General features: G+C 68.5%; 53 protein-coding genes and 1 pseudogene (2 of these 54 cut by a window edge). 35 read left to right on the top strand and 19 right to left on the bottom strand.

Annotated elements, in window-relative coordinates:
• Positions 1-211, bottom strand: partial view of a 30S ribosomal protein S6 gene (rpsF, locus tag J4E04_RS00825; RefSeq protein ID WP_027506019.1) — the 5' portion only. It extends 77 nt beyond the left edge of the window; the window shows 211 of its 288 coding nt (coding positions 1-211); it begins with the start codon at positions 209-211; its stop codon lies beyond the left edge, outside the window.
• A 171-nt stretch (positions 212-382) separates the two neighbouring features.
• On the opposite strand from rpsF, the gene J4E04_RS00820 reads away from it, so the two are divergent.
• From J4E04_RS00820 to J4E04_RS00810, 3 genes are all read left to right on the top strand, one after another.
• Positions 383-1792 (top strand): hypothetical protein, encoded by a 1410-nt coding sequence (locus J4E04_RS00820; RefSeq protein WP_490149696.1) that lies wholly within the window; start codon positions 383-385, stop codon positions 1790-1792.
• A complete protein-coding gene (locus tag J4E04_RS00815) occupies positions 1789-2370 on the top strand; it encodes a GNAT family N-acetyltransferase (RefSeq protein WP_490149695.1) in 582 nt (193 codons plus the stop codon). Before J4E04_RS00820 ends, J4E04_RS00815 begins: the two co-directional genes overlap by 4 nt.
• 167 nt (positions 2371-2537) lie before the next feature.
• Positions 2538-2849, top strand: a complete 312-nt coding sequence (locus J4E04_RS00810; RefSeq protein WP_081821310.1) for a helix-turn-helix transcriptional regulator — start codon at positions 2538-2540, stop codon at positions 2847-2849.
• A 10-nt stretch (positions 2850-2859) separates the two neighbouring features.
• Here the strand turns inward: J4E04_RS00810 and J4E04_RS00805 are convergent, their stop codons facing one another.
• Both J4E04_RS00805 and J4E04_RS00800 read right to left on the bottom strand, forming a co-directional pair.
• The gene (locus J4E04_RS00805; protein ID WP_027506016.1) at positions 2860-3975 is read right to left on the bottom strand and encodes a DUF475 domain-containing protein; all 1116 of its coding nucleotides are present in this window, start codon (positions 3973-3975) and stop codon (positions 2860-2862) included.
• Between the two features lie 171 nt (positions 3976-4146).
• Positions 4147-4722 (bottom strand): TerD family protein, encoded by a 576-nt coding sequence (locus J4E04_RS00800; RefSeq protein WP_027506015.1) that lies wholly within the window; start codon positions 4720-4722, stop codon positions 4147-4149.
• A gap of 77 nt (positions 4723-4799) precedes the next feature.
• Here J4E04_RS00800 and J4E04_RS00795 point away from each other — a divergent pair, with 77 nt between their 5' ends.
• The 7 genes from J4E04_RS00795 to J4E04_RS00765 are packed head-to-tail and all read left to right on the top strand — an operon-like array spanning position 4800 to position 12297.
• Positions 4800-6092 carry a hypothetical protein gene (locus tag J4E04_RS00795; protein WP_490149694.1) on the top strand — a complete coding sequence of 431 codons (1293 nt, stop codon included), beginning with the start codon at positions 4800-4802 and terminating at the stop codon, positions 6090-6092.
• 16 nt (positions 6093-6108) lie between these two features.
• Positions 6109-7293 carry an HpcH/HpaI aldolase/citrate lyase family protein gene (locus tag J4E04_RS00790; protein WP_056440932.1) on the top strand — a complete coding sequence of 395 codons (1185 nt, stop codon included), beginning with the start codon at positions 6109-6111 and terminating at the stop codon, positions 7291-7293.
• Positions 7290-8564 carry a phosphoribosyltransferase family protein gene (locus J4E04_RS00785; RefSeq protein ID WP_490149693.1) on the top strand — a complete coding sequence of 425 codons (1275 nt, stop codon included), beginning with the start codon at positions 7290-7292 and terminating at the stop codon, positions 8562-8564. Before J4E04_RS00790 ends, J4E04_RS00785 begins: the two co-directional genes overlap by 4 nt.
• On the top strand, positions 8561-9670 hold the full coding sequence (locus J4E04_RS00780) for a cysteine protease StiP family protein (RefSeq protein WP_490149692.1): 1110 nt from the start codon (positions 8561-8563) through the stop codon (positions 9668-9670). Before J4E04_RS00785 ends, J4E04_RS00780 begins: the two co-directional genes overlap by 4 nt.
• A gap of 44 nt (positions 9671-9714) precedes the next feature.
• Positions 9715-10542, top strand: a complete 828-nt coding sequence (locus J4E04_RS00775; RefSeq protein ID WP_490150597.1) for an HAD family hydrolase — start codon at positions 9715-9717, stop codon at positions 10540-10542.
• Positions 10543-10580: 38 nt separating this feature from the next.
• Complete coding sequence (locus J4E04_RS00770) at positions 10581-11807, top strand: TerD family protein (RefSeq protein ID WP_490149691.1); 1227 nt, start codon at positions 10581-10583, stop codon at positions 11805-11807.
• Positions 11808-11829: 22 nt separating this feature from the next.
• Entirely contained in the window at positions 11830-12297 is a 468-nt protein-coding gene (locus tag J4E04_RS00765; protein ID WP_490149690.1) for a universal stress protein, read from the top strand.
• Here the strand turns inward: J4E04_RS00765 and J4E04_RS00760 are convergent.
• From J4E04_RS00760 to J4E04_RS00750, 3 genes are all read right to left on the bottom strand, one after another.
• The gene (locus tag J4E04_RS00760; protein ID WP_222638091.1) at positions 12260-13777 is read right to left on the bottom strand and encodes a glycosyltransferase family 87 protein; all 1518 of its coding nucleotides are present in this window, start codon (positions 13775-13777) and stop codon (positions 12260-12262) included. The two genes, J4E04_RS00765 and J4E04_RS00760, sit on opposite strands and share 38 nt — an antisense overlap.
• 215 nt (positions 13778-13992) lie before the next feature.
• Positions 13993-16083 (bottom strand): transglycosylase domain-containing protein, encoded by a 2091-nt coding sequence (locus J4E04_RS00755; protein WP_081821327.1) that lies wholly within the window; start codon positions 16081-16083, stop codon positions 13993-13995.
• Positions 16084-16738: 655 nt separating this feature from the next.
• Complete coding sequence (locus J4E04_RS00750) at positions 16739-17158, bottom strand: DUF5318 domain-containing protein (RefSeq protein WP_056695695.1); 420 nt, start codon at positions 17156-17158, stop codon at positions 16739-16741.
• Positions 17159-17296: 138 nt separating this feature from the next.
• Between J4E04_RS00750 and J4E04_RS00745 the strand changes: the two genes are divergently transcribed.
• From J4E04_RS00745 to J4E04_RS00730, 4 genes are all read left to right on the top strand, one after another.
• Entirely contained in the window at positions 17297-18094 is a 798-nt protein-coding gene (locus J4E04_RS00745) for a DUF1707 SHOCT-like domain-containing protein (RefSeq protein ID WP_490149689.1), read from the top strand.
• A gap of 9 nt (positions 18095-18103) precedes the next feature.
• The gene (locus J4E04_RS00740) at positions 18104-18943 is read left to right on the top strand and encodes a DUF1707 SHOCT-like domain-containing protein (protein ID WP_490149688.1); all 840 of its coding nucleotides are present in this window, start codon (positions 18104-18106) and stop codon (positions 18941-18943) included.
• Positions 18944-19070: 127 nt separating this feature from the next.
• Positions 19071-19709, top strand: coding sequence for a PadR family transcriptional regulator (locus J4E04_RS00735; RefSeq protein WP_027506004.1), 639 nt, complete (start codon positions 19071-19073; stop codon positions 19707-19709).
• Positions 19702-20793 (top strand): inositol-3-phosphate synthase, encoded by a 1092-nt coding sequence (locus J4E04_RS00730; RefSeq protein WP_027506003.1) that lies wholly within the window; start codon positions 19702-19704, stop codon positions 20791-20793. Before J4E04_RS00735 ends, J4E04_RS00730 begins: the two co-directional genes overlap by 8 nt.
• A 67-nt stretch (positions 20794-20860) precedes the next feature.
• Here the strand turns inward: J4E04_RS00730 and J4E04_RS00725 are convergent, their stop codons facing one another.
• The gene (locus tag J4E04_RS00725) at positions 20861-21403 is read right to left on the bottom strand and encodes a hypothetical protein (protein WP_056440918.1); all 543 of its coding nucleotides are present in this window, start codon (positions 21401-21403) and stop codon (positions 20861-20863) included.
• A gap of 133 nt (positions 21404-21536) precedes the next feature.
• On the opposite strand from J4E04_RS00725, the gene J4E04_RS00720 reads away from it, so the two are divergent.
• From J4E04_RS00720 to J4E04_RS00705, 4 genes are all read left to right on the top strand, one after another.
• Positions 21537-24986, top strand: coding sequence for an ATP-binding protein (locus tag J4E04_RS00720; RefSeq protein WP_490149687.1), 3450 nt, complete (start codon positions 21537-21539; stop codon positions 24984-24986).
• A 113-nt stretch (positions 24987-25099) separates the two neighbouring features.
• Positions 25100-25915, top strand: coding sequence for a DUF2786 domain-containing protein (locus J4E04_RS00715; RefSeq protein ID WP_056440912.1), 816 nt, complete (start codon positions 25100-25102; stop codon positions 25913-25915).
• On the top strand, positions 25912-26430 hold the full coding sequence (locus J4E04_RS00710; protein WP_056440909.1) for a TIGR04338 family metallohydrolase: 519 nt from the start codon (positions 25912-25914) through the stop codon (positions 26428-26430). Before J4E04_RS00715 ends, J4E04_RS00710 begins: the two co-directional genes overlap by 4 nt.
• A 52-nt stretch (positions 26431-26482) precedes the next feature.
• Entirely contained in the window at positions 26483-27250 is a 768-nt protein-coding gene (locus J4E04_RS00705) for an LLM class F420-dependent oxidoreductase (RefSeq protein ID WP_027505998.1), read from the top strand.
• 3 nt (positions 27251-27253) lie between these two features.
• Here J4E04_RS00705 and J4E04_RS00700 read toward each other — a convergent pair whose 3' ends face one another.
• The gene (locus tag J4E04_RS00700) at positions 27254-28618 is read right to left on the bottom strand and encodes an ammonium transporter (RefSeq protein ID WP_027505997.1); all 1365 of its coding nucleotides are present in this window, start codon (positions 28616-28618) and stop codon (positions 27254-27256) included.
• 190 nt (positions 28619-28808) lie between these two features.
• Between J4E04_RS00700 and J4E04_RS00695 the strand changes: the two genes are divergently transcribed.
• From J4E04_RS00695 to fdhA, 3 genes are all read left to right on the top strand, one after another.
• Positions 28809-30632 carry an ABC transporter substrate-binding protein/permease gene (locus J4E04_RS00695; RefSeq protein WP_222632432.1) on the top strand — a complete coding sequence of 608 codons (1824 nt, stop codon included), beginning with the start codon at positions 28809-28811 and terminating at the stop codon, positions 30630-30632.
• Between the two features lie 3 nt (positions 30633-30635).
• Positions 30636-31391: an amino acid ABC transporter ATP-binding protein gene (locus J4E04_RS00690; protein ID WP_056440906.1), complete on the top strand. Its 756-nt coding sequence runs from the start codon at positions 30636-30638 to the stop codon at positions 31389-31391.
• A gap of 112 nt (positions 31392-31503) precedes the next feature.
• Complete coding sequence (gene fdhA / locus J4E04_RS00685; protein ID WP_056440903.1) at positions 31504-32724, top strand: formaldehyde dehydrogenase, glutathione-independent; 1221 nt, start codon at positions 31504-31506, stop codon at positions 32722-32724.
• A 46-nt stretch (positions 32725-32770) separates the two neighbouring features.
• On the opposite strand, the gene J4E04_RS00680 is transcribed toward fdhA, so the two are convergent.
• Positions 32771-33601, bottom strand: a complete 831-nt coding sequence (locus J4E04_RS00680) for an alpha/beta fold hydrolase (RefSeq protein WP_056440899.1) — start codon at positions 33599-33601, stop codon at positions 32771-32773.
• 153 nt (positions 33602-33754) lie between these two features.
• On the opposite strand from J4E04_RS00680, the gene J4E04_RS00675 reads away from it, so the two are divergent.
• Positions 33755-35809, top strand: coding sequence for a PhoX family protein (locus tag J4E04_RS00675; protein WP_027505992.1), 2055 nt, complete (start codon positions 33755-33757; stop codon positions 35807-35809).
• Positions 35810-35836: 27 nt separating this feature from the next.
• Here the strand turns inward: J4E04_RS00675 and ggh are convergent, their stop codons facing one another.
• Entirely contained in the window at positions 35837-37174 is a 1338-nt protein-coding gene (gene ggh, locus J4E04_RS00670; RefSeq protein ID WP_204869410.1) for a glucosylglycerate hydrolase, read from the bottom strand.
• Positions 37175-37307: 133 nt separating this feature from the next.
• Here ggh and J4E04_RS00665 point away from each other — a divergent pair, with 133 nt between their 5' ends.
• A complete protein-coding gene (locus tag J4E04_RS00665) occupies positions 37308-38249 on the top strand; it encodes a universal stress protein (RefSeq protein ID WP_155957043.1) in 942 nt (313 codons plus the stop codon).
• A 23-nt stretch (positions 38250-38272) separates the two neighbouring features.
• Positions 38273-39703 (top strand): amino acid permease, encoded by a 1431-nt coding sequence (locus J4E04_RS00660; protein WP_490149686.1) that lies wholly within the window; start codon positions 38273-38275, stop codon positions 39701-39703.
• 14 nt (positions 39704-39717) lie between these two features.
• Here the strand turns inward: J4E04_RS00660 and J4E04_RS00655 are convergent, their stop codons facing one another.
• The 3 genes from J4E04_RS00655 to J4E04_RS00645 are packed head-to-tail and all read right to left on the bottom strand — an operon-like array spanning position 39718 to position 41682.
• Complete coding sequence (locus tag J4E04_RS00655; RefSeq protein ID WP_285186452.1) at positions 39718-40500, bottom strand: pirin family protein; 783 nt, start codon at positions 40498-40500, stop codon at positions 39718-39720.
• Positions 40501-40530: 30 nt separating this feature from the next.
• Positions 40531-41130 carry an NAD(P)H:quinone oxidoreductase gene (gene wrbA, locus J4E04_RS00650; protein ID WP_027505988.1) on the bottom strand — a complete coding sequence of 200 codons (600 nt, stop codon included), beginning with the start codon at positions 41128-41130 and terminating at the stop codon, positions 40531-40533.
• Between the two features lie 45 nt (positions 41131-41175).
• Positions 41176-41682 (bottom strand): VOC family protein, encoded by a 507-nt coding sequence (locus J4E04_RS00645; RefSeq protein WP_490150596.1) that lies wholly within the window; start codon positions 41680-41682, stop codon positions 41176-41178.
• A gap of 99 nt (positions 41683-41781) precedes the next feature.
• Between J4E04_RS00645 and J4E04_RS00640 the strand changes: the two genes are divergently transcribed.
• Positions 41782-42240 (top strand): MarR family winged helix-turn-helix transcriptional regulator, encoded by a 459-nt coding sequence (locus J4E04_RS00640; RefSeq protein ID WP_027505986.1) that lies wholly within the window; start codon positions 41782-41784, stop codon positions 42238-42240.
• Positions 42241-42249: 9 nt separating this feature from the next.
• Entirely contained in the window at positions 42250-42921 is a 672-nt protein-coding gene (locus tag J4E04_RS00635; protein ID WP_490149685.1) for an SDR family oxidoreductase, read from the top strand.
• 24 nt (positions 42922-42945) lie between these two features.
• Here J4E04_RS00635 and J4E04_RS00630 read toward each other — a convergent pair whose 3' ends face one another.
• Entirely contained in the window at positions 42946-43332 is a 387-nt protein-coding gene (locus J4E04_RS00630) for a universal stress protein (protein ID WP_027505984.1), read from the bottom strand.
• A gap of 177 nt (positions 43333-43509) precedes the next feature.
• Between J4E04_RS00630 and J4E04_RS00625 the strand changes: the two genes are divergently transcribed.
• The 4 genes from J4E04_RS00625 to J4E04_RS00610 all read left to right on the top strand — a co-directional run bounded on the left by J4E04_RS00625 (position 43510) and on the right by J4E04_RS00610 (position 47479).
• Complete coding sequence (locus J4E04_RS00625) at positions 43510-44493, top strand: Bug family tripartite tricarboxylate transporter substrate binding protein (RefSeq protein WP_235578857.1); 984 nt, start codon at positions 43510-43512, stop codon at positions 44491-44493.
• Positions 44490-45038: a tripartite tricarboxylate transporter TctB family protein gene (locus J4E04_RS00620; RefSeq protein ID WP_056440883.1), complete on the top strand. Its 549-nt coding sequence runs from the start codon at positions 44490-44492 to the stop codon at positions 45036-45038. The genes J4E04_RS00625 and J4E04_RS00620 overlap by 4 nt, the downstream gene beginning before the upstream one ends.
• Positions 45038-46543, top strand: a complete 1506-nt coding sequence (locus J4E04_RS00615) for a tripartite tricarboxylate transporter permease (RefSeq protein ID WP_490149684.1) — start codon at positions 45038-45040, stop codon at positions 46541-46543. The genes J4E04_RS00620 and J4E04_RS00615 overlap by 1 nt, the downstream gene beginning before the upstream one ends.
• Before the next feature lie 141 nt (positions 46544-46684).
• Positions 46685-47479: a DNA/RNA non-specific endonuclease gene (locus J4E04_RS00610; RefSeq protein WP_490149683.1), complete on the top strand. Its 795-nt coding sequence runs from the start codon at positions 46685-46687 to the stop codon at positions 47477-47479.
• 11 nt (positions 47480-47490) lie between these two features.
• On the opposite strand, the gene leuS is transcribed toward J4E04_RS00610, so the two are convergent.
• Positions 47491-50346 (bottom strand): leucine--tRNA ligase, encoded by a 2856-nt coding sequence (leuS, locus tag J4E04_RS00605; RefSeq protein WP_490149682.1) that lies wholly within the window; start codon positions 50344-50346, stop codon positions 47491-47493.
• Between the two features lie 66 nt (positions 50347-50412).
• On the opposite strand from leuS, the gene J4E04_RS00600 reads away from it, so the two are divergent.
• Positions 50413-50826 carry an SdpI family protein gene (locus tag J4E04_RS00600; protein ID WP_490149681.1) on the top strand — a complete coding sequence of 138 codons (414 nt, stop codon included), beginning with the start codon at positions 50413-50415 and terminating at the stop codon, positions 50824-50826.
• A 1-nt stretch (position 50827) separates the two neighbouring features.
• Entirely contained in the window at positions 50828-51826 is a 999-nt protein-coding gene (locus J4E04_RS00595; RefSeq protein WP_490149680.1) for a bile acid:sodium symporter family protein, read from the top strand.
• Here the strand turns inward: J4E04_RS00595 and J4E04_RS00590 are convergent.
• Both J4E04_RS00590 and J4E04_RS00585 read right to left on the bottom strand, forming a co-directional pair.
• Entirely contained in the window at positions 51801-52202 is a 402-nt protein-coding gene (locus J4E04_RS00590) for a hypothetical protein (protein WP_027505977.1), read from the bottom strand. The two genes, J4E04_RS00595 and J4E04_RS00590, sit on opposite strands and share 26 nt — an antisense overlap.
• Positions 52203-52284: 82 nt before the next feature.
• Positions 52285-53178 (bottom strand): glucose 1-dehydrogenase, encoded by an 894-nt coding sequence (locus tag J4E04_RS00585; protein ID WP_204869424.1) that lies wholly within the window; start codon positions 53176-53178, stop codon positions 52285-52287.
• Between the two features lie 73 nt (positions 53179-53251).
• Here J4E04_RS00585 and J4E04_RS00580 point away from each other — a divergent pair, with 73 nt between their 5' ends.
• On the top strand, positions 53252-53881 hold the full coding sequence (locus tag J4E04_RS00580) for a UdgX family uracil-DNA binding protein (RefSeq protein ID WP_027505975.1): 630 nt from the start codon (positions 53252-53254) through the stop codon (positions 53879-53881).
• A 145-nt stretch (positions 53882-54026) separates the two neighbouring features.
• Positions 54027-55306: pseudogene (gad, locus tag J4E04_RS00575) on the top strand (glutamate decarboxylase).
• A gap of 14 nt (positions 55307-55320) precedes the next feature.
• On the opposite strand, the gene J4E04_RS00570 reads toward gad, so the two are convergent.
• Positions 55321-55926 (bottom strand): YqgE/AlgH family protein, encoded by a 606-nt coding sequence (locus J4E04_RS00570; RefSeq protein WP_204869425.1) that lies wholly within the window; start codon positions 55924-55926, stop codon positions 55321-55323.
• A 73-nt stretch (positions 55927-55999) separates the two neighbouring features.
• Between J4E04_RS00570 and J4E04_RS00565 the strand changes: the two genes are divergently transcribed.
• Complete coding sequence (locus J4E04_RS00565) at positions 56000-57340, top strand: MFS transporter (RefSeq protein WP_490149679.1); 1341 nt, start codon at positions 56000-56002, stop codon at positions 57338-57340.
• Here the strand turns inward: J4E04_RS00565 and J4E04_RS00560 are convergent.
• Positions 57285-57671 carry the end of a CCA tRNA nucleotidyltransferase gene (locus J4E04_RS00560; RefSeq protein WP_490149678.1) on the bottom strand. It continues 1065 nt past the right edge of the window, so only the last 387 of its 1452 coding nucleotides appear in the window; its start codon lies beyond the right edge, outside the window; it ends in the stop codon at positions 57285-57287. The genes J4E04_RS00565 and J4E04_RS00560 overlap by 56 nt on opposite strands.

Raw genomic sequence — 57671 nt, 5'->3', positions numbered from 1 at the left:
TGGCGGGCTCCGCGTTGATGTCGATCACCGCGTAGATGCCTTCGGCGTGCTTCTCGATCTCGTAGGCGAGACGGCGCTTTCCCCACACGTCGACCTTGTCGACCTTGCCGCCGTCCTTGCGGATGACGTTCAGGAACGTATCCAGCGACGGGGCGACCGTGCGCTCGTCGAGATTGGGGTCGAGGATGACCATCAGTTCGTAATGACGCATAAGACCTCATCACCTCCTATGGACTGTGAAACGGTCACGGACGATCCGTGACAGGAGGGTCGTTGCGTCAGCAACCGGTCCAGGGTACCTGGACCGCGGCTCACCACGAAATCGGCGGATCGACGGTGCGGACAGCACGGCGCGAGGTCCGGGGCACCTACTCTTGTCCTCATGACCACCGGCCGCGCGACGATCTCCGGCCGCGCCGGGGTCGCCACGGCGGCCGCCGTCACCGCGATCTCGGTGATCACGATGGTGCTCGGCTACGTCAACAAGGCGCGGTGCGCGGGAGCACCCTTCGACGAGACCGGACGCAGTCTGGCGTTCGACCGCATCAAGGACTTGTCCGTCTGCTACTCCGACATCCAGTTCCTGTGGCTCGACCGCGGCATCGATCAGCACCTGTTCCCCTACCTGACCGGCGGTATCTCCGCCGACGGCACACTCACCGGCGGAACCGTCGAGTACCCGGTGCTCAGCGGACTTCTCATGTGGGTCGGCGGTCTGGCGAGCCACACCGACGCCCAGTTCCTCCTCTACTCGGCGCTCCTGCTCGCACCGTTCGGCGCGGTGACCGCCTGGATGCTCGGACGCCTCGGCGGCCGCGTCGCGCTGCTCTGGTCGGCCGGCCCCGCGCTGGTTCTCTACGCGTTCCACAACTGGGAACTCCCCGTGGTGGCGACGACCGTCGGCGCCGTGTACGTGATGTCCACCCGCATGCCGCTCCGACGTCGGGCGTATCTGGCGTCGGCACTCCTGGCGGTGGGCTTCTGCCTCAAGCTCTATCCGGGCGCCTTCGTTCTCCCGCTCGCGTCGTACGTCCTGGCCGGGGGCGTGGGCGGGGTGGAGTCCCCCGTGTCCGCACGCCGGTCGCCGCGCCGACTCGACGTGCGCGGGGCAGCCGGAGTGATCGCCGTCGCCGCTGCCGTGGTGGCCGCCGTCAACCTGCCCTTCGCGATCCTCGGCTACGACGGATGGCGGGCGTCGTTCGCCTTCCAGGGCATGCGGCAGGCCGACATCACGACCAACTCGATCTGGTACTGGGGACTGCGGATCCTCTACGACGTGCCGTCGGCGACGCCGGACATGAGCGCCGCCAACGACCAGGCGTACCAGAGCCTGGTCTCGGTGCTCTCGCCTTTGCTGGTGCTGTTGTCGTTCGCCGCCGCGCTGTGGTTCGGCTGGCGTCGACGTCTCGCGGAGGGCACCTACCCCTGGGTGCAGACCAGCGCGGTGATGCTCGTGGCGTTCCTTCTGTTCCACAAGGTGCACTCACCGCAGTACACGCTGTGGCTCGTCCCGTTCTTCGTCCTGTTGCACGTTCCCTGGCACGTGGTGACTGCCTACCTGATCACCGACGTCGTACTCGGTGTCGGCGTCTTCCGGTACTTCGCCGCGTTGTCGAGTGGCAGCGACGCGACCACCGAGGAGAACGTCGTGGTGTTCGGGGTGTGGGTGCGCGCCGTGCTGCTGGTCGTTCTCGTCGTCCTGTTCGCACGGTCCCGTCGCCGCACTCTCGACGCCCGTCCCACCCGGTCCCCGCGCCGCCGGACCGACGCCGAAGCGGAGGTACCCGTGTGAGCACGCCGTTCGATCCCGTCCCCCTGCTCGGCGAGCACGTGCACCTCGAGCCGCTGACGCCCGATCACGCGGGCGCGCTCGCGGCGGCCGCGGACGACCCCGCGATCTTCCGCTGGACCGGATCCGTCGTGTCCGACGACACGACCGCCCGCGCGTACATCGACACCGCCCTCGCGGACACGGCGCGGCGGGCGTTCCTGCAGCGGGACGCGCGTACCGGCGTCGCGGTCGGCACGACGTCCTACTATCAGATCGACGCCTCGAATCGGAGCGTCGCCATCGGATACACCTGGCTCTCGCGCTCGGCCCAGGGAACCAGGATCAACCCCGAGTCGAAGTTCCTTCTGCTCGAGCACGCCTTCGGCTCCGCCGGCGTGGTGCGGGTGGAGTGGCACACCGACGCACTGAACGAGCAGTCCCGTGCGGCGATCGGCAAGCTCGGCGCACACTTCGAGGGATTGCTGCGCAAGCATCGTCGCCGCGTCGACGGAACGTGGCGCACCACGGCGCTGTTCTCGATGACCGACGACGAATGGCCGGCGGCCCGGGACGTTCTGCGCAGCCGCATCGACAGCTGAGCCGTCCGTCGACCTGCGCCTTTTACAGAATGTGTGCAGTCGTCCGGCAGAGTTCGTGACGAGTCATCCTCCGGGGGACGGTGACAAAACCGACTGTTCGGTGAGAGACTGTTGAAGAAACCGGCAGTTCGACCGAAACCAGGGACACGAGAAACAAGGGCACACCAGTGACGACCACGACATGGCGCCGTCCGGATCAGGACGGCTCGGCCACCGTTCGCACCCATGGCCACACCGACAGCACCACCTACCAGCGCCCCAACCTCACGGTTCGTGAGATCGAGGTGCTCATCAGCTGGTTCCGCTGCGATTCCAAGCCGGCCGTCGCGGCCAGCATGTTCCTCTCGCTCGGAACGGTGAACACCCACCTGACGCGGATCCGTCAGAAGTACGCGGCCGTCGGCCGGCCCGCACCGACCAAGGCATCCCTGGTCGCGCGGGCCCTGCAGGACGGCCTGATCGACATCGACGAACTCTGAGGTCCGCCCGTCACTCCTGGATGTGCACCTTGGCGTCGTCGGCATGCCCCTCGGCCGCGAGGCGCCGGTTACGGCGCACGCTGGACAGGAACGACAGTCCGATGAGGACCACACCGACGAGTCCGGTGATGATCTCGTTGATGTGCACGCCGATCGAGACCAGCAGGATGATCGACAGTGCGCCGATGGCCCAGTGGGCGCCGTGCTCGAGGTACACGTAGTCGTCGAGCGTGCCCTTGCGCACCAGATAGACCGTGAGCGACCGCACGAACATCGCACCGATGAAGCCAAGGCCCAGGGCGATGATGATGGGGTCGGCGGTGATGGCGAACGCGCCGATGACGCCGTCGAAGCTGAAGGACGCGTCGAGGACCTCGAGGTAGAGGAACAGGAAGAAGCCGGCCTTGCCGGTGGCCTTCGCGAGGTCCGACGGCCCGCCGGAGGTCTCCTCCTCCTCGTCTTCACCGGGGACGTGGAACAGATTGCCGAGGCCGTTCACCGCGATGTAGGTGACCATGCCCAGCACGCCGGACACCATGACCGTGGAGATCTTGTCGTCCTCCGCCATGAACTCGGCCGCGAGAACCAGCAGGATGCCGGCGACGATCACGGACATCATGTCGAGCTTGCCGGCCTTGGCCAGCGGCTTCTCGATCCACGAGAGCCAGGTGTGCTCGCGCTCCTCGAAGATGAAGCCGAGGAACAGCATGAGCAGGAACATGCCACCGAACGCGGCGATCTGCGGATGCGCGTCGGTGATCAGCGTCTCGTACGACGGGCTGCCGTCGGGGAAGTAGGCGGCATCGTCCGCGGGCGGGTTGAGCGCGAGACGGAGCGCCGCCACGGGGCCCAGGCCGGACGCGGCCCAGACGATGACCAGCGGGAAGACCAGCCGCATACCGAAGACGGCGATGATGATGCCGATGGTGAGGAAGATCTTCTGCCAGAACTCGCTCATCCGGCGCAGGACCGTCGCGTTGATGACCGCGTTGTCGAAGGACAGCGACACCTCGAGGATGCCGAGGATCACGACGAGAGCGACGGCCTGCCAGCTCCCGTAGATGAAGGCCACCACGATGGCGAGCGCGGTGATCGCGAACGACCATCCGAAGATGCGTAGAACCACGGGTGGTGGCCTTTCTCTGGTGTCGATCCCTGCGGGCTCCGGCGACGGGGCGTCGTTGCCCCGACATGCAACGGAGAGTGTCGCAGCGCCGTCCGACGAGGACGACGCGCAACACTCTCCGGTACTCGGACCGAATGCCCCGTCGAGCGGGACATTACTCCTTCACAGGGGTCAGACGTTCACTCCGAAGTCGCGGGCGATGCCGGCCAGACCGGAGGCGTAGCCCTGTCCCACGGCGCGGAACTTCCACTCCGCACCGTTGCGGTAGAGCTCGCCGAACACCATGGCGGTCTCCGTCGAGGCGTCCTCGCTGAGGTCGTAGCGGGCGAGTTCGGTGCCGTTGGACTTGTCGACGACGCGGATGTAGGCGTTGCGGACCTGGCCGAACGACTGCGAGCGTGCGTCGGCCTCGTAGATGGACACCGGGAAGTTGATGGTGTCGATGTTCGGCGGCACGGCGGAGAGCTCGACGTTGATGACCTCGTCGTCGCCGTCGCCCTCACCGGTGGTGTTGTCACCGGTGTGCTCGATCGACCCGTCGGGGCTCTTCAGGTTGTTGAAGAACACGAAGTGCTGGTCGCTGACCACCTTCTTGTCCGTACCGAGCGCGATGGCGCTGGCATCGAGGTCGAAGTCGGTGCCGGTGGTCGTGCGGATGTCCCATCCGAGACCCACCGAGACGGCCGTGAGGTTCGGTGCGGCTTTCGTGAGGGAGACATTGCCACCCTTGGTCAGGCTGACGCCCATGGCTCGAGTCCTTTCGGTTGCGTGCTACCGGTCGCGTGCTGGAAAGTGCTGTCCACTCGCGTTCATACCCCCAACGTGTGGCATCGCACCAGCGTTCCCGCGAGCCGGTGCGACTCGAGATCGCCGGCGCGTCCGAGAACGGCGCCGCCAGTACCATCGGGCGGGTGACACACCGCTGGCCCGGGCGCCTGAGCCGCGGCCGGGCGCGCACCGAGGCGGTCGCCGCCATCCGGGCCGACACGGTCCGGACCTTCCTCGACATGGACAAGCGTCAGTCGATCGCATCCGCGGGGGTCGACGCGCTGGAACGACTGGGCAGGTCGGACGACAGTCTGCGAGCGCGCTGGCGGCCGGTGGAGGAGCAGTGCTTCGCAGCGGGTGCCTCGTATCTGGCGGCCACGGAGCGCCCCGAGTCCGACGCGAGCGAGGAGGCGTACGACGCCTTCGCCACCGCCATCGCCCACCTCTCCGCCGCCAGCGCCGCGGTCGACCAGTTCTACGAGGCGCACCGGGCACGGCTCGAGCACGCGACGCTCGAGTACGCCGCGGTCCCGCGCCTGGCGAACGACGCACGCACCGCGGCGACCTCGGTGCTGGCAACCGTCACCGGATCGGAACCGCACCACTACTATCGCTCCGTGCGTGACGCCGTCGCCGCGGTACACCGTGCACTGGACGGTCTCGCGGCGGCGGAATCCGGGGGCAGCGGCACCGCGGTCACCGGCCGCGCAGCGCAGGTGCGCTCCGCCGCGGACGATCTCCGCCAGGCACTCGCCGAGGCACCCGGCCGCGCCGGATCGGCGTCCACCGCCCTGGCATCGGTCCGCACTCGGCTCCAGGCGGTCGGCACCAAGGCCGAGTACATCGCGCCCGCCTACTCCGCCCTGCTGCGCGAGTTCGTGGCCGCCAGCTCGGACGATCTCTCCCGAGCTCGGGAGAACTGCGAGACCCACATGGTCGAGGCGGCCCGCGACATCGACGACGCGGCGACCGCACGCGACCGAGGCGATCCGGAGGAGGCACTCGACCGGATCACCGCCGCACGGCAGCATCTGGCCGACGCGGAGGCGGACATCGAGGCCGTCACCGGACGCCTGGCACGCCTGCGCGAGGTGCGGGACGACCCCGGGGCCGTGGATCGCCGCGTCCGGTTCCGGCTGCGCGACGCGCAGCTGCTGGCCGTCGACCGGGGACTGGTTGCCGAATGGGGCTCGGTGTTGGATGCTCAGCTCGCACGGATCGAGAGGGCCGCCGCGGCACTCGGAACGGGCCGACCCGACTACTGGGCGTACCTGCGCGAACTCGATTCCGTCGAGGACTTCATCTCCGGTGTGGTCGACCGCATCCGCGGCCGACAGAGTCGGACCTGATACGAAAGGGGTTGCAGTGCAGCACTTCTCTCACCTGGAACCCGCCACACTCGAGTACCTGTTCCACCGCCCGCCCGTCGCCGTGACCGCGGAGAGCGACCTCACGACGCGGGCGCTCGCCCTGGGCGCCACGCTCTACGTCCCGGCCACCAGGGCGAACCTGGTGGAGACGGTACGCAAGCGCGCGGCCGAGGGCTCCCGGTCCGTCGTGCTCGATCTCGAGGACGCCGTTGCCGACGCCGACCTCGAAGCGGCGCGCGGACACGTCGTCGCCGCGCTGGACGCACTCGCCGTCGATCCGCCCGAGGCCGCCGTCTTCGTCCGCGTCCGCACGGCGGAGGACATGCACCACGTCTGCGACCGTCTCACCACCGGCATCGACGTCCTGCACGGCTTCGTTCTTCCCAAGTTCCGGCCGGAGAGCGGCGAGAAGTTTCTCGAGGAGGTGGCCGCTCGGTCGGCCGCAGCGGGCAGACACCTGGTGGTCATGCCCGTGATGGAGTCCCGCGAGATGGTCTACCGGGAGACCCGTGACGACGAGTTGGCCGGTGCACGTGACGTGCTCGACCGATACCGCGACAGCGTCCTGGCGGTGCGAGTCGGTGCCACCGACATGAGCGGCGCCTTCGGGATCCGACGCGACCGCGACCTGACGATCTACGACGTGCGGGTGGTCGCGGACACCATCGGCGCCATCGTCAACCACCTCGGGCGCAGTGACGGAACGGGTTTCGTCGTCACCGGCCCGGTCTGGGAGTACTTCGCCGACCACGAGCGGCTGTTCCGCCCGATGCTGCGAGCCACGCCCTTCGCCGAGCACGACGCCGTCCGCTTCCGCCAGCAGCTGGTCAGCCGCGACATCGACGGTCTGCTCCGTGAGGTCGCGCTCGACCGTGCCAACGGGCTGCACGGCAAGACCGTCATCCACCCGTCCCACGTCGCCGCCGTGCACTCGCTGTCGGTGGTCACCCACGAGGAGTATCAGGATGCACAGGCCATCGCGTCGTCCTCCGGCGGAGGCGGCGTCCTCGCCTCCGGCTACGGCAACAAGATGAACGAACTCGGTCCGCACCGGCCGTGGGCCGAGCAGACGCTGCGCCGCGCCGCCGTCTTCGGCGTCACCGCCGAGGGTGTGTCGTTCGTCGACGTGATGCAGGCACTGGCCAGGCGTCCCGCGTCCACGACCGGCACTGCACGATGAGCCGCGCGATGGGCCGTCGACTGCCCTGGGCGACAGCGGAACTGGGGCTCGTCCTCGAGCACGGCACCTCGTCGGTGGGCCGGCGGGTGGGCGACCTGGTGCAGCCGGGGCTGCGGCGCAACCCACGCCGGGCACACCTGCTGGTGTCGACCGTTCTGGGCAAACACATCCCGCAGGACCCGGCCGAGGTGATCCGAGCAGGTGAGCTCCTGGGCTCCCTGTGCGCCGACGTGCTCGCCGGGCACGACGACGGCGTGGTGGTACTCGGATTCGCCGAGACCGCGACGGGACTCGGTCACTGCGTGGCGACGCGCCTCGGCGCACGGTCCTACATCCACTCGACCCGTCGACCCGTCGAGGGATTCGCCGTGCACGGTGAGTTCGAGGAGGGCCACTCGCACGCGACGGATCATCGCCTCCTACCCACCGATCCGGAGCGCGACCTGCCCTCTTACCTCCCGATGGTCCTGGTCGACGACGAGATCTCCACGGGAACGACGGCCCTCGGTGCCATTCGCGCGGTGCACGCACTCGCGCCGCGGGCGCGCTACGTGATCGCCTCGCTCGTCGACATGCGCTCGGCGGATCAGCGCCGCGAGACCGACCGCGTCGCTGCGGAACTCGGGGTGGTCATCGACTCGGTGTCGCTCGCGACGGGCACCGTGCATCTGCCCGACGACATCATCGCCGTCGTGGAAGCGCTACCCGCTGCGTCTGCACCGGTGGATGCTCCCCACCGAGGGACCGTCACCAGGGTCGACGTGCCCTGGCCGGCCGGAGTGCCCGACGGCGGTCGCCACGGTTTCCGGGCCGAGGACGTCGCCGCCTTCGACGCCGCGGTCGAGGAGTCGGCCGATCTGCTGCGACTGCGCCTCGGCTCGGGCACCACCGTCGTGATCGGACACGAGGAACTGATGTACCTCCCGCTCCGCATCGCCCGCGCACTGTCGGACCGCGGAACGCCGACACTGTTCCAGACCACCACCCGCTCACCCGCTCATGTGCTCGACGAGCCGGGTTACCCGCTGCGGCGCGGCTTCTCGTTCGTCGCACCGGAACCCGCGGCCGGTGGCCGACGTCATCTCTACAATGCTCGGGTACCGGACGAGGCGGCGCCGAGCCCCATTCTTCTCGTCGTGGATCCGCCCGCGGACACCGAGGCGTTGACGGGTCCGGACGGTCTCGTGGACGCCCTCACCCGCACCGGTATCGACGTCACCGTCGCCGTGGTGGCGGCGGATCCGCACTCGCTGCGGACGGGGTCTCGATGACGGCACCGCTGCACGGTCCGGCGTTCGGGTCCTACGCGGCGGACGAGGTGTCCTGGCTCCTGAAGGATCTCTCGCACGTCTCGCTGGAGGCGGACACCGCGTCGCGGGAGCAGCAGATCCAGTCGGGCGCAGCGCACTACGCCGAGAGCCTGCCCGTCGAGTATCAACCCGACGCCGCCTACCGCGACCTGTTCGCCACCGTCCTGGAGGAGAGCGCGACGCGCCTCGCCACCGCGGTCGGCGTCGTCACCGATCTGGTGATCGCCGAGCGCGGTGAGAACCTGGTGCTCGCCTCTCTCGCCCGCGCCGGCACCCCCATCGGCATCCTGATGCGCCGCTGGGCGCGGGACGTGCGCGGTCTGACGTGGCCGCACTACGCCGTGTCCATCGTGCGCGACCGCGGAATCGACTCGGCCGCACTGGATAATCTCGCCCGTCACCACGACCCGGCCGACGTCGTCTTCGTGGACGGGTGGACCGGCAAGGGCGCCATCACTCGGGAATTGACCGCCGCCCTCGACGCGGTGCACCGGGCGGGAGGCCCCCGCTTCGACGACCGGCTCGCGGTACTGGCGGACCCCGGGCACTGTGTGACCACCTACGGCACCCGCGACGACTTCCTCATCGCGTCGGCATGCCTCAACTCGACGGTGTCGGGCCTGATCTCCCGCACCGTGCTCAACGACACGCTCATCGGGCCCGGTGAGTTCCACGGCGCCAAGTTCTACGCCGACCTCGCCGCGGTGGACGTGTCGAACCTGTTGCTGGACAGCGTGTCCGCCAGATTCGACGACGTCGCGGACGCCGTGGTAGAGGGACTGTCGACGGTGCGGTCCGCCGACCGGACTCCGACGTGGAGTGGCTGGGCCTCGGTCGAGCGCGTACGGGAGGAGTACGGCATCAGCACGGTCAACTTCGTCAAACCCGGAGTGGGAGAGACCACCCGCGTGCTGCTCCGCCGGGTCCCGTGGCGCGTTCTCGTGCGCGACGCGCAGGCGCCGGAGCACCGCCACATCCGGATGCTCGCCGAGTCGAGGGGCGTGCCCGTGGACGTCGTTCCCGATCTCGCCTACTCCTGCATGGGTCTCGTCCGGGACGTCTCGTGACCGAGGCGAGGACCGCACTGGTCGCGACCGATCTCGACCGCACGATGATCTACAGCGCCGCCGCCTTGGCGGAGGGTCGCACGGACGGACACGACGACGACGTGCGCTGCGTCGAGTACTACGAGGGTGCGCCGCTGTCGTACATGACCGCACGCGCCGCGGACCTGCTCACCAGCCTCGCGTCCGAGGTGGTGGTGGTGCCGACCACGACGCGCACCGTCGAGCAGTTCCGACGCATCGCCCTGCCGGGAGCACCCTGGCGGCACGCGATCACGACCAACGGGGCCACCATCCTCGTCGACGGGGAGCCGGATCTCGACTGGCGCCGCGCCGTCGAGGACGCCGTCGCCGGGTCCGCGGTGCCGCTCGCGGAGGTGACCGCGGAGATGACACGGCGGGGCGACGACTCGTGGGTGCTCACGCAGCGGACGGCGGACGATCTGTTCTGCTACCTCGTCGTGAACGTGGAGACGATGCCCGAGGATTTCGTCGACGAGTTCGCACACTGGTGCACCGAGCGCGGCTGGGGCGTGTCCCGGCAGGGCCGCAAGGTCTATGCGATGCCCGACGCGGTGTGCAAGTCGCATGCCGTCGCCGAGGTGCGCCGACGGTGCGTGAACGCGGGAACTCTGGAGGCCGACGCCCCGGTGCTCGCCGCCGGGGACGGCGCCCTCGACGCGGAGATGCTTCGTGCCGCGACCGCCGCCATCCGTCCGCGGCACGGTGAACTGGAACTGCTGCAGTGGGACGCCCCCGGGCTGGTGGTCACCGAACGGTCCGGCGGTGCTGCGAGCGAGGAGATCCTGCACTGGTTCCGGGCAACGGCCGGCACGTCGGGCTCCGCCGCTGCCCCGCCGACACACGTACGCTGAATTCGGACGTACCCGACCACCCCGGAAGAGGACGAGACGTGGCTGCACAGCCGTTGACCAAGGGACAGAATGCTCCTCTGTCCACCGCCACCGTTCGCATCGGTCTCGAGCTGACCGCACCGGCGGACATCTCCGCCCTGCTCGTCACCGACAGCGGCAAGGTTCGCTCCGACGCCGACTTCGTCTTCTTCAACCAGCCCTCCGGCCCCGGTGTGCAGCTGGTTCCGGGCCAGGGTGGGCCGCAGGAAGTCGCCGTGACCCTCGCCGCGGTCCCGGCCGACATCACGCAGATCCGAGTCGTCGTCACGCTCGACGACTCGTCGAGCAGCTTCGGACGCGTCTCCGCGCCCACCGCCCACGTGATCGACGGCGGCACCGGTGCGACGCTCTACTCGTACACCGTGGACGGCCTCACGACGGAGTCCATCGTCATCGCGCTCGAGCTGTACCGGCGCGGCGACGGCTGGAAGGTCCGTGCCGTGGGCCAGGGTTACGCGGGCGGGTTCGCCGCTCTCGTCGGTGACCACGGGGTCTCGGTGGACGACGCTCCCGCAGCGGCGCCTGCGCCTGCGCCTGCTGCACCCACACCTCCGCCTGCCGCTCCCACACCTCCGCCGGCCCCCACGCCGCCGCCCGCGGCACCTTCTGCGCCCGCGGCCCCCGCCGAGGTGAGCCTGACGAAGGCTCGGCCCGTCAGCCTCACCAAGGGTCAGAAGGTGACGCTGAAGAAGGACGGTGGCGTCGCACTGACCACCATCCGCATGGGCCTCGGTTGGGACCCCATCAAGAAGGCCGGCTTCTTCGGAGGCGGGCGCAGCGCGGACGTCGATCTCGACGCCTCGGCGCTGATGTTCTCCGGCGACAAGCACGCCGACGTCGTCTACTTCGGCCAGCTGCGGTCGAAGGACGGGTCGATCGTCCACCAGGGCGACAACCTCACCGGCGAGGGCGAGGGCGACGACGAGGTGATCACGGTGGACCTGACGCGGGTGCCCGTCCATGTGAGCTCGATCGTCTTCATCGTGACCTCGTACCGCGGGCAGACGTTCGAGCAGGTGGCGAACGCCTTCACCCGCCTGGTCGACAACACGATCAACACCGAGCTGGCACGCTTCACGCTGCAGGGCGGCATGCCGTTCACCGGGCTGGTCATGGCCAAGGTGTACCGAGCCGGGAGCGAGTGGAAGCTGCAGGCGATCGGCGACGGCATCAACGCCAAGCACGCGGGCGAAGCGTTGCCGCAGCTCCGTCCGTACCTCTCCTGACGAGGAGTCGTAGGCTCGGGTCGTGACCTCGTCGAACGATCCCTCCGTCTTCGAGTACGGAGTGGACGGCCCCAAGCTGATCGTCGTGGGCCTCGACGGCTCCGACTCCTCCTGGCGGGCGGCCGCGTACGCCGCCGGACTGGCGCGCCGGCAGCACTCCAAGCTCGTGCTGGTCTACGTGCAGACGCTGGCGGCCGGCGCCTTCGCGCAGGCGAGCGGCGTGGTCTACGACTCGGGGAGCCAGGTGGCGGACCAGCTGCTCACCGAGATCCGCGACCACGTGGTGCGTTTCGGCGAGCACCAGCACGTGAACTGGGAGTTCCGGACGTTCCGCGGCGACCCGGCGATGGGACTCGCCGCCGTCGGCGACGAACTGCGTGCCGACGCGATCGTCGTGGGCACGTCCGAGTCTGCCGGGCACCGCATCTTCGGCTCCGTCGCCGTCCGACTGGTCAAGCTGGGTCGGTGGCCGGTGACCGCGGTGCCCTAGGCGGTGGCGCCGCATCCGCGATCGGAACCTCGACGGGCCGCGGACGCACCATCGCCGGCACCCACGACGGGTACGCGTCGGGTGCTCCGTCGAGCACACCACCGGCCGGATCGTCGTCGCCGCTGCGACGCACCAGATCGTCCACCGGCCGGTAGATCTGCCGCACCACCAGGACACACAATCCGACGACGGCGAGATCGCGCACCAGGACGGTCGCCGTGAAGTACTGCTCGGGCAGACCCTTGTCGGCCACGCCCAGGTAGTACATCATCCGCGGAACCCAGACGAGTGCGTCGATGGTCATCCACGCCAACAGGATTCGCCGGTGCGGCAGAGCCAGGACCGCGAGCGGCACCAGCCACAAGGAGTACTGCGGACTCCACACCTTGTTCGTCAGCAGGAAACCGGCGACAACGAGGAAACACAGCTGCATCAGGCGAGGACGCCGCGGAGCCGTCAGCGCCACCCAGCCGATGGCGAGGCACACGACCACGAAGAGCAGCGCCGTCACGAGATTGAGGATCACCGGCTTCTCGCCGGGACCGAGCGGGCCGTCGAATCCGGCCCAGCCGGTGAACGACCGGGCCACGTTGTAGAGCGAGTCCGGATCGGCGCCGCGGTCGGAGTTCAGTCGGAAGAACTCCGACCAGCCGCGCGGAAACAGCAGTGCGATGGGCAGATTGACCAGAACCCACGCCGAGAGCGCCGCCGCCGTGGTCCGCGACCAGTCCCTGATGTTCCCCGTGCGGATGCACAGCACGAGGAGCGGACCGAGCAGGAACAGCGGGTAGAGCTTCGTCGCGCCCCCGATGCCGAGCAGGACACCGGCCAGCACCGGCCTGCGTCGCGCCCACGCCAGCAACCCACCGGAGGCGAATGCCGTTGCGAGGGCGTCGAAGTTGGTGAAGACGTGCACGATCACCAGAGGGGAACACGCGGCCAGCGCGGCGTCCCACACCCGACGTCCCGCCAACATCGTGGTCGCCCAGATCGTCACGAGCCAGGCGAGGGCGGAGCCGAACGCCACCACGTTGAAATACAGCGCGACCGTGAGCGCCTGCGGCAACCACGGGACTGCAGACCACGCGTGGGCCACCTGCATCGACACGTACTGGTACAGCCCCGCCACCACCGGATACTCCATGTACCGGGTGATCGTGGAACCGTCGGAACCCGTTTCCTCCCACGACTTCTTGTACGGGAACGCGCCCTGATCGAGTCGCTCCGCTCCGTAGAGGGGGACCACGTCGGAGTAACACATCGCGACGTACTGACGGCTCCCGCTCCAGTCGAGTCCCAGCTCGCCGCCGGGGCTGTTCGGGGCCTGCTGGATGCACGCGGCCTTCCCGAACCAGCCCAGCGCGAGAAACACGACCGTGAACGCGAAGATCACGCGCAGTGGCGTGATGTGGCGCTGCCGCCCCACCAACGCGTGCTTGCCCACGGGGCCGCCCACCACCGTCGACAACTCCGCGACCATGGGGTCGGTCAGACTCGGCCGATCGCGCCGACGAGCGGAGCGTCGATCCGTCGCCAACTCACCCGGACTCGCCAACAACTCGTCGGACGAGTCGTCCCGACCGGCCTCCGGCCCGCCCGTCGAAACTCGACCGGCCTCCGGCCTGCCCGTCGAATCTCGACCGGCCTCCGGCCTGCCCGTCGAATCTCGACCGGCCTCCGGCCTGCCCGTCACCCCTAGCCGCCGGGCGGCGTGGCCGGCTCCGGAGCCGCCCCGTCGTCGGGCGGGGTGACGGCGGAAGGTTCCGCCGGCGCCGGGGCCAGACCGGGAACCGGAATGGTGATGCCCGGCAGGATCTCGACCTGCGACGGGACGACGACCGGCGGAGCGACGGGCTCCGGCGTCGTGGGCTCCGGCGCTGCGGAAGAGGACGTGGGCGGCGCCGCGGTCCGTGTCGGCGCGGGTGCAGAGTACTGCGGCACACCGGCCTGGCCGGCGATCGCACCCGGTGCGGGGAACGACTCGACGGGCGAGCCCTCGAGGGACGCGTCGAGCGTGTCCTTCCAGATGTCCGACGGAAGTCCGGAGCCGTAGATGGGTCCCCCGTAGCTGTTCTCCAGCGGGAGGCCCTGCTCGGTACCGACCCAGACGGCCGTCGCCAGAGACGGCGTGTACCCGACCATCCAGGCGTCCTTGTTCTCGCCGGTGTCACCGAGCTGCGCGGTGCCGGTCTTGGCGGCGGAGGCGCGTCCCTCGGCCAGGTTGTGGCCGTTCGAGTAGCCCGCGATGGGACGCATGGCCGCCGTGACGTTGTCCGCGACGGCGGGGTCGACCCGCTGCTCGCCGGGGTCCGCTCCGCGATCGAGCAACACGGTGCCGTCGGCCGTCACGACCTTCTGCACGAAGTGCGGTGCGTGGTAGGTACCCGATGCGGCGAGCGTCGCGTACGCGCTGGCCATGTCGATGACACGGGACTGGTACTGCCCGAGCACGATGCCGTTGTTGGGGCCGGCGCCGTTCGGCTCGGTCAGGGTCTCGCCGATGCCCTCGACCTCGGTCGGGATACCGAGGCGGTGCGCCATGTCGGCCACTGCCTGCGGGCCGCCGTCGAGGCTGAGCTGCAACCGGTAGAAGCTCGTGTTGAGCGACCGCTTGAGAGCCTCGGCAATGGTGCAGGTGCCGCAGGACTCGCCCTCGACGTTGCCGATGGAGATGCCGTTGACCGTCAGCGGCGAGCTGTCGTACATCTGCGACAGCGGGATGCCCTGATCCAGAGCCGCCGCCAGGCCGAAGACCTTGAACGACGAACCGGTCTGCAGGCCGGACTGCGCGAAGTCGAAGCCGCGGCCGTCGACACCGCCGTAGTACGAGCGCACCGCACCGGTGCGGGGGTCGATCGACACCGACGCCGTGCGCAGCTCGGACGGTTCACCCTCCATGTTGGAGTTCACGGCGTCGATGGCGGCCTGCTGATCCTGCGGATCGATCGTCGTGGTGATCTGCAGTCCGGCGGTGTTCAGGTCCTGCTCACTGATGCCCGACGCGGTGAGCTCCTTGAGCACCTGGTTCTTGATCAGTCCGTTCGGGCCGGCGTCGGCGGCGTCGCCGCTATCCACCGAGGCGAGCGGTCGCCACTGCGGGTACTGCATCGCCTGACGCTGGGTCTGATCGAGCGCACCCATCGTGACCATGCCGTCGAGGACGTAGTTCCAGCGGCTCTGCGCACCCGTCGGGTTGTTCTCCGGATCGAGTCCGGAGGGCTGCTGGATGGTGGCCGCGAGCACGGCACCCTCCTCGACGCTCAACTGCTCGACGGGCTTGTCGAAGTACGCCTTCGACGCCGCCGCGATGCCGTACGCGCCGCGGCCGAAGTAGATGGTGTTGAGGTACGCGGCGAGGATGTCGTCCTTGGTCCACTGACGCGCCATCTTCGAGGAGATGACCAGCTCGCGCATCTTGCGGGTGAGCGTCCGCTCGGACCCCACGAGCGCGTTCTTCACGTACTGCTGCGTGATGGTGGATCCACCACCGGCGCTGTCGCGCCCGAGCACGTTGTCGCGAGCGGCGCGTGCGAAGCCGGTGACCGAGAATCCGGGGTTGGAGTAGAAGTCACGATCCTCGGCCGACAACACCGCATTGCGGACGTGCTCGGGGATCTGTCCGATCTCGACGTCGGTGCGGTTGCCCTCGGGAGGGACCACCGTGCCGAGGACGGACGTTCCGTCGGACGCGAGGACGGTGGCGACCTGGTTGGTCTTGATGTCACCGGGGCGCGGAACGTCCTCGACGACGTACGCGACCATGAACACCAGGACCGGAACGACCATGCCCAGCGCGATCAAGCCGTACAGCGTGCGCCGCAGGACCTTCCACTTCGACTTCTTCTTCGTCTTCGTGGCAGTACCTCCTGATGGCGGTTCGGTGGGTCCTCCACCGAACCGGTCCCGGTCACCGTCGGCGTCGCCACGCGAGTGGGACGTCACGGGCCGGGAGGGTGGAACGTCGGTCGCCCGTGGATCGTCCGAGTACGGGCGCGGCTGCGAGAACGCCTGCGACCGCGGCGGGGGCGCGGTCGGGGGAATCTGGGTGGTGTCCGGTCCACGATCGTCGTAGGACGGCGGACCGTAGGCCGGGCGCCGCGGGTGATCGGCCGGCGGCCAGCTCGGCGGGGGACCACCGGGGCCGTCCCGGCGAGGCGCACGCGGTGGGGGTGGGCCCGACGGCCGCTGCTGGGGATCGCGGACCGGCTCGTGGCTCGGGCGCCCGTGACGCGGTGGTTCCCCGGGCCCGTCGGGTCGACCGTGGCGGCCGGACGGACGCCCGCGATCGTCACCGGAACTGTCGTAGGGGGAACTCACTCACGTACTCCACTGTCAGGACGCACGTGTGACCAGGTGGCGACGGTCACGTGTGCGTCGGGCTCGTTCGACTCGGTTGCGCGGGGGACCACCGACGGACGGTACCGCCGACGACCTGCGTCCGTCACTCACTGGCCGTGCGTCGGCGGGAGGCGGAGCGTGTGCGGGGGCTCTTGGGCGCCGGAACGGCACCCAGGACGTACGACTGCACGAGGTGGTTCCAACTGCAGGTTCGGCAGACCTCGACGACGTGCACGGAGAACTCCTCCTGCGTGCCGGCGAGGCGGGTGAGCTCGTCCGCGGTCCGGGCCGAGCCGTTCATCGTCCCGAGCTTCTCTCCGAACACCCAGGAGACCAGCGTGAGCTGCTCCTTCCGGCAGATGGGGCACGCCACGGTGGACGGCCGACCGTGGAACTTGGCCGCTCGGAGGAGGTAGGGATCGGCGTCGCAGACCTGGGCCATCGCCGTTCGTCCGGAGTAGACCTCGGCGAGCAGCGACTTGCGCTGCAACGCGTAGTCCACCACCTGCCGCTGTGATCTCACGGTGACCAGAGTACGTGCGCCGTCGAGGTGGGGTGGTGCTCGACCCCGTCCCGTGCGCGGGAGCGGAGCCGTGGAGCCGGAGCACTTGAGGGACCCGGTCCACGGGCCTACCATCTGGCGATGCCGACGGTCCGATCTGTGGGTGTCAGAGCGCGTGACCAGGACAGAGTGCACGCGTGCGCCGCGCTGGACCGTGCGCTCGCGGACGGCCAGATCGACGCCGAGGAGCACGCCACCCGTATCGCCCTCGCCACCGATGCACGTGCGCTCGAGGACCTCCACGATCTGATCGGCGATCTGCAGGGCGAGTCCGATTTGGCTCCGATGGCGTCGCCCGGGACGGCAGCCGCGGGGCTCTCCCGTCGGGGTCGGCCGAGCGTGCTGAGCGCGGTGATCCGGTGGGCCGTTCTCCTGGTCGTCGCCGCACTCCTGTTCCTCGGTGTCCGCGCCTGTGCGTCCGACGACAGCGCGACCGGCACCTACGGCTCGGCCGGCTACCTCGAACCGCGCGCGATGGACGACATCGTGGCGTCGACGGGCATCCTGCTGGGAACCACCGTCGTCGACGAGCTGATGTTCTACTCCGAGTACGCGCTGCTGAGGGCGCCGAGTCCCGACAATCCGGGCCGGGAGAGGCGTTATCAGTACCGCGACGGCGAATGGAGACAGTCGGACGACGCGGACAGGGACCGGAAGACGGCGACCGTCGACCTCGCCGACCTGGGCCCCGGCGTGCTCGGCGGGTTGGTTCTGGGCGCCGGTGCGAGCCTGAACATCGCCGAGATCGACTCGCTGTACCTGTTCGTCCGGAACACCGGCGCCGGCCCCGCGATCAGCCTGCACGCGAGCAACGAGGCCGTGAACGCGGACGGATACCTCGAGGCGTCCCTGTCGGGCGACTTCCTCAGCGTCACCCCGTTCGATCCGACCGAGTAGGAGACGACGATGGCGACCGGACAGGATCGACGACTGCGCGCCCGTGACATCGATCGCGCCGTGGTCGCGACCGCTCTCGACACCGCGTACGCGGACGGGCAGCTGACGTTCGACGAGCACCGGTCACGGGTGGCGGCGGCGAGAACGGCGACGACACTGGGCGATCTCCACGCGTTGGCCGCCGATCTGCAGGCGGCCGTACCGCTGCCCGAGGCGATACGGCCCGCACCCGGACCGTCCCGGCGCCCGGTGATCGTGGGTCTGCTCGTCGTGGTCCTCGTCCTCGGAGTCGCCGTCGTGCTGGCGGTCCGCGGATCCGATGCGCCGTCGTCGCCGAGCGTCGCGGCTCCGTCGTCGTCCGTCGGCCCGATAGCGACGGCCGCGGGCACCGTGACGCCGATCGTCGCGCGACCCTTCGTGTTCGACACCCCGGAGGGCCTGGCCGACTTCCGCGACCGGTGGATCACACGATTCGGCGACCCCGAGGTCACCGAGTTGGTGCTGTACCCGTCGGACGATCGCGCCTCCCTGACCCGCCTCGCCGAGAGCGACCGCGTGCGCGACGTGTCGGTCCGCGGCGGCTTCGCGGAGTCCGCCGCCACGAGCCCGAGGGAGACGGACGAGCTGCCCTTCGACCTCACCGCGCTCGACGTCGCGGCACTGGCGGGCCTGATGGCGGGGTCCGCGTCGTTCGTCGAGGTACCGGACGCGTCGGTCACCCACGTGATCGTGCGCAACGAGGGAGTGCCGGAGGTACTGGTCTACGCCGCGGATGCGGACGGCCGCGGTGGATACCTGCAGGCCACCCTGGCCGGTGAGGTCACGCGGGTCAGCCCCCACCATCCCTGACGGGGCCCGTGTTCATGTTCTCGACAGTTACATGTACCCCCATATATCGGTCCGATACATGTGGCGGTTATAGTGAGCGAGCGTCATCTCGACGCGGACTCGGGTCGGAACAGGAAGGGGACCGCACATGCTCGAACTGGCGATCCTCGGCCTGCTCCTGGAGACACCCATGCACGGTTACGAGCTTCGTAAGCGACTCACCGGCCTTCTCGGTGCCTTCCGGGCCTTCTCGTACGGTTCGCTCTACCCCACCTTGCGTCGTATGCAGGCGGACGGGCTCATCGTCGAGAACCCCGGAGTACAGGGCGCCGTCAAGCGTCGGGCACGTCGTGTCTACGAACTCACGCCGGCCGGCCGAGCTCGGTTCACCGAGCTGGTCGCGGACACGGGTCCGCAGAACTACACAGATGATGGATTCGGCGTACACCTGGCCTTTTTCGGGCGCACCCCCGCTGAGGCGCGGATGCGGATACTCGAAGGTCGGCGTCGCCAGGTCGAGGAGCGCCGTGAGGGGCTCCGCGACGCCATCGGCCGAGCAAGTGGGTCGTTGGACAGGTACACGCGCGGATTGCATCAGCTCGGCCTCGAGTCGAGCGAGCGCGAAGTGCGGTGGCTCAACGAATTGATCGCTGCCGAGGCAATGGCGATCACTTCGGAGAGTCCACCGCCCGCACCCACGACCGACACCTCGGCCGTGGCACACCCGGAGAGCACGTCGGCTCCGGCCACCCGATACGGAAAAGAAGGAGAACCCGACCATGAGTGACAACAGCACTGCGGTGCGCGTGGCCATTGTGGGCGTGGGTAACTGCGCGTCGTCCCTGGTTCAGGGCGTGCAGTACTACAAGGACGCCGACGAGAACACCACCGTTCCCGGCCTCATGCACGTGAAGTTCGGCAAGTACCACGTCCGCGACGTCGAGTTCGTCGCCGCGTTCGACGTGGACGCCAAGAAGGTCGGCTTCGATCTGTCCGAAGCCATCTTCAACAGCGAGAACAACACCATCAAGATCGCCGACGTGCCCCCGAGCGACGTCAGCGTCCAGCGCGGCCCGACACTCGACGGCATCGGCAAGTACTACTCGGAGACCATCGAGATCTCCGACGCGGAGCCGGTCGACGTGGCGCAGGCACTGCGTGACGCGAAGGTCGACGTGCTCGTCTCCTACCTGCCCGTCGGATCCGAAGAAGCCGACAAGTTCTACGCGCAGGCCTGCATCGACGCGAAGGTCGCGTTCGTCAACGCGCTGCCCGTCTTCATCGCGTCCGATCCGGTCTGGGCCAAGAAGTTCACCGACGCCGGTGTGCCCATCGTCGGCGACGACATCAAGAGCCAGGTCGGTGCCACCATCACCCACCGCGTCATGGCCAAGCTGTTCGAGGATCGCGGCGTCCAGCTCGATCGCACGATGCAGCTGAACGTCGGCGGCAACATGGACTTCCTCAACATGCTCGAGCGCACGCGCCTCGAGTCGAAGAAGATCTCGAAGACGCAGGCCGTCACGTCCAACCTGCAGCGTGAGTTCAATGCGAAGGACGTGCACATCGGCCCGTCCGATCACGTCGGCTGGCTCGACGACCGCAAGTGGGCCTACGTCCGCCTCGAGGGTCGCGCGTTCGGTGACGTCCCGCTGAACCTCGAGTACAAGCTCGAGGTCTGGGACTCCCCGAACTCCGCCGGCGTCATCATCGACGCCGTGCGTGCAGCGAAGATCGCTCAGGACCGCGGAATCGGCGGACCTGTCGTGCCCGCGTCCGCGTACCTGATGAAGAGCCCGCCGAAGCAGCTCGCCGACGACATCGCTCGTCAGCAGCTCGAGGCGTTCATCATCGGCTCCGACGAGCAGTAGCCACTCGCGAACGTCCCGACGGGGTCGTCACGGTCGATCACTCGGCCGCGGCGACCCCGTCGGCGTCTCACCGGTCGAGCGGGCCGTCGGGGACGCCGAGCAGGTACGACGTGGTGCCGCGGACACCGTCGGACACGAACACCTGGAACGTCTGATCGCAGGTCTCGGTACCGAAGCGGACGACGGCGAGTCGATGGTGCGCACCCGTCACGCGCGGCCCCCGCGGAGGAGACGATTCCGTGAGCGGTCGGCGACGTGCGGACGCCGCCGCGTCGTGCTCGTACGTCACGACGGTGCCCTCGGTGGTGACCACGCCGACGGCCGTGATCGGTTCCGTCGCACTCGTGGACAACACCGGCGTGATCACGATCTCCCCCACCTCGTGGTCGCCGTCGGTGACGACGATGGTGAAACGATCGGAGCCGAAGGACGACGGGTCGTCCTCCCACCGGTCCACGGACGCCGTACGCGAGTAGGTGAACATCCCGTCGGACGCGACGTCCGCGGTACCGCAGGACGGGCCGGAACCCAGTCGGTGGCTCCGCTGTGGGCACAGGGGCGAGGCGACGGACCCCGCCAGCAGGCAGGCCGTGACGGAGGTTCGAGGCATGGGTCGCTCCTGAGGGTCGTGCGCCGGCCGGGTCGGCCGGATTCTCCTTGACTCACCGTGCCCGACGCGTGCACAAGAAGTGCAAAAGTGCCTGCGTGCGGCGCGAATACGTACAGCTGACTAGACTTGTCCGGTGACGAGTGACTCACCCGCTTCCGTCCGACTCGTCGGTGCCGTCACCGTCGAGCGTGGCTCTCGGGTGGTCGATCCCCGCATCATCGGTGGGCCGCGCTGCGTCGAATTGCTGTCGTATCTGACGGTCAATCGCCATCGAGAGGTCTCGCACGACGAGTTGGCGGACCTGCTCTGGCCGGAGAAGCGGCCGCGCACCTGGAATTCTGTGTTGCGCGGGGTGATCTCGAAGGTGCGGGACGTTCTCGACGCCGCAGACATCGCGGGTACGTCGATCGTGTCCCGTACCGGCATGGTGCGTCTGACTCTTCCGCCGGACACCACGGTCGATCTCGAGGAGATCCGGGACGCGTGCCGCCGCACGGAGGGATCACCCGCGGACCGTGCCCGCGATGCCCGGACGGCGTTGCGTCTGCTCGCCGAACCCGTGCTCGTCGGAGCCAACGGCGCGTGGGCGGACGACGTCCGGCGAGAGTTCGACGACCTGCGGCTCACGGCCCTCGAAGCGGACGCCACCGCGTCGATGGATCTCGGTGCGTTCGAGAACGCCGTGTCCTCCGCGGAGTCCCTGCTGGCAGCCGACCCCCTGCGCGAGAGCGCGTACCGCATCGCCATGCGTGGCTACGTGGCACTGGGCGACCGCGGACAGGCTCTCGGGGCGGCGGCGCGATGCCGAGCGGTGCTGGCGGACCGGCTCGGGGTGAGCCCCTCACGCGAGACCCAGTCGTTGTACCTGGAGTTGTTGGAGGACGATACCGAGACCACCCCAGCGCAGCGCGAGGAGCTGCCGGTGGGATCCGCCTTCGTCGGACGCGATGTCGAGATGAGCCGCATCGTCGAGGACCTCGAGGCGGCCGCTGCCGGTCATGGACGGTTTCTCCTGGTCTCGGGTCCGCCGGGGGCAGGGAAGACGTCACTCGCCCGCGCCGTGATGCAGCGTGCCCGCGCCGCCGGCGCGGACGTCGTGTCGGGTCGCTGCAGCGAACACTCGACCATCCCGTACGAACCGTTCGTGGAGGCGGTCACCCGCGACCTCGACTCGCGCGGCGTCATCGGAGCGCGTCAGTGGCTGCGGACCAACGGCGCCGACATCCTCGGCATCATCCCCGGGGCCGCACGTCGATTCGGGGACCTCATCCCCCCGCACGTGGACGACGACCGCACAGGGGCGTCCGACGCGGTGCAGCGGTGGCTCGTCGGGCCCGCTCGACAGGCCCCGACCCTGCTCGTGATCGACGACCTGCAGTGGGCCTCCGGCACGACGGCCGCCCTGGTCCGCCATCTCGCGCGGTCGACGCAGAACGACCGACTCTGCATCCTCGCGACAATGCGGGACGAGAACCTCGTGTCCCCGGAACTCCAGGCGACCCTCGACGTCATCCGGTTGTCGGCGGGGTTCCGCGAGATCACCCTGGGCGGACTGTCTCTGGCCGCGGTGCACGACCTCCTTCGCGAGCAGAACTCGACCCTCGACCCCGAGGCCATCGTGGCACGGACGGGTGGCTCCGCCCTGCTGGTCGCAGCCGTCATCGCGGCACACGAGCGCGAACCCGGCGGCTCGCTCCCCTTCACGGTCACGGACGCGGTGCGTCTCGCGAGTCGCGAACTCAGCTATGACGCAGTCACTCTGCTCGAACTGTGCGCGGTGACCGGGGTGACGGTCTCGCGCCCGCTGCTGCGGGCCGCCTCGACGATCCCGTCCGATCTCCGTTTCGCCGAGACCCTCGACGAACTGCTGGCCGTGAACTTCCTGGTCGCCGGCGACACCGACGACGAGCTGATGATGAGACACGCTCTCGTGCAGTCGACTCTGTACGACGCGATACCCGGGGCGCGGCGAGCGCAGATGCACTCCGACGTGGCTCGGGCCCTGGTCGATCTCGGTGCCGACACCACCGCCGACGAACTCGCGCGCATCGCGTACCACTTCGGCAGGGCGTTGGACTCCGACCGCTCCGAGGCCGCGCTCTACGCGCGGCGTGCCGGCGACGCCGCCTACGCGGTGTCCGCGTACGAGGACGCGGTGGTGGGGTACCGGACCGCCCTTCGGAAGATGGTGCCGCACGGCGACTCCCGCGAGCGGTGCCGACTGCTGATCGACCTCGGCCGGGCGCAGCGCAAGTGCATCGACCGGTCCTACCGGGCCACTCTCTTCGACGCGATCGCCATGGCGCGGAGACTGGGCGACGTCGACCTGCAGGTCGACGCGACGCTGGCGGACACGATCAGTGGTGCGGGCCTGTTCCAGATGTTCGACCCGTTGCCGGAACGACTCGACAGCCTGCACGACGCACTGCACGTCCTCGAGGACTCCGGCCGCGCGAACAGTGCCGCCACGGCCAAGGTTTTGGTTCTGCTGGCCATGGAGCTGAGCTGGACCGATGACTGGAAGGAACGCCGCGACCTTCTCGAACAGGCTGTGACGCTGGCGCATTCGGTGGGAGACCGCAGTGCCCTCGAGGCCGCGCTGCGCGCGATGCTGTGGTGCCTCCTGGTGCCCCAGTGTTGGGATCTGCGCCAGGAGGCGATGACACGTCTCGTCGAGCTGGAGTCGACATCGTCTCGGCGGCATCGCGATCCGTCCGCCGCCACCATCCTGGCCAGGACCCAGCAGGCGTTCGGCGACCTCGGCGGCGCCGACTCGACACTCGCAGCGGTCACCCGGGCCGATCTCGCGGACGACCCCGAGATGACCTGGGCCATGGTGTGTTCCAAGTTCGGCGTGGACGTGTCGGCAGGACGACTGGTGCGCGCGGAGACCGTGCTGGCACGGATCTGCGAGACGCCCGACGCCGCGCTCGGCAGCCACACCTACGGCCGCGAACACACGTCGATCCTCACCCTCCGGACGATGCGCGGAGATCTCCGGCACTTCGCGGATCGGCGCGACGAGATGGCCACGATGTTCGACCTGATCCCGGCGTTCCGCCCGGTTGTGGCGTCCTCGCTCGCCGACGTCGGACGCATGGACGAGGCGCGCGAGCTGATGGACTGGTACGACGAGCAACGGCTCGCGGCGATCGCCCCGGACATGCTCTGGCTGATGTCGATGACCTTCATCGCCCGTGCCGGTGCCACGGTGGGCAACACACTGGTGTGCACCGACGTGTACGAACGGTTGCTGCCCTACGCGGAGCAGACCGTGTCGGTCGCCCCGAGCGTCTTCGGCGTGGTGCACCACCACCTGGCCGACGCGTCCCTGGCCACCGGTCACGTCGAGCGAGCGGGTCGCCATCTGCACGCCGCGCGGCGCCTGCACGTCGCCCGCGGCTTCGAGGGATGGAGCGCGGAGGACGCGTATCTCGGTCTCCGCATCGAGCACGCCCGCACCGGACGGCTCGCGGCCCGCGCTCTGGCGTCGGCCCGCACCCGTGCGGACGTCATCGGAGCCTCGGCGGTCCGGCGGCGCATCGACGCCGTCGCGGCACTGGTGGAGAACTCCGAGCGCTGACTGCTACTCGCCGACGCGGCCGTCCGCAAGACCCTGCGAGCGCCTGTGGACGGCCGTCCCCGGGGACGCTCGGTGGGCCCGGCTCACGGCTGGTCCGGGCGTACTCTCGGCCCGTGAGTTCAGACAGGATGGTGGCCCGCATCGGTGGGCTTCTGCGTCAGGCCGAGTCCACGGACAATCCCCACGAGGCCGAGGCGTTCATGGAGGCCGCGCAGCGTCTCGCGACCGCCGCCTCGGTCGATCTGGCCGTGGCACGCTCGCACACCGCCTCGCGCGAGAAGCGGGCGACGCCGGTGCAGCGCGTCGTCCACATCGGGGAGCACGGCAAGAAGGGCCTGCGCACCTACGTCCTGCTGTTCGTGGCCATCGCCCGCGCGAACGACGTGCAGTGCGACGTGGCGCAGTCGTCGACGCAGGTCTTCGCGTACGGGTTCGAGAGCGACATCGACACGTGCGAGGCCCTGTACGCGAGCCTGCTCGTGCAGATGGTGCGCGCGAGCGACACGTACATCTCGTCGGGTGCGTACCGGGACGCCACCGTGGACCGTGAGGTCACCGTCGTCCGAGGACGCCGGCGCTATCGCACGGTCGAGCGGGCGCCGCTCGCCGGCGTCACTGCCAGGATCGAGTTCCAGACCGCGTTCGCGCACCGGGTCGGCGAGCGCCTGGCCGCCGTCAAGAAGGAGGCCGAGGCCGAGGCGGTCGCCACGGAAGCTCCCGAGGCCGGCACCGCACTGGTGTTGCGTGACAAGGAGATCGAGCTGCGCGACTTCTACCGGTCCGCTTCCACCGCCCGGGGTACCTGGCGCGGCAGCTCGGGTCGCTCGTACTCGTCGGAGGCTCGGCGAGCCGGAGACCACGCCGGTCGACGTGCACGCCTGGGCAATCAGAGCGAGATCGGCGGCCCCCGAGGACAACTCGAACGGTGACCCGCGACAGCCAGCGCTCCCGCGTCTACGACGCCGAGCATCAGGTCCGCACCATGTTCGACCGCGCGGACGAACGGGGCCTGCGCACCGTCGAGATCCTCGGGTCCACGGTCACCCTGCCGATCGAGCGGCGCTTCGCCTCGCTCGACTCGGTCCAGACCTACGTCGACGGCGTCACCGCTCTGGACTGGGTGCGCAGCGAGTGGCCACGCGCGGCGGTCCCGGTACGGGTCCGGGCCCGCTCGGGCGCGGGCGCCGCGCACTACGAGGTCGACACCGCCACCATCGCTGTCCCACTCCACGTACGGGGACGCGCCTGGGCCCTGCGCGAGATGGTGGTGCTGCACGAGATCGCGCACCATCTCGAACCCGGCGATCCGGACGACCACCCCGAACCGGCCCACGGCGGCGCGTTCGTCGATCGCTATCTCACCCTGGTCTCGGAGATCATCGGCGCCGAGGCAGGTTTCGTCCTCCGCGCGACGATGCACTCGTGTGGAGTGCGCATCGGTTGACAGGCCGGGCACCATGGAAGCGACAGCCAGCGCACTCACCGAAGGATCACACATGTCCGTTCGCATCGGAGTTCAGCTTCAGCCCCAACACGCCCCCGATTACGGCCTCATCCGCGACGCGGTGTTGCGGTCCGAGGACGCCGGCGTGGACATCGTCTTCAACTGGGATCACTTCTACCCGTTGTACGGCGACCTCGACGGCGCCCACTTCGAGTGCTGGACGATGCTGGGCGCCTGGGCCGAGCAGACCTCGAACGTCGAGATCGGCGCGCTCGTCACCGGCGGCGGCTACCGCAATCCCGACCTGCTGGCCGACATGGCGCGCACCGTGGACCACATCAGTGGAGGACGGCTGATCCTGGGCATCGGCGCCGGGTGGAACCAGAAGGACTACGACAACTTCGGCTACGACTTCGGCACCGCCGGCTCACGCCTGGCACTGCTCGACGAGAGTCTCGCCCGCATCACCTCGCGTCTCGCCGTCGGCAATCCGGCGCCCACTCGCCACATCCCGATTCTCATCGGCGGTGGCGGTGAGAAGAAGACGCTCAAGATGGTCGCCCGCTACGCCGACGTCTGGCACAGCTTCGCCGACCTGGACGCGCTGAAGCACAAGTCCGAGGTCCTGGCCGGACACGGTGAGACCGTCGGCCGCGACGTGTCGCAGATCGAGCGATCGGTGGCGTGGCCGGGCGCGGACGACGCGCAGGCCTTCGTCGACGCCGGAGCCACCCTCTTCACCGTCGGCGTCAACGGCCCCGACTACGACCTCACCGAGCTGACCGGCGCGATCTCCTGGGCGCGGTCGCACCAGGGTTGACAGTCAGCCGGACTGCTTTCCGAACAGCCCCGAGCTGCCGTGTCCGCCGTGCGAGGAGGCGAACTCGTACGCGGACTCGGCATGCTCGTGTTCGTCGATGCCGTCCGTCTCGTGCTGCGGATCCGCTCTGATCCCGATGGTCAGCTTCAGCACCGTGGCGATGGCCGCGGTGACCAGGAACGCATAGGCGAGAACGACGACGACGGCGACCACCTGTCGACCCAGCTGCGTGACGCCGCCGCCGTAGAACAGGCCGTCGACACCGGGCGGCATGTCGCTGCTCGCGAGGAGGCCGATCATGAGCGTGCCGACGATGCCACCGACCAGGTGCACTCCGACCACGTCGAGCGAGTCGTCGTACCGGAAGCGGTACTTGAGGCCGATCGCCAGGGCGCAGGCGACACCGGCGGCAGCGCCGACGCCCAGAGCGCCGATCGGGGTGACGGCCGTGCACGACGGCGTGATGGCCACCAGACCGGCGACGACACCCGACGCCGCGCCGAAGGATGTGGCCTTCCCGTCGCGGATCTTCTCGACCACCAGCCACGCCACCATCGACATCGCGCCCGCGCCCATCGTGTTGACCAACGCGACCGCGGCGACGCCGTCCGCCGCGAGCGACGATCCGGCGTTGAAGCCGAACCAGCCGAACCACAGCAGCCCGGCACCCACCATGACGGCGGGCAGGTTGTGCGGCCGCATCGCCTCCCGGGGCCACCCACGACGCTTGCCGACGACCAGGGCGAGCGCCAGTCCGGCCGCGCCGGCATTGATCTCCACCGCGGTGCCCCCGGCGAAGTCGATGGCCTTCAGCTGGTTGGCGATCCAGCCCCCGGTCTCCGCGGTGACACCGTCGAACGCGAACACCCAGTGTGCGACGGGGAAGTAGACGAGTGTCGCCCAGAGGCCGGCGAAGATCACCCACGGCATGAAACGCATCCGGTCGGCGACGGCGCCGGACACGAGCGCCACGGTGACCATCGCGAAGCCTGCCTGGAAGGCCACGAAGGCGAGCGCCGGAACGGTTCCCACCAGCGGGATCTCAACCGCGCCGCCCCCGGCTCCGAAGCTGCCGCCGATCAACGAGGTGAGGCCGGCGAACTGCGTCGGGTCCCCGATCCACCCACCGACGCTGTCGTCGCCGAACACCATCGAGTATCCGAACAGGACCCACAGGACCCACACGACCCCGATGGCCGACAGGCTCATCATCATCATGTTCAGCACGCTCTTCACGCGCACCATGCCGCCGTAGAAGAACGCGAGCCCCGGAGTCATCAACAGCACCATCGCGGCACTGGCCAGAACCCACGCCGTGTTGCCGGCATCCGGAGCGCCCGTCAGCGGGTACTCGAGACTGGAGTACATACGAACACCTTCCGTCCCCCGGCGCACACCCTCCAGGCGTCCTGGATAGTCGGTGACGTGCGCCCCGACGGAGACTAGACCCCTGGTCGGAGCGGTCCCCACGGCGATCACCGGCAACAGATCACTGAGCACAACCATTGCGCGTTCGACGTTTCGGTGATCCCGGCACGTGAGCCCTAGTGTTCATCTCATGCTTGCGCACCGCGTGGGACGGAAACTCATCGTCCTCGTCTCCACACTTCTCCTCGCCGTCCTCCTCGCGTCCTGCGGCACCTCGGACGGCGGCTCGTCGGACGGCTCCTCGTCCGCTGCCGCGGCACCGACCGAACTGTGCTCACCTCCCGGTGTGGACAGCGCGTCGTCCACGCCGACCAACTTCGACGCCGCGGCCGCCGCCGCGACCGAGGATCGGTACACGACGCCGTCGGTCACGCCGCTCGATCGCATCGACACCTCGCAGCTCGGACTGATCACGCCCGGCCAGCTCACCGTCGGCACGCTCTCCGACGCGCCGCCGAGCATCTGCGTCGACGGCTCCGGCACCTACACCGGCTACGACAACGAGCTGCTGAAGGCCGTCGCCGCGAAGCTCGGCCTGCAGATCAACTTCTCGGGCACCGAGTTCTCGGGTCTGCTCGCGCAGGTCGCCGGCCGACGCTTCGACGTCGGGTCGTCGTCCATCACCACCACCGACGAGCGGCGCAACACGGTCGGCTTCACCAACGGCTACGATTTCGGCTACTTCTCCCTGGTCGCGAAGGCCGGCGGACCGATCACCGCCTTCGAGAACCTGGGGCCGGACACCCGTATCGGCGTCGTGCAGGGAACGGTGCAGGACGACTACGTCGTCAACACCCTGGGCCTGGACCCGGTGAAGTTCCCCGACTACAACACCGCGTACGCAAATCTCCGCACCGGACAGATCGACGCCTGGGTCGCACCGTCGCAGCAGGCCGAGGGCCTGGTGAAGCCGGAGGACGGCACCGCGATCACGCAGAACACGTTCAGCCTCAACAACTTCGTCGGGTGGGCCGTCGCGCGGGACAACCAGCCGCTGATCGACGCGTTGAACTCCGGCCTCGACGCGATCATCGAGGACGGGACCTGGGCCCAGCTGTACTCCGACTGGGTGCCGCGCGAACTCCCGGAGGGATTCAAGCCCGGTAGCAAGGCAGCGCCGCAGCCCGAGCTTCCCGACTTCGCGGCCATCGCCGCCGAGAACGACGCGAATGCCCCGGCCGCGCAGGCCGTCGCACCGAAGTCGACGTTCGAGCAGCTCGGCGACACGTTCTTCGACTGGAACCTCTACAAGCAGGCGCTGCCGGACCTGCTGAAGACCGGCCTCCCGAACACGCTGATCCTCGCGCTGGCATCGGGCATCATCGGCACGGTTCTCGGCATGCTTCTCGCACTGGCGGGCCTGTCCCGCACCCGCTGGCTGCGCTGGCCGGCACGCGTCTACACCGACATCTTCCGCGGACTGCCCGCCGTCGTGATCATCCTCGTCATCGGTCTCGGCATCGGACCGGTGGTCAGCGGCATCACCGGCAACAACCCGTACTGGCTCGGTGCGGTGGCGTTGTCGCTGCTCGCGGCCGCGTACATCGGCGAGATCTTCCGATCCGGCATCCAGAGCGTCGAGAAGGGGCAGATCGAGGCAGCGCGTGCTCTCGGGTTCAGCTACCGACGCTCGATGCGCCTGGTCGTGGTGCCGCAGGGTGTCCGGCGCGTGCTTCCCGCACTCGTCAACCAGTTCATCTCGCTGATCAAGGACTCGTCGCTGATCTACTTCCTGGGTCTGCTGGCGACACAGCGCGAACTGTTCGCCGTCGGCCGAGACCTCAACGCGCAGACCGGAAACCTGTCACCCCTGGTGGCGGCCGGACTCGTCTATCTCGCGATGACCGTCCCGCTGACCCACCTGGTCAACTACATCGACAAGCGTCTGCGCGTCGGCAAGGCCGAGCAGACACTCGACCCGGTCGAGCAGGCCATCGTCGTGGAAAGAGGCTGACACATGACCACCGCACCCTCGACCGAGCCGTTGACCGGCGTCTCACTCGCCGGCCGTGACCTGCACCTGTCCTTCGGCACCAACAAGGTCCTGCGCGGCGTCGACATCGACGTCGCCGCAGGAGCCACCACCACTGTCATCGGACCTTCCGGGTCGGGCAAGTCCACGCTCCTGCGCGTGCTCAACCGACTGCACGAGCCCGAGCAGGGCGACATCCTGCTCGACGGACGCTCGGTGCTGAAGGACGATCCAGACGCGCTGCGCCAGCGCATCGGCATGGTGTTCCAGCAGTTCAACCTGTTCCCGCACCGGACCGTCCTCGACAACGTCGCGCTCGGTCCGTGGAAGTTGAAGGGACTGAGCAAGGACGACGCACACGCCGCCGCGCTCGCCCAGCTCGACAAGGTGGGCCTGAAGGAGAAAGCGGGCTCGCGCCCCGGCAACCTCTCCGGCGGTCAGCAGCAGCGAGTGGCCATCGCGCGAGCACTCGCCATGGAACCGCAGGTGATGTTCTTCGACGAGGCCACGTCCGCCCTCGACCCGGAGCTCGTCAAGGGCGTGCTCGCCCTCATGGCGGACCTCGCGACCGGCGGCATGACGATGGTCGTCGTCACGCACGAGATGGGCTTCGCCCGCTCGGTGTCCGACCGCGTGCTGTTCATGGACCACGGCAGCGCCGTCGAGGTGGGCCCGCCCGCAGCGCTGTTCGACGACCCGCAGACCGAGCGACTGCAGAGGTTCCTGTCCGAAGTGCTCTGATCCCCGAGCCGCGAATGTGACGCGGCGCACAGCATCCCGCGTACGGTCGAGAGAGATGCCGACATTCGCACTCGAGAATGTCGGCGCTCTACCTCGAACGGGAGCTGAAAACATGGCCGACAACAGAGCCGTCGCCTACGCCGGAGCCGGGAAGGTCGAGGTCGTCGACATCGACTTCCCCAGCTTCACCTTGCAAGACGGGCCCGGCGTGAACCCGGCGAGTGTGGGCCGCGAGTGCCCGCACGGAGTGATCCTGAAGGTGGTGTCCACCAACATCTGCGGCAGCGATCAGCACATGGTTCGCGGCCGCACGACGGCACCCGAGGGCCTGGTGCTCGGGCACGAGATCACGGGCGAGGTCATCGAGGTGGGCCGCGACGTGGAGTTCATCAAGCAGGGTGATCTGTGCTCGGTGCCGTTCAACATCGCGTGCGGTCGCTGCAAGAACTGCAAGGAACGCAAGACCGGCATCTGCCTGAACGTCAATCCTGATCGTCCCGGCGCCGCCTACGGCTACGTCGACATGGGCGGCTGGGTCGGCGGCCAGGCCGAATACGTCATGGTGCCGTACGCGGACTGGAACCTGCTGAAGTTCCCGAACCGGGACCAGGCCATGGAGAAGATCCTCGACCTGACGATGCTGTCGGACATCTTCCCCACCGGCTTCCACGGCTGCGTGACCGCCGGAGTGGGGGTCGGATCCACGGTCTACATTGCCGGCGCCGGCCCGGTCGGGCTCGCCGCCGCGGCCAGCGCGCAACTGCTCGGCGCCGCCGTCGTCATCGTGGGCGACCTCAACGAGAGCCGGCTCGCACAGGCCCGAAGCTTCGGTTGCGAGACCGTCGACGTCAGCAAGGGCGATCCGAAGGATCAGATCGAGCAGCTGCTCGGGGTACCGGAAGTCGACTGCGGCGTCGACGCCGTCGGTTTCGAGGCACGCGGTCACGGTGACGGGTCGGCGACGGAAGCGCCGGCCACCGTGCTGAATTCGCTGATGGACATCACGACGGCGGGTGGTTCGCTCGGAATTCCGGGGTTGTACGTCACCGGCGATCCCGGCGCATCCGACGAAGCCGCCAAGGTCGGCGCGTTGTCGCTGAGCCTCGGCACCGGGTGGGCCAAGTCGTTGTCCTTCGCCACCGGACAGTGCCCGACGATGCAGTACCACCGCGGGCTGATGATGGCGATCCTGCACGATCGCGTGCAGATCGCGAAGGCCGTCAACGCACGCGCCATCTCGCTCGAGCAGGCTCCGCAGGGCTACGCCGACTTCGACTCCGGTGAGGCCACGAAGTTCGTGCTCGACCCTCACGGGCTCCTCGGGGCGGCCTGACCGACTCTCGCGAGGTGGGCTGTCGCGCCCACCTCGCGAGTGCGCGTCAGCCCAGGAACGCGAGCAGCTCCTGGTTGAACCGATCCGGGTGCGAGGTGTTGAACCCGTGCGGGCCGCCCTCGACGAGTACCAGGGTGCTGTTCGCGATCGCCTCGTGTGAACGCTTGCCGCTCACCTCGAACGGAACGATGGCGTCCGCGTCGCCGTGGATGACGAGGGTGGGGACGTCGATCTTCGGCATGTCCTCACGGAAGTCGGTGCGCGCGAACGCCTCGATGCACCCGAGGATCGCCGGTGTCGACGCTTCGGCCGCCATGTCCACCGCGTACTGACGATCCTCCTCCGAGACCTTCAGCTCGCCGTTCGCGCTGAAGAAGTTGGTGGCGAAGCCGTCGAGGAAGGCGTTGCGGTCCTCCTCGACGCCGTTCTCGAAACCCGCGATCGTCTCGTCGTCCAAGCCGCCGTCGGGGTTGTCCTCGGACTTGTAGAGGTACGGGGGAACAGCACCGGCGAGCACCGCCTTCGCGATGCGGTCGCTGCCGTACTTCGCGAGGTAGCGCACCACCTCGCCGCCGCCCATGGAGAAACCCACCAGCGTCACGTCCCGCAGGTCGAGCGTCTCCAGCAGGACCGACAGGTCCGCGGCGAACGTGTCGTAGTCGTAACCGGACTCGGGCTGCGACGAGCTGCCGAATCCACGCCGGTCGTACGTGACGACGCGGTGGCCCGCGTCGAGCAGTGCGACGATCTGGGGCTCCCACGACCGCTCGTTGAGCGGCCAGCCGTGGATCAACACCACCGGCGCGCCCTCGCCTCGGTCCTGGTAGTGCAGGTCGATCGGGGCGTCGTTCTCGACTCCCACCGAGAGCATCGGCATGTCGTGCCTCCTTCGTCGCGGTGTCTCCGCGTCGCTCTCGGTCTACCCGGAGCGTGCCCCGACGACACACGTTCGCCCACCGTTCACCTTCCTGCACCCGGGGAGTTGCTTACCTTCCCTTTGCCTTTTGCCCGGCACTTCTACGGTCGACCGGTGACCACGATTCCGCTTCCCCTGATCGTCTCCCATCAGCACGACGGCAGCTCCTCGCGGTCGTCGCTGACGTGCAAGTACAAGTGCGGCGACGCCTGCTTCCACGAGGTGCCCAACACGTCGTCGAGCGAGTACTTCGGCGACATCGTCAAGACGGCGATGACGCGCCGCGGCATCCTGCGCGGTAGTGCGATGGCCGTGCTGGCCGTCGGCGCCACCAGCGCCCTCGCCGCGTGCGGCACAGAGGACTCGGGCACGGCCACCACCGCGTCGGCCACCCCGACCCCGGAGCCGCGTGGACTCGACTTCGCCGCCGTCGCGCCCAACACCGAGGACGCGGTCGTCGTCCCGGAGGGGTACGAGCAGGCCGTCGTCATCCGGTGGGGCGACCCGGTGGTCGAGGGTGCGCCTGCCTTCGACTTCGACAACCAGACCTCGGCGGCCCAGGAGAAGCAGTTCGGATTCAACAACGACTTCGCGGGTCTGCTGCCGATCGACGGGTCGTCCACCGAGTACCTGCTGGTGGTCAACCACGAGTACACGACGGAACCGTTCCTCTTCAAGGGGTACGACGCGGAGAACCCCACCGCGGAGCAGGTCGCCATCGGCCTTGCCGCCCATGGTCTCTCGGTGGTCCAGGTGGCCGGTGAAAACGGCTCGGGCAAGCTCACCCCGCAGATGGGCCGCTACAACCGTCGCATCACCGGATCGACCGAGTTCGTCCTCACCGGACCCGCGGCCGGCAGTGACTTCCTCAAGACCTCCGCCGATCCCACCGGCACCAGGGTGTTCGGCACGTTCAACAACTGCTCCGGTGGCGTCACCCCGTGGGGCACCGTGTTGTCCGGCGAGGAGAACATCAACCAGTACTTCGCCAACGCCGAGAGTGTGACCGACCCCGTGGTCGCCGAGCGTCTGGCGCGCTACGGCGTGGAAGGTGCTGCGTCCGAGCGCAAATGGGAGCGATTCGACAAGCGCTTCGATCTGGCGCAGGAGCCGAACGAGGTGAATCGCTTCGGCTGGGTCGTCGAGGTGAACCCGTGGGATCCCACCGCAGCGCCGATCAAGCACACGGCACTCGGCCGGTTCAAGCACGAGGCCGCGACCATCCACGTGACCGACGACGGCACCGTGGTCGCCTACAGCGGTGACGACGAGCGTTTCGACTACATGTACAAGTTCGTCTCCAGCCGGAAGATGATGCAGGGCACCGGCGCTGCGGCACTGCGGTCCAACGTGACGCTTCTCGACGCCGGAACCCTCTACGTCGCGACGCTCTCCGGTGACGCGCCCGACCAGATCGACGGCTCCGGAAAGCTCCCGACGACGGGACAGTTCGCCGGCAAGGGCGAGTGGATCCCGTTGTTGCGTACCGGCGAGGACGGCCGCGGCGAGTCCCTGGTCGACGGCATGTCCGCCGAGGAGGTCGCCGTCTTCACGCGCCTCGCCGGTGACAAGGTCGGCGCCACCAAGATGGACCGGCCGGAGGACTTCGAGCCGAACCCCGTCACCGGCAAGGTGTACGTGGCGCTGACCAACAACTCGAACCGAGGCACCGAGGGCAAGGCCGCCGCCGACGAGGCGAATCCGCGGGACAAGAACAAGAACGGCCAGGTCCTCGAGCTCGACGACGACCACGCCGGGACCAGTTTCACGTGGAACCTTCTGCTCGTCTGTGGCGATCCCGCAGCCGCCGACACCTACTTCGGTGGCTTCGACAAGTCGCAGGTCAGCCCGATCTCGTGCCCGGACAACCTGGCATTCGACGCCGACGGCAACCTGTGGGTGTCGACGGACGGCAACGCCCTCGACTCCAACGACGGCCTGTTCTCGGTGGTTCTCGACGGTGACCGCCGCGGCCAGACGAAGCAGTTCCTCACCGTGCCGAAGGGCGCCGAGACCTGCGGTCCGATCGTGCAGGAGCAGCGTGTCGTCGTGAGCGTGCAGCACCCGGGCGAGGAGGACGACGCCAGTGCCGACGCCCCCGCCTCGCACTGGCCCGACGGTGGCGACTCGCAGCCCCGTCCGTCGGTCGTCGCGGTGTGGAAGGTCTGACCTTCTCCCTGCCGTCGGGGACCGCGGTCAGCCCAGCCAGTCGAGCACGCTGGCCGCGGTCCACGATTGCTGCATGCTTCCCAACGGCTCTCCGGTGAACGGCTCGTAGTATTCGGCGAAGCTGCCGTCGCTCGCCTGCCGCAACCCCTCCTCGCGCAACATCGCCGACCGCTCCGACCACCCGCGTCGGGCGAAAGCCCACGAGAACAGCCACGTCACCACCGGCCACACGGGACCGCGCCAGTACTCGCGAGGTCGGAAGTCCCGCGAGATCGGCGACGTCGACGGGGGAACGGCGTACTTGAAGTCCGGGTGCCCGCAGAAGCGCGGACCCTCGAAGAGTCGCAGCAGCGCCCGCTCGGTGTCACGAGGCAACCCACCGCACAGCAGCGGCGCGAACATCGCCATCGTGTCGGTCTTGATCCACTCCCCGGACCGCACGTCGCGATCCCGAGCCGCGCCGGAACGCGCGTCGGTGGTGGCGACGACGCCGCTCCGGAACCGGTCGGCCCAGGCGCGCAGGTCCCGCACGTCCGCATGAGGCCGGGAATGGTCCTCGCCGATGGTGGCCAGCACGTCACAGGCGACGGCGAAGATCGCGCTGACGAACACGTCCTCCACCGCGAAGCTCATGGCACTGTTCAGCGCGAGATCGTCGTACCGGGCGAGCTTCATCTCCTCGAGCAGCCAGAGATAGCGGTCGTACTCGATGTTGCTCGGGCGCTGCGACGAGTCGGTGACGATGGACGTGTCCTCCCGGATGTACGGCGGCACCGCCCCCGGAATCACCTTCGCGTACGCCGCGTCCCAGCGCGGCGAGTTGTCCATGCCCGATTCCCACCCGTGGTACAGCGTGATGCGCCCCGTGTGGTTCTGATCGCGTGCGTGTGCCAGCCAGCGGTGCCACCGCACCAGATCCGGCCATCGCCGATCGAGGAACTCACCGGCGACCTGCCGCGTGGTCCGCCCACGTCGACGGGCGTGATCGAGAATGCGCTGCACGGCGATCGCGTGCACGGGGGGCTGCGTGATCCCCGAGGTGTGGACGCCGACGGGTGCGTGCGCGGCGAGTTCGTTCACCTGCCAGCGGGCGGGCCCGGGGAAGTATCCGTCGACACCGCTGGCGAAGACGATGTGCGGGATCATGCCGTTGGACCACTGCGCGGACAACAGGGTGTCGAGCTCGACGACGGCCCGCTCGACACTCAACGGGGCGAGCCCGACCGACACGAAGGCGGCGTCCCAGCTCCACATGTGCGGGTACAGACGCGGAGCCGCGCTGGTCATGGTGCCCAGATCGTTGCCGCGCAGGAGATAGGCGGCCCGTGCCGCGAGCTGAGTCGGGGTGAATCCGGGAGCGGCCATGGGAGACATCATCCGTCGGACGGCGCGATCCTGCAGGACGCGCCGGTGAGTCGGGGTGCGGGCCCGGCGCGTCGGTCGCATACTGAGCCATCGGCGTCGAACGCGCCGGGGCAACTGGTCGGGGGTGGTGGGTGTGTCGACCGCGTCGATGTCCGCGCTGGTCGGGTGGCTGCCGGACGACTCCGGTCACGATGCTCTGGGTCTGGCCGCGCGCATGGCGACCACCGCTCGGGCCGCGGGCGGCGCGATGACGGTCCGCACGTGCACCGTCCTGCCGCGGACGTGGCCGTTCCCGTCGATGGCGCACGTGGACGCGGAGTACCGACGCTGGCTCGAGGAGCGCGGCACGGATGCGGCCGCTCGGGCCGATGCGGCGATGGCGGACCTGCTCACTCCGGCCGATCTGGGATCGCCCTCCGCCTTCTTCGCCGAGAACGCCGCCGAGTCGGCCGCACTCACCGCGGCGGCGGCCACTCACCATGCCGACCTGGTGGTGCTGGGGAGCTCCGACGGTCCCGACGATCGCTTCACGCCGGGGAGCACGAGCGAGACGCTGCTGCACTCGTCGGCTGTTCCGCTGGCACTGGCGCCGCGCGGCGCACGCCGCCGCACCGACGCCGTCTCCCGCATCTCCTGCGCCTACACCGGGACCCCGGAAGCCAAGGATGCGCTGTATTCCGCAGCGGCTCTCGCGGTGCGCTGGAACATCGCGCTGCGCCTGGTGGCGTTCGCACCACGACGCTCGACGACGTATCCCCCCTTCGGTGGCTACGACGCGGAGGATCTGGTGACGTCGCAGTGGCGTGAGCAGGCCACCGAGATGCTGCACTCCGCGGCGTCGGACGTCACGTCCGCCTACCCGGCCCTGTCCCCTACGTGCGCGGTGGGTTCCGGCGGGGACTGGCAGCACGTGGTGGACTCGGTCGAGCTGGGGCCCGAGGACCTGCTGGTGCTCGGTTCGTCCCGCCTCGGACCTCTCGCCCGGGTGTTCCTCGGCTCCACCGCGTCGAAGATTCTGCGGCACAGCCCTGTTCCGATTCTGGTCGTTCCCCGTGGAAGCCGATTCGCTCGGTGAACCGCGCCGATAGTGGAGGAAACATGAGCGATCCGGGCAACGGTTCGGGACTGCTGCGACGCAAGTCGATCAGCGACATCGCAGCCCTGGAGGCGACGGGCGAAGGTCGGCTGAAGCGGTCGATCACCACGTTCCAGCTGACGTGCATCGGCGTCGGCTCGACCGTGGGCACCGGCATCTTCTTCATCTTCTCGTCCGCCGTCCCGGTGGCGGGGCCCGCCGTCATCTTCTCGTTCGTCATCGCCGCCGTCACGGCCGGCCTGACGGCGCTCTGCTACGCCGAGCTGGCGTCGTCGATCCCGGCCTCCGGGTCGACCTACACCTACACGTACACCACCATCGGCGAGTTCGTCGCGATCCTCGTCGGCGCCTGCCTCATCCTCGAGTACGGCGTGTCGACGGCCGCGGTGTCGGTGCTGTGGTCCCAGTATCTCAACGACCTGTTGGATCGTACTGTCGGACTACGCATTCCGGACGTGCTGTCGCATGCACCCGGGGACGGCGCCGGCTTCGGCGTCAACCTGCCCGCCATCGTTCTCGTCGCGCTGTGCGCCGTGTTGCTGATCCGCGGAACGAGTGAGTCCGCTCGTGCGAACGCCGTCATGGTCGTCATCAAGATCGGCATCCTCGCGATGTTCGCCATCGTCGGTTTCACGGGATTCAGTCTCGAAAATCTGGAACCGTTCGCCCCGTTCGGAGTCGCCGGTGTCGGTGCGGCGTCCGGCCTGATCTTCTTCTCGTTCATCGGACTCGACGCGGTGTCGACGGCCGGCGAGGAGGTGCACGATCCCAAGCGCACGCTGCCCATCGCGCTCATCAGCGCGCTGGTGGTGGTCACGCTGATCTACCTGTTGGTGACGATGTCGGCGATCGGCGCGCAGAAGTACACCGAGTTCGAGGGCCAGGAGGCCGGTCTCGCCGAGATCCTGCAGTACGTCACAGGATCGAGCTGGCCGTCGATCGTGCTGTCGGCGGGCGCCGTCGTCTCGATCTTCTCGGTCACGCTGGTCACCCTCTACGGGCAGACTCGGATCCTGTTCGCGATGAGCCGCGACGGTCTGATCCCGAAGGTGTTCTCGCAGGTGAACCCTCGCAGCCTCGCACCGGTGAAGAACACGATCATCGTGGCGTTCTTCGTGTCCCTGCTCGCGGGTTTCCTGCCACTGGACTTCCTGGCGGACCTGGTGTCGATGGGCACGCTCGTGGCCTTCATCGTCGTCTCCGCCGGAGTGATCATTCTGCGCCGCCGCGAGCCGAACATCGAGCGCGGCTTCAAGGTTCCGCTGTACCCGGTGCTCCCGATCCTGTCGATCTGCGCATGCCTGTATCTCATCAGCACCCTGCACATCCAGACGTGGATCCTCTTCGCGGTCTGGCTGGCGGCCACGTCGGTGCTCTACTTCACCTACTCGCGACGGCGATCGGCCCTGGAGCCGAACAGGCTCCAGGGCTGATCGAACCGTGACGGTCAGCGACCGATGGTGGCGTGCATCTCCCAGACGATGACCTCGGCTGCGGACGTCGTCGACAGTGTCTGTCCGCCACCGCCCTTGATGCGGACCGCGTCACCCTCGCGCAGCAGGCCCACGCCCTCGAGCGAGGCCTCGCCGCGGGCGACGAAGACGTGCAGGAACGGAGCATCCGGAAGGTCCTGAGCCGGGGTGTCGGAACGCAACCGTGCGACGTGCATCGCGGCGTACTTGTTCTTGATGCGGATCGCCGAGTGGTCCTTGTAGGCGTCCATTCCCGACGCGACCGGAACCAGCCCGCCCGAGAGCAGTTCGTCGTCGATCTCGAGCTGCTCGTACCCGGGGGTGATGCCGGCCTCGTCGGGCACGACCCACATCTGCACGAAGTGCACCGGGTCCCGATGCTTCTGCGACGGGTTCTCCGCCGACGCGAGACGCCACGAGTCGTTCTTCTCCGAGTGCAGGATTCCCGTGCCGGCGCTCATCCGCTGGGCGAGCCCCGGGTAGATGAGCCCGTTGTGCCCGATGGAGTCCTGGTGCACGAGGGATCCCTGCAGGACCCACGTGACGATCTCCATGTCCCGGTGCGGGTGCGTGTCGAAACCGGTACCCGCGTCCACGATGTCGTCGTTGTTCACCATCAGCACCCCGTGGTGGGTGTTGTCGGGATCGTAGTGATGTCCGAACGAGAACGAATGGTGCGAGTCGAGCCAGCCGATGTTCGTGGCCGGCCGGTCGTCGGCGCGACGGACGTCGAGTTCGGGTGCGGTGGAGTTCGTCATGGGGGTCCCTTGTCGGGATGGAAACTGAGACTACCGAGCGAGCTTGCCCGCGATGGTGACGACGCGGGTGGCGAGATGTCCGAGGGCGGCGCGGGTCGCGTCGTCCAGTTCGTTCTGGTTGTCGGGTCCGGTGACGTGGCCGACGCCGTAGGGGTTGCCGTCGGCGAACTTCAGTCCGTCGGTGTAGCCGGGGGGAACGAGGATGCCGCCGAAGTGCATGAGCGAGGTGTACAGGTTGACGATGGTCGTCTCCTGGCCGCCGTGGGCCGTCTGGCTCGAGGTGAACGCGGCGTAGGCCTTGTCGGCGAGCTTGCCCTGGGCCCACAGGCCACCGAGCGTGTCGAAGAAGGTCTGGAACGGGGACGCGACGCTGCCGAAACGGGTCGGCGAGCCGAAGATGACGCCGTCGGCCCACACGATGTCGTCACCGGTAGCGGCCGGCAGATCCTTGGTGGCCTCGTAGTTGGCAGTCCAGGCGGGGTTCTCGGCGAAGGTCGCCGGGTCACGGGTCTCGGCGATGTGCCGGACGCGCACCTCGGCGCCGGCCGCCTGAGCGGCCTTCTCGAGCTCGGCCGCCATCGTGGTGCCGTGGCCGGTGGAGGAGTAGTAGAGGATCGCGAGCTTCGTCATGAGTGACCTTTCGGGAGAGGGACGTGGTTCGGGGGTGATTCGGACTCAGAGAACGTGGTGGCCGTACATCTCGCCGAGCGGGTCGGCGATGAGTTCGAGGCGTGCACCGTCGGGATCACGGAAGTAGATCGAGACTCCACTGTGCTCCGTGAGCTCGACGCCCGCATCCGTCAGCTTGGTGCGCAGGTGTTCCCAGCGGTCGGGTTCCACGCTGATGGCCACGTGATGCAGTCCGCCGAGCACCTCCCCGTAGGGGCCGACGTCGAGGCCGGGGAAGTCGAAGAAGGCGAGGAGGTTGCTGTTCCCGATGTCGAAGAAGAAGTGCGACGAGCCGGGGTAGTCGCGGTTCTCGATCAACTCGGTCAGTGGGAACTCGAGCACACCCTGGTAGAACAGGATGGTCTGCTCGACGTCGCTGCTGATCAGCGCGGTGTGGTGCAGTCCGCGCGCCGAGGACGTCGGGCGGGACTCCGCAGGCTGCAGGTGCAGGCCCCGCAGTCGGTCGCGCCGGGCCTCGAACTCGTCCGAGCGCTGCTGCTCGTCGGCTGTCATGCTCATCGTCTCCGCCTTCGATCGAATCGTTGCGTTGTCAACTATTGGGAACAGTACCGCACATGGTTGCGCTGTCAACTACTTGGGTAGACTCGTGTCATGACTCAGTGGCTGACCGAGGACGAGCAGCGCGCCTGGCGCTCGTACCTCGACGCGACGCGTCTGCTGATGCAGACGCTCGATCGGCAGCTCACGCGCGATTCCGGGATCTCCTTCACCGACTTCGAGCTGCTCGTCGTGCTCTCGGAGGCACCAGGCCGACAGATGCGGATGCGCGACCTGGCCGATGCGGTGACCACCACCCGCAGTGGCGTCACCCGGGCGATCACCCGACTCGTCGACGCCGGCTGGGTCGTCCGCGTCGAGTGCGAGGACGACCGTCGGGGGATGCTCGCGGAACTCACCGACGCGGGTATGGACAAGCTCGCGGCGTCGAGCCCCGGCCATGTCGGCGCCGTCCGGGCGTCGATGTTCGACGTCCTCACCGACGACGACGTCGCGACCTTCGCGAGGGCGTACTCCGACATGCGGACGCACATCCAGAAGGGCGCCGGATAGCCTCGCTGTATGCCACGCACAGCACTCGTCACCGGAGCCGCCCGCGGACTGGGAGCGGGAATCGCTCGCCTGTTGTCCGCCGATCACGACATCTGGGTCGGGGGATCGACGGCCGACTCCGTCGCGGGCATCTCCGACGAACTGATCAGCGCGCGGCCGTGGCCCGTCGACCTCACCGATGCGGACGCTCTCGCCGCGGCCACCGCGGACATCACGAGCCTCGACGTCCTGGTGCACAACGCGGGCGTCGCCGATCTCGGCACGGTGGAGACGCTGACGCTCGCGGACTGGCGACGCACGTTCGAGGCCAACGTCTTCGCGGTGGCCGAGCTCACCCGCCTCCTGCTGCCCGCGCTCCGAGCAGCCGGCGGCCACGTCGTGTTGATCAACTCGGGCGCCGGCATCAGGGCCAACCCGGGGTGGAGTGCCTACGCCGCGAGCAAGTTCGCGCTGCGGGCCTTCGGCGACGCACTGCGCCTCGAGGAGCCGACCCTGCGCGTGACGTCCGTCCACCCGGGGCGCATCGACACCGACATGCAGCGCGCGATCGTCGCGGGCGAGGGCGACGAGTACGACGCCTCGAAGTACCTCACCGTCGAGACCGTCGCCCGCGCCGTCCGCCAGGCCGTGGACACCCCTGCCGATGCGCATCCCACCGAGATCGTCCTGCGCACACGGTGATCGGGGATCAGGGGCGAGCGTGACTCAGTGCTCGTTCGCCTTGACCACGAGCACGGGGACCGGACTGTCGAGCAACACGCGCTGAACCGTGCTGCCGGTCAGGAACTTTCCGACCGCGCTTCGGCGACGTGATCCGATGATCACCAGCGTGGCACCGACATCCGAGACCAGATCGACGAGAGCCCCCGCCGGATCGCCGCCGTCGGGTTCGACGCGCACCGTGAAGGAGTTCTCTCCCAGCACCTGACGTGCCTGCGCCTCGGCTGCGTCCCGGTGGGCGGTGGTGACCGAATCGGCGTCGATCACCGACAGGACGACGAGATCGGTTCCCCTCAGCGTCGCCTCCGCCTGTCCCTGCACGAGCGCCTCACGGCCTTCGGGTGTCGAATTCATCGCTACTGCAACGGTCATGACGGTGCCTTTCACATCGGGGAGACTCCAGGTTCACCGAGATTCCGTCGCGGCGACGTACGTTTCGCGGTATTCGTCCGTGCACACTATGGCCACAACTCGGATTCCCTGGACTATTCGGACATCCAGAACCTAGCCTCCTGATGTGACCGAAACCACTCCTGAGTTGTCGTGCCCATGCAGATCACAGTGAAGCGCGCGCTCGGCACGCTCGCTGTCGTCGCCGTCGTCGCCGTCGCCGGCATCGACGCGGCCGGCAGCGCCAGCGGATCCGACGCCCGCGCCAAGTTGACCCTGATCGCTCCCGCCGCCGCGGGAGGTGGATGGGACCTGGTGGCGCGTGAGTCGCAGCAAGCACTCCGTTCCGACGGCATCGTGAACAACGCCCAGGTGGTGAACGTCCCCGGAGCCGGCGGGACCATCGGGCTCAGTCAGCTCGAGAATCTCACGGGCCAGTCGACCACGGTCATGGTGACCGGCACGGTCATGCTCGGTGGTATCGCGATCAACGACTCAGACATCACCCTGCAGGACACTGTGCCCATCGCCAAGATGGCCGAGGACTTCGAGGTCTTCGTCGTACCGCGAGACTCGCCGTACCAGAACCTCGAGGACTTCATCGCCGCATGGCGGGCCAACCCCGGCGGTCTCCCCATCGGCGGCGGCTCGCTCGGCGGTATCGACCACATCGTCTCCGGCCAGCTGGCACAGCAGGTCGACATCGATCCGGCAGCGATCAACTACATCGCGTTCTCCGGCGGTGGTGAGGTGCTGACCTCGCTGTTGTCCAACACCGTCGGCATCGCCGTCAGCGGATACAACGACTTCCGCGACCAGATCGAATCCGGGAACGTCCGCGCCCTCGCGGTGGCGGCACCCGAGCCCGTCGACGGGATCGACACCCCGACGTTCAAGGAACTCGGGTACGACGTCGACCTGGTCAACTGGCGCGGATTCGTCGCACCTCCCGGCATCTCGGACACCGACAGGCAGACGTTGATCGAGATCGTCACCGAGATGCAGGAGACCGAACAGTGGGACACCGCCATCGAGCGCAACCGGTGGAAGCCGTCCTTCGTCACCGGGGACGACTTCGGTGACTTCCTCGAGGTCGAACAGACCCGCATCACCGACATCCTCCGAGAGTTGGGCCTGGTATGAGTGAGAGTGTTTCGACCACGCGGGCGGAAACGCCGCCCGATACCGATCGTGGTTTCCTCCACGGCCGGAGCGGACTGGTGGTGTCGGCGCTTCTCGTCGCCCTCGGCCTGTTCCTGATCTACGGCACCGTCACCATGGACGTACCCGACACCGCGACATCGCCCGGCCCGCAGGTCTTCCCGGCCATCATCGCGGGACTGTGCTTCGTGATCGCCGTGCTCGTCGCGGTTCAACTGCTGCGCACTCCGGACGAGGTCGACCTCGGCGTCGACGAGGCAGGCGAGCCCAACACCGGAACCGTGTCCAACTGGCGTTCCGTCGGCATCACCGTCGGCTCGATCGCCCTGTTCATCGCCCTGCTGAATCCGCTGGGATGGGTTCTCGCCGGTGCGCTGCTGTTCTGGGGCGTCTCGATCGGACTCGGCGGCACCCGGTTCGTCTTCGACGCCGGTGTGGCGCTGGTCATGTCGTCCGTCGTCCAGCTGGTCTTCTCCGGTGGACTCGGGCTCACGCTGCCCGGCGGCATCCTCGCGGCGGTGTTCTGATGGACGCACTCTCCAATCTCCTCGACGGCTTCGGCACCGCGCTGACGCCCATGAACATCGTGTGGGTCGTCGTCGGCGCCCTGCTCGGCACCGCGGTGGGTGTCCTCCCCGGACTCGGATCGGCCATGGCTGTCGCCCTGCTCCTGCCCGTGACGTTCACCCTCGAGCCCACCTCGGCGCTCATCATGTTCGCCGGCGTCTACTTCGGCGGCCTGTTCGGTGACTCGATCTCCGGCATCCTCATGAACACCCCCGGAAACAGCACGGCGATCGCGGGAACGTTCGAGGGGCACCGCATGGCGAAGAACGGCCGCGCCCCACAAGCGTTGGCCACCTCCGCCATCGGCGCCTTCATCGGCGGCATCATCGCCACCACCCTCGTGGTGTTCTTCGCCCCGACGCTCGCCGACCTGGCCACGAACTTCGGACCCGCGGAGTACTTCGCCCTGGCGGTGTTCGCCTTCATCGCGACGTCCGCGGTGGTGTCCGACTCCGTCCTCAAGGGTCTGAGCGCACTGCTGATCGGCCTGACACTCGCCGTCATCGGTATCGACGGACCCTCCGGCGCATCACGGTTCACGTTCGAGGTACCGGCACTGTTCGACGGCATCTCCGTGGTGGTCATCACCGTCGCGATGCTCGCCCTCGGCGAGGTCATCTTCATCGCCTCGAAGATCGGCAAGCCCGACGACACCACGCTGATCCCGTCGAAGGGTCGACCCTTCCTGAGCAAGGCAGAGTTCCGCGAAGCGATGCCTGCATGGTTGCGCGGCACCGCATTCGGCGTCCCCTTCGGCGTCATCCCCGCCGGCGGCGCCGAGGTGCCGAGCTTCCTGGCCTACGGCACCGAGCGCCGCTTGGACCGACGCAGCAAGAACCCGATGTTCGGAAAGGGCGCGATCCGCGGCGTCGCCGGACCGGAAGCCGCCGGCAACTCCACCGCCGGTACCGCGATGGGTGCACTTCTCGCTCTCGGGCTCCCCACGTCGGCGACGGCAGCGATCCTGCTCGCAGCGTTCCAGCAGTACGGGATCCAACCGGGACCGTTGCTGTTCGAGCGCAACGGTGAGGTCGTCTGGGCACTGCTCGCCAGCCTCTTCGTCGGCATGGTGGTCCTGTTGATCCTGAACCTGCCGTTCGCCCCCCTGTGGGCGCAGCTGCTCAAGATCCCCAAGAACTACCTGTACGCCGGCATCACCGTGTTCGCCTCGCTCGGCGTCTACGCGGTGAGCGCCTCGATCGTGGACCTCATCGCCATGCTCGGACTCGGCATCATCGGATTCATGCTGCGCCGTTTCGGAATCCCGTTGGCGCCGGTGCTCATCGCCGTCATCCTGGGACCGCTCGCCGAGGATTCGCTGCGACGAGCCCTGGCCGTCAGTGAGGGGGACGTCTCCGTCCTCGTCGGCAGTGGCATCACCGTCGTCCTGTACACGCTGATGGTCATCGCGGTGGTCTTCTCCATCGTGACGAAGGTGCGGTCGCGGGCGAAGGTGGACTTCTAGAGCACCCCGCTTCACCCCTCACCCCTCGCGAGTACGCAGACAATGTCGTGATGAAGGTGTTGATCACGACAGTTCGGACGTACTCGCGGGGGGTTCGTGGGTGTTCACCCCCGTGTCACCCCACCGTGGCTGAATGACGGCATGGGATACGACGAGACCTTCCTGTCCACCACCCCGCTGCCGCTCCCCGCCCGGCCGGACCTGACCGTCCTGACCTACACGCACTTCTCCGTGTCGATGGACACCGAACGGCGCCTCGCCGCCGTGACCGCGGTGAACATCGACGGCGGCGCGTTGCAGGAGGTGGACCGCGGAGACGACTGGCGCCTCGATCCGCGACTGCCGGCGACCGCGCAGGCGGGCCCGGAGCTGTACGCGAACAACGACATCGACCGTGGGCATCTCGTACGACGACGCGACCCGGTGTGGGGTTCGCGTGACGTCGCCGAGCAGGCCAACGAGGACACGTTCCACTACACGGTGTGCGGACCGCAGACGGCCACGCTGAACCAGTCCAAGACTCTCTGGCTCGGCCTCGAGGACTACGTGCTCGAGCACGCGCGGACGTACGGGCAGACGATCTCCGTCTTCAGCGGCTGCGTGTTCGCCGAGGACGATCCCGTCTACCGCGGTGTCGCGATCCCGCGGCGCTTCTTCAAGATCGCGGCCTGGTGGCAGAACGACGTGCTCGCCGCGACCGGCTACGTGCTCGACCAGTCGGAGTCGCTGGCACCCATTCTCGAACGCGGCGTCCTGGCGAGCGACATCCCTCCGCTCGGGGCGTACCGCACGTATCAGGTGCCGATCACCGACATCGCCGCTGCGACCAGCCTGGCGATGGCCGAGCTGACGGCGGCCGATCGCCTCGCCCTGGTTCCCGGCGCCCGGCCCGTCGAATGGCGCGAGATCGAGGGAGCCGACGACCTGGTGTGGTGAGGTCGGTCGAGCTACAGAACGATGTTCACCATTCTGCCCGGCACGACGATGACCTTCTTCGGATCCTTGCCGTCGAGAAGCGCGACGATCTTCTCGTCGGCCAGGGCCACCGCCTGCACGTCCTCGCGGGACGCGTCGGCCGCCACCGTGATACGACTGCGCACCTTGCCGTTGACCTGGATCGGGTAGTCCACCGTGTCGTCCACGAGCCACTTCTCGTCGACCGTGGGGAAGGGACCGTGAGCCAGTGACTCGCTGTGTCCCAACGTCTTCCACAGTTCCTCGGCGATGTGTGGTGCGAGAGGAGCCAGCATCAGCACCAACGGCTCGACGGCGTCCCGAGGTGCGCCCTGCGGGTACTCCTTCGTGAGGTGGTTGGTGTACTCGATGAGTTTCGCGCCGGCCGTGTTGTCGCGCAGCGCAGCGTAGTCCGCGTCGACACCCTCGACGGTCCGGTTGAGTGCCTTCAGCGTGGCGTCGCTCGGCGTCGCGTCGGTGGTCCGGACAGCGCCGGTCTCCTCGTCGACCACCAGACGCCAGACGCGCTGCAGGAAACGGTGCGCGCCGACGACGTCCTTGGTCGCCCACGGCCGGGACGTGTCCAACGGACCCATCGACATCTCGTACATGCGCAGGGTGTCCGCGCCGTACTCGGTGAAGATCTCGTCGGGGGAGACGGAGTTCTTCAGGGACTTGCCCATCTTCCCGTACTCACGAGTGACGGGCTGCCCGTCGTGGAAGTACCCGCCGTCGCGCTCCTCCACCTCGTCGGCCGCGACGTAGACGCCGCGCGCGTCGGTGAACGCGTACGCCTGGATGTAGCCTTGGTTGTACAGGCGGCGGTACGGCTCCTTCGAGCTGACGTGCCCCAGGTCGAACAGCACCTTGTGCCAGAACCGCGCGTACAGCAGGTGCAGCACAGCGTGTTCCACGCCGCCGACATAGAGGTCGAGGCCGCCGGGGTCGTTCTCGCCGTGAACGTCGGGGCGCGGTCCCATCCAGTACGCCTCGTTCTCCGGAGCGCACATCTGCTCGGAGTTGGTCGGATCGATGTAGCGCAGCTGGTACCACGAGCTACCGGCCCACTGCGGCATGACATTGGTGTCGCGCGTGTACGTCTGCAGCCCGTCGCCCAGGTCGAGCTCGACGTTCACCCAGTCGGTCGCCTTCGCCAACGGGGGAGACGGCTCACTGTTCGCGTCGTCCGGGTCGAACGACACGGGTGCGTAGTCCTCCACCTCCGGAAGTTCCACCGGCAGAGCAGAATCCGGCAACGGGTGCGCCTTGCCCTCCGCGTCGTACACCACCGGGAAGGGCTCGCCCCAGTACCGCTGACGGGCGAACAGCCAATCGCGCAGCTTGTACTGGATGGTGCCCCTGCCGCGGCCCTCGGACTCGAGGTGCTCGATGACACGCGCCTTGGCCGCGTCGACGGTGAGGCCGTCCAGGAAATCGGAGTTGATCAGCTCGCCGTCGCCGGTCCACGCGGACTCGTCGACAGCGTCGCCCGAGATGACCTGCACCACAGGCAGTCCGAACTTCGTGGCGAACTCCCAGTCACGCTGGTCGTGACCCGGGACGGCCATGATGGCACCGGTGCCGTAGCCGGTCAGGACGTAGTCGGCGATGAAGACCGGCACCGACGCGCCGTTGACGGGGTTGACGGCGAAGGCGCCGGTGAACACACCGGTCTTCTCCTTGTTCTCCTGGCGCTCGAGGTCCGACTTGGCTGCGATCGCACGACGGTAGGCACCGACCGCGAGCACGGGAGTTCCCTCACCGTGCGTCCAGCGCTCGTCGGTGTCCGTCGGCCATGCCGCCGCCGTGATGTCGTCCACCAGCGGGTGTTCGGGTGCCAGCACCACGTAGGTGGCGCCGAAGAGCGTGTCGGGGCGGGTGGTGAACACGTCGATGTCGGCGGTGCCGGACCCGTGCGGCAGACCGGCGACGAACGTCACCTCGGCGCCGCGGGAGCGCCCGATCCAGTTGCGCTGCATCGTCTTGACCTTGTCCGGCCAATCGAGCAGATCCAGGTCGTCGATCAACCGGTCGGAGTACGCGGTGATCCGCATCATCCACTGGCGCAGGTTCTTCCGGAACACCGGGAAGTTGCCGCGGTCGCTGCGACCGTCGGCGGTGACCTCCTCGTTGGCCAGCACGGTGCCCAGACCGGGGCACCAGTTGACCAGCGAGTTGGACTGGTAGACCAGACGATGACCGTCGATGACGTCGCGACGCTCGGAGACCGAGAGATCGGCCCACGCACGCCCGTCGTCCAGAGTCCGAGCACCGGAGGTGAACTCCTCCTCGAGCTCGACGATCCGTCGTGCCTTACCGGCCTCGGTGTCGTACCAGGAATCGAAGATCTGCAGGAAGATCCACTGCGTCCAGTGATAGAAGTCGACGTCCGTCGTGGCGAGCGAGCGACGGGTGTCGTGACCGAGTCCCAGCCGCCCCAGCTGCCGGCGCATGTTGGCGATGTTCGCCTCGGTGGTGGTGCGCGGGTGCGTTCCCGTCTGCACCGCGTACTGCTCGGCGGGCAGGCCGAAGGCGTCGTAACCCAGCGTGTGCAGCACGTTGCGGCCCTGCATGCGGTGGTAGCGGGCGAACACGTCCGTCGCGATGTAACCGAGCGGGTGGCCGACGTGCAGACCGCTGCCGGACGGGTACGGGAACATGTCCTGCACGAACAACTTGTCGGTCGGAACCGGATCGCCGGTGCTGAGCTCGCCCACCGGATTGGGTGCGTCGAACGTCCCCTCGGCGGCCCACCGCTCCTGCCAGCGCGACTCGAGGGAACCCGCCAGATCCGCCGTGTAGCGGTGGCCGGGGGTCGTGTCGGGGGAGATGTCGCCGTGTTCACTCACCCGACCAGCGTAAAGCGTGACGATCCGCACGCGGACGCCCGGCCACGACGCCGTAAAGTGGTGCTCGTGATTGTCGTGTCCGTGATCCTTCTGCTCGTACTCCTCGTCAGCGCCGTGGCGCTGGGCGCGGTGGCGTTCCTCGGTCTGACCGGCCGCTTGAAGCGCAACTCCGTCGCCGGAGTCCGAACGGAAGCGAGCATGCGCTCGGACGAGACGTTCACCGTCGCCAACCGAGTCGCCGGCCCGACGACGGCCGCCGCCGCGGTCTTCCTGCTGGTCGGCGCAGTGGCGACCCTCGCGCCGGGCGGCATCTTCGGCGTGGTCGCCGCCGTGCTGACCACCGTCGCCGCGCTCGTCACCGCTGCGTACGGCGGTGCCATGGGCACCCGCGCCGCGGCCGCAGTGCCGGTCGAGGAGACCGGTGGATGCGGCCACAGCTGCATCTCGTGCAGCCTCAAGGACGCGTGCCAGCCGTCCTGACGTGGCGTTCTCCCTGACAGGCACCATCAGAGCGCTCGACGGCTTCGTCCTCGCGATCTCCGCTGCTGCCATCGCGGCCACCGTGTTCCCGGTCTCCGGCACCGCAGCGGACGTCCTGTCGTGGGTCACCACTGTCGGTATCGCGCTGCTGTTCTTCCTCTACGGAGTTCGACTGTCCCCTCGCGACGCTATGGACGGCGTCCGGCACTGGCGGCTGCACGGAGTGGTTCTCGCCTGCACGTACCTGCTGTTCCCGCTCCTCGGGCTCGGCGTACGGGTGCTCGCGCCGGGACTGCTGACCGACGATCTGTACACCGGGATGCTCTACCTCTGCCTCGTTCCGTCCACGATCCAGTCGTCGATCGCCTTCACCTCGATCGCCCGCGGCAACGTCGCCGGCGCCGTCGTCAGCGCGTCGCTGTCCAACATCATCGGAGTGTTCGCGACGCCGCTGCTGGTGGTCCTGCTGATGAGCACGACCGGCGGAGCGAGCATCGATGCCGGATCGATCGTCGACATCATGCTCCAACTCCTGCTGCCGTTCGTGGCCGGACAGTTCGCGAGGCGATGGCTCGCAGGACGGGTGGCGCGGCACCGGTCCACCACGCTGCTCGTCGACCGCGGATCGATCCTCCTGATCGTCTACGCCGCATTCAGTGCGTCACGGGTCGAGGGAGTCTGGGCTGCCACGACGCCGTGGCAGATCGTCGCAGTGGTGGTCTTGTGCAGTGCACTGCTCGCTGTTGTTCTCGCGGCGACAGCCGGGATCGCGCGAACATTGCGCATGTCTCGCGCCGACCGCATCGTCGTGGTGTTCTGCGGGTCGAAGAAGAGCCTGGCCAGCGGCATCGCGATCGCCTCCGTGCTCTTCGTCGGGCAACCCGTGGGAGTGATCGTGCTTCCCCTGCTGATCTTCCACCAGATCCAACTCGTGGTGTGCGCCGTCCTGGCGGGCCGCTACGAGCGCGAGGCGATCAGGGACGCTGCATCGACTTCCTGATCTCGTCGAGGCGCGCCTTGCCGGCCCGCTCCCGCTCGGCGAACTTCTCCGCCTCGGTGCGTCCGACCGCGCTCTCGGCGTCCAGCTCGGTGGAACCCACCGCGCGCCCCGAACGCCCGTCGATGCGTTCGCGCACCGCGTCGAAGGTGGGCACTCCGGCATCGGTGAACCCCGGGTCCGTCGGAACCTGGGGGATGTCGGTCACCGACGGCGTGCGCGGCACGATGTCGGGGTCGACGGACGCTTCCGGGGTGAGGCCCAGCGCGGCGTCGTACACCGCCCGCAGCGCCGGGCGAGCACTCGTGAGTGCAACGACGAGATCGAGTACCTCCGCATCGGGCAACGACGCGGCCTGGTCGGACGAGAAGTCGGTCATGTCACCAGGGTAGGCCCGAGAGCTCCGGTGATCGTGGACTTCCGACCCCGGAAAGCGGGGCCGGAAGTCGACGATCGGGCGACTACGGCGTCGGCATGCCGCCGTTGACGTTCAGCGTGTCGCCGGTGACGTACCCGGACTCGGCCGACGAGAGGTACACGTAGGCACCGGCCAACTCGGCGGGCTGACCCGCACGACCGAGCGGCGTCTCCTGGCCGAACTCGGGCAGCGCCGACGTGGGCTGTCCACCGGACGCCTGCAGGGGCGTCCAGAACGGACCGGGAGCAACGACGTTGACGCGAATCCCACGAGGAGCGAGTTGCTGCGCCAGCGCCTTGCTCATCGTGTTGATCGCCATCTTGGTCGTCGCGTAGTCCACGAGCCCCGGTGACGGCGTGTAGGCCTGGATCGAGCTCGTGTTGACGATGGTCGAGCCTGCCGGCATGTGCGGAACCGCTTCCTGGATGATCCAGAACAGCGCGTACACGTTGGTCTTGAACGTGGCGTCGAACTGCTCCGGGCTCAGGTCCTCGAGCTTCTCGACGTACTGCTGCTTGCCGGCGACGTTCACGAGAAGGTCTATGCCACCGAACTTCTCGACGGTGGTGCGCACGATGCCGCGAGCCGCGGACTCGTCCGTGAGGTCGGCGGGAGCGAGTACCGCGGTCCTCCCGGCGGTGCGCACCAGGTCGGCCACCTCCTGCGCGTCCTTCTCCTCCGACGGCAGGTAGTTGAGAACGACGTCGGCGCCCTCGCGGGCCAGCGCGATGGCGACGGCGCGGCCGATGCCGCTGTCCGCACCGGTGACCAGTGCCTTGCGCCCGGTCAGCCGGCCGGTGCCGCGGTAGCTGCCCTCACCGTGGTCGGCCTTGGGCTCGAGTTCCGCGGCGAGGCCCGGCGGATCCTGGTGCTGCTCGGGGTACCCGTCCTGTCGGTACTGGGTGACGGGATCGGTGAACGTGTACTGGTCGGTCATCGCCGTGGCATGCCCCGGCCGTGGGGGGTGCCAAACAGGTGTCACCGGGTCCGTGGCGGGTACCACCGAAGACATGGCCCCGAAGTTTCCCGGCGCAGGCACCTTCGTGCCCGAGTCCGACGATCTCCGCGTTCTCGCCGACGCCGCCCGCAGTTGCCGGGGATGCGACCTGTGGGAGCCCGCGGAGAACACGGTGTTCGGAGCCGGCACCCCGTCCGCTCGCATGATGCTCATCGGCGAGCAACCGGGGGATCAGGAGGATCGACGGGCACAGCCCTTCGTCGGCCCGGCGGGTGCGCTCCTGAATCGTGCTCTGGCGCAGGCGGATATCGACCGGGAGCTGACCTACGTCACCAACGCGGTCAAGCACTTCAAATTCACGCGTGCCGACCGCGGCCCGCGGCGCATCCACAAGAAGCCGCTGCGCTCGGAGGTCGTCGCGTGTCACCCGTGGCTCGAGGCGGAGATCCGCGCCGTCGACCCGTCCGTCGTGGTCCTCCTCGGCGCGACGGCGGCGCAGGCGATGCTGGGGACCTCGTTCCGGATCGGTGTCGACCGGGGGCGCGTCCTCGAGGTGGGCGAGGCGAGAGCTGTTGCCACCGCGCACCCGTCGGCCGTCCTCCGAGCGCCGGACGACGAACGCGATGCCGCGTTCGACGCACTCGTCGCCGATCTGCGAGTGGCCGCATCACTCCTGGAATGACACCGGAAGTTCACAGGCACCGCCTCCGTCACCGCAGTAGCGTGGCGTCGTGACGAGAATCCCGCGAGACGGAACGATCTCTCCTGCCTACACCGGGCGCTTGGCCAACGATCCCGTTCCGGCGCTGCGACTGCCGGACGACCGCATGGATCCCGACGTCACGTACCGCTTCATCCACGACGAGCTGATGCTCGACGGCAGTTCCCGTCTCAACCTCGCCACGTTCGTCACCACGTGGATGGAGCCCGAGGCCGAGAAGCTGATGGCCGAGACGTTCGACAAGAACATGATCGACAAGGACGAGTACCCGGCCACCGCGGCGATCGAGGAGCGGTGCGTCAACATGGTGGCGGATCTCTGGAACGCGCCCGGGCTCGACCCGACCGATCCGTCCAGCGCGACGGGCGTCTCGACCATCGGTTCGTCCGAGGCCGTCATGCTCGCCGGTCTGGCACTGAAATGGCGGTGGCGCGCACGTCGGACCGCGGCCGGTGCGGACACCGGTCGGCCCAACCTCGTGTTGGGGACGATGTCCAGGTGGTCTGGGAGAAGTTCTGTCGCTACTTCGACGTGGAGCCGAAGTACCTCGACATGGAGCCGGGCCGCTACGTCGTCACGGCCGACCAGGTGCGCGACGCCGTCGACGAGAACACCATCGGCGTGCTCGCGATCCTCGGGACCACGTTCACCGGCGAACTCGAACCGGTCGAGGAGATCTCGGCCGTGCTCGACGAGATCGCCGCGGCCGGCGGGCCGGACGTCCCCATCCACGTGGACGGAGCCAGCGGCGGTTTCGTGGTCCCGTTCCTGAACCCGGATCTGGTGTGGGACTTCCGGTTGCCGCGCGTGAAGTCCGTCAACGCCAGTGGTCACAAGTACGGACTGACCTACCCCGGCCTGGGATTCGTCGTGTGGCGCGAGAAGGAGGACCTCCCCGAGGACCTCGTGTTCCGCGTCAACTACCTCGGCGGTGACATGCCGACGTTCACCCTGAACTTCTCACGCCCGGGCAATCAGGTGATCGGTCAGTACTACAACTTCCTCCGCCTCGGCCGCGCCGGCTACACGGATGTCATGACCTCGCTGCGCTCGACCGCGACCCGCGTCGCCGACCACCTGCGCGAGCACGGCGACGTCGACGTCATCTCCGACGGGTCCGACATCCCGGTGGTGGCATTCGCGCTGCGGGAGAACTGCGGTTTCACCGTCTTCGACGTCTCTCACGAACTCCGCGCCCGCGGGTGGCAGGTTCCCGCGTACACCATGCCGGCCCGTGCCGAGTCGGTCTCGGTCCTGAGAATTGTTGTGCGAGAGGGCTTCTCGGCAGACCTGGGTAGGATGCTGTGCGAAGCGATCGACGCCGTCCTGGCGTCGCTCTCCACCGACGGCGACGGGCACTCGCACGCTCGGCACTTCGCCCACTGACGAGAACTTCGGTCTCAGTTCCGGTCGACGTCGATCGGGTGGGTCGCCAGCATCGCCAGCGGCAGCGGCTGACGGCGCAACACCTGCGCCCACAGATCGACGCGCGGCGGGCCCACGACGTCGGACGGCAGCGCGGACACCACCATCCAGTCGTCCCGCTCGAGTTCTCCCTCGAGCTGCCCGAGCGTCCATCCCGAGTAGCCGGCGAAGATGCGCATGCCCTCCACCAGCGGGGCGATCGCAGCCGGGTCGGAGTCCAGGTCGACCATCACGACACGGCCGTCCACTCGACGGATGCCCCGCACGTCGTCGACGTCCACGCCGGACCGCAGCGTGGCCAGACACAGTGCGGAGTCGCGTTTGACGGGTCCGCCCACGTAGAGCGCTTTCGGGGACGCAGCGAGATCCGACCACTGCGGGAGCACGGTGTGCACAGCGGTCTCGCTCGGCCGATTGATGACGACGCCCAGGCTGCCGGCGTCGTTGTGCTCGATGATGTAGACCACGGTGCGACGGAACGTCGGTTCGACGAGTTCCGTGGACGAGACCAGCAACGATCCCGGCCGCACCACCTGATCGGCCGACGCGGTCCGGTCCTCCGGTTCTTCTGCGTGTGCCACCTCCTCATCATGGCACCGGCAGCCTCGACAGTGCGAGAGATGACGCGCCGAGGCGGCGGTTAGTGTCACCCGCGTGACCCGAACGGAGCGGACCGGCGCCGTCGACGCGCTGCGATCCGTCCGACACGAGCCCGGAGCACCTCGTCTGGTCGCGCTGCGTGTCGCCTCTCAGTTCGGCGACGGCATGTTCCAGGCCGCCCTCGGAGGCGCCATTCTCTTCGACCCACAGCGCGGCGGCGATCCCGCTGCGATCGCCGCCGGCTTCGCGGTGCTCTTGTTGCCGTACTCGCTGATCGGCCCGTTCGCCGCGCGGATCCTCGACCGCGTCGATCGAGCGACCGTGCTCGCCCGCGCAGGCATCGTGAAGTCGCTCCTCATCCTCTGCGCCACCGGGCAACTCGTCGCGGGCGCCTCGACGACGGCCGTCCTGATCACGGCCCTCGCCGTCGTCGGAGTGAGCCGGTTCGTCCTGGCGGGCCTGTCCGCGTCGCTACCGCACGTCGTTCCGGTGCGATCGCTCGTCGCGACCAACGCCGCCCTGGTCACCGTCGGCGCAGTCGTCTCCGCCGTCGGCGCGTCGGTGGCTGTCCTGGTGCTCGGACTCGTCGGGCCGTCGGATCGGGCCACGGCCCTCGCGACGGCCGTGTCCGCCGTCGGTGCCGTCGCGGCGACTCTCCTCGCGCGCGGCTTCGCTTCCGGACGGCTGGGTCCCGGCGCCGCCTCGGTGTCCGCCCCGACCCGCCGCGTTCTCGCCGACTGGGTGTCCGGCTTCGTCGCGGTGCGCCGTACCCCGTCCGTCGCCGCCGCGCTGGTGGGAGTGGGTGCCCACCGGGTTGCCTTCGGCATCGACACCCTCGTCATGGTGCTGGTGCTGCGCGAGGGCGCGCGCTCGTCCGTCCTGCCCGGCGGTGTGGCGGGCTTCGGGTTGACGGTGGGTGCCGCCGCGGCGGGCATGTTCCTCGCCGCACTCGGCACGCCCGTTCTCCTGCCGCGCCTCGGCCGCACGCGCACCGTGGTCGGTGCGCTGGTCCTGGCCACGCTCACCCAGGCCACCCTCGTCGTCGGGCTGGTGCCGGACCTGCTGATCCTCGCGGCCTTTCTCCTGGGGTTCGCAGGTCAAGCGGTCAAGCTGACCGCCGACGCGGCCATGCAGACGGACATCGACGACGACACCCGCGGACGCGTCTTCGGAGTACAGGACACCGTGTTCAACGTGGCGTTCGTCGGCGCCGTGGCGGGCGCGGCCCTCGTGATCGGTCCGGGGTCGACCGCGGTCGACACGTCCGCAGCCATCGTCTGCGTGGTCGCCGGCGTCGTCGCCTACGCGGCGGCAGCGGCGATCGCGCTCCGGATCGGCGTCAGGACCTCGCGGCCCACCACGCCAGGAGCTCCTTCTCCGCATCCTCACGACTGAGCGGCCCGCGGTCGAGACGAAGCTCCTTCAGGAACTTCCACGCCTCTCCCACCTGCGGGCCGGCCGGAATGCCGAGCAGTTCCATGATGGCGTTGCCGTCCAGATCCGGACGCACCCTGGCCAGGTCCTCCTGCTCGGCGAGTGCCGCGATACGCCGCTCGAGATCGTCGTACGTCGCCTGCAGGGACGCTGCACGGCGCTTGTTGCGGGTGGTGCAGTCGGCGCGGACCAGCTTGTGCAGCCGGGGCAGCAGATCGCCGGCGTCGGTGACGTAACGACGCACGGCCGAATCGGTCCACTGACCCTTGCCGTAGCCGTGGAAACGCAGATG

The organism is Rhodococcus sp. NFXS4 (genome assembly GCF_058139645.1).
This window is presented reverse-complemented; position numbering and strand designations above follow the sequence as displayed.

Excerpts from the sequence above, each read along its gene's own strand:
- J4E04_RS00690 (WP_056440906.1), top strand. The coding sequence starts at position 30,636 with ATGACCACCGCACCCTCGACCGAGCCGTTGACCGGCGTCTCACTCGCC.
- wrbA (WP_027505988.1), bottom strand. The coding sequence starts at position 41,130 with ATGACGAAGCTCGCGATCCTCTACTACTCCTCCACCGGCCACGGCACC.
- J4E04_RS00635 (WP_490149685.1), top strand. The coding sequence starts at position 42,250 with ATGCCACGCACAGCACTCGTCACCGGAGCCGCCCGCGGACTGGGAGCG.
- ggh (WP_204869410.1), bottom strand. The coding sequence starts at position 37,174 with ATGGCCGCTCCCGGATTCACCCCGACTCAGCTCGCGGCACGGGCCGCC.
- J4E04_RS00625 (WP_235578857.1), top strand. The coding sequence starts at position 43,510 with ATGCAGATCACAGTGAAGCGCGCGCTCGGCACGCTCGCTGTCGTCGCC.
- J4E04_RS00680 (WP_056440899.1), bottom strand. The coding sequence starts at position 33,601 with ATGCCGATGCTCTCGGTGGGAGTCGAGAACGACGCCCCGATCGACCTG.
- J4E04_RS00740 (WP_490149688.1), top strand. The coding sequence starts at position 18,104 with ATGGCGACCGGACAGGATCGACGACTGCGCGCCCGTGACATCGATCGC.
- J4E04_RS00695 (WP_222632432.1), top strand. The coding sequence starts at position 28,809 with ATGCTTGCGCACCGCGTGGGACGGAAACTCATCGTCCTCGTCTCCACA.
- J4E04_RS00620 (WP_056440883.1), top strand. The coding sequence starts at position 44,490 with ATGAGTGAGAGTGTTTCGACCACGCGGGCGGAAACGCCGCCCGATACC.
- J4E04_RS00580 (WP_027505975.1), top strand. The coding sequence starts at position 53,252 with ATGGCCCCGAAGTTTCCCGGCGCAGGCACCTTCGTGCCCGAGTCCGAC.
- J4E04_RS00735 (WP_027506004.1), top strand. The coding sequence starts at position 19,071 with ATGCTCGAACTGGCGATCCTCGGCCTGCTCCTGGAGACACCCATGCAC.
- J4E04_RS00760 (WP_222638091.1), bottom strand. The coding sequence starts at position 13,777 with ATGGTCGCGGAGTTGTCGACGGTGGTGGGCGGCCCCGTGGGCAAGCAC.
- J4E04_RS00610 (WP_490149683.1), top strand. The coding sequence starts at position 46,685 with ATGGGATACGACGAGACCTTCCTGTCCACCACCCCGCTGCCGCTCCCC.
- J4E04_RS00755 (WP_081821327.1), bottom strand. The coding sequence starts at position 16,083 with ATGGTCGTTCCGGTCCTGGTGTTCATGGTCGCGTACGTCGTCGAGGAC.
- J4E04_RS00630 (WP_027505984.1), bottom strand. The coding sequence starts at position 43,332 with ATGACCGTTGCAGTAGCGATGAATTCGACACCCGAAGGCCGTGAGGCG.
- J4E04_RS00585 (WP_204869424.1), bottom strand. The coding sequence starts at position 53,178 with ATGACCGACCAGTACACGTTCACCGATCCCGTCACCCAGTACCGACAG.
- J4E04_RS00725 (WP_056440918.1), bottom strand. The coding sequence starts at position 21,403 with ATGCCTCGAACCTCCGTCACGGCCTGCCTGCTGGCGGGGTCCGTCGCC.
- J4E04_RS00615 (WP_490149684.1), top strand. The coding sequence starts at position 45,038 with ATGGACGCACTCTCCAATCTCCTCGACGGCTTCGGCACCGCGCTGACG.
- J4E04_RS00780 (WP_490149692.1), top strand. The coding sequence starts at position 8,561 with ATGACGGCACCGCTGCACGGTCCGGCGTTCGGGTCCTACGCGGCGGAC.
- J4E04_RS00800 (WP_027506015.1), bottom strand. The coding sequence starts at position 4,722 with ATGGGCGTCAGCCTGACCAAGGGTGGCAATGTCTCCCTCACGAAAGCC.
- J4E04_RS00730 (WP_027506003.1), top strand. The coding sequence starts at position 19,702 with ATGAGTGACAACAGCACTGCGGTGCGCGTGGCCATTGTGGGCGTGGGT.
- J4E04_RS00660 (WP_490149686.1), top strand. The coding sequence starts at position 38,273 with ATGAGCGATCCGGGCAACGGTTCGGGACTGCTGCGACGCAAGTCGATC.
- J4E04_RS00705 (WP_027505998.1), top strand. The coding sequence starts at position 26,483 with ATGTCCGTTCGCATCGGAGTTCAGCTTCAGCCCCAACACGCCCCCGAT.
- fdhA (WP_056440903.1), top strand. The coding sequence starts at position 31,504 with ATGGCCGACAACAGAGCCGTCGCCTACGCCGGAGCCGGGAAGGTCGAG.
- J4E04_RS00655 (WP_285186452.1), bottom strand. The coding sequence starts at position 40,500 with ATGACGAACTCCACCGCACCCGAACTCGACGTCCGTCGCGCCGACGAC.
- J4E04_RS00640 (WP_027505986.1), top strand. The coding sequence starts at position 41,782 with ATGACTCAGTGGCTGACCGAGGACGAGCAGCGCGCCTGGCGCTCGTAC.
- J4E04_RS00785 (WP_490149693.1), top strand. The coding sequence starts at position 7,290 with ATGAGCCGCGCGATGGGCCGTCGACTGCCCTGGGCGACAGCGGAACTG.
- J4E04_RS00645 (WP_490150596.1), bottom strand. The coding sequence starts at position 41,682 with ATGACAGCCGACGAGCAGCAGCGCTCGGACGAGTTCGAGGCCCGGCGC.
- J4E04_RS00775 (WP_490150597.1), top strand. The coding sequence starts at position 9,715 with ATGATCTACAGCGCCGCCGCCTTGGCGGAGGGTCGCACGGACGGACAC.
- J4E04_RS00700 (WP_027505997.1), bottom strand. The coding sequence starts at position 28,618 with ATGTACTCCAGTCTCGAGTACCCGCTGACGGGCGCTCCGGATGCCGGC.
- J4E04_RS00590 (WP_027505977.1), bottom strand. The coding sequence starts at position 52,202 with ATGACCGACTTCTCGTCCGACCAGGCCGCGTCGTTGCCCGATGCGGAG.
- J4E04_RS00820 (WP_490149696.1), top strand. The coding sequence starts at position 383 with ATGACCACCGGCCGCGCGACGATCTCCGGCCGCGCCGGGGTCGCCACG.